Genomic DNA, 56,696 nt, shown 5'->3' on the forward strand with positions numbered 1-56,696 from the left:
GAGGCCTTCGACGGTCACCTCGTAGCGCACCTCGCCGGCCTCGGTGGTCGCCGCCTCGCCCGGCGTCACGGCGACCGCCTCGGGCCACGCCACGCCGCCGTCGGGCAGAGGTGCGAGCGCGTCGAGCAGTTCGTCGCGTGCCGGCGCAGCTTCCGCGGGGGGCTGAGCGACAGGCGGCGCAGGCTGGGCATGCGCGACGGCCGCGCAGCCAGTCGCCAGCACCCACGCAAAAGACGGTTTCACCATTACCCGCCGCTCTAGCCGACCCCCGGCGGGGCGACTAGGTGCGCGCATGTCGCTCGGCTCTGGCGACGGGCGGTTGACCCCGGGGCCCTGGTCCGTCGATAGCGTCGCCCATCCAAGTCTTGGGAGGACCTGCATGAAATCCGTCGTTTCGACACTGGCGCTGGCCGCCGCGCTGACCTTCGCCGCGCCGCTGATCGCGCAGCCCGCACCGACCCCCGCCGAGGCCGACGCCTTCGTCGCCGAAGCCGAGCGCGCGGCGCTGGCCTTCAGCGAGTACGGCTCGCGCATCGCCTGGGTCAACGCGACCTACATCACCGAAGACACCGACTGGCTGTCGGCCAAGGTCGGCGCCGAGGGCACGGTGATGGCGGTCAAGTTCGCCAAGGGTGCGGCGCGCTTCAATAACGTCAAGGGCCTGTCGCCCGATACGGTGCGCAAGCTCGGCATCTTGAAGCAGGGCATCACGCTGCCCGCGCCCAGTACCCCGGGTGCGGCCGAGGAGCTGGCGACGATCACGACGCGGCTGCAGTCGGCCTATGGCAAGGGCAAGGGTACGGTCGGGGGCAAGGTCACCAACGGCAACGACCTCGAGGCGCTGATGGGCACGACGCGCGACCCCGCGCTGCTCAGCGAGATGTGGACGTCGTGGCACAAGGTCGGCCAGCCGATGCGCGCCGACTATGTCCGCCTGGTCGAGATCGCGAACGCCGGCGCCAAGGAGCTCGGCTTCGCCGACACCGGCGCGATGTGGCGTGCCGGCTACGACATGCCGCCGGAGGCCTTCGCGCCGCTGATGGACAAGCTCGCGGCACAGGTGAAGCCGCTCTACGACGACCTGCACTGCTACACGCGCACCAAGCTCAACGCGAAGTACGGCGACGCGGTGCAGCCCAAGACCGGGCCGATCCGCGCCGACCTGCTGGGCAACATGTGGGCGCAGGACTGGGCCAGTATCTACGATATCGTCGCGCCGGCAGGGGCGGGGGACGTCGGCTATGACATCGGCGAGCTCCTCGTCGCCAAGGGCTATGATCCGCTGAAGATGGTCAAGACGGGGGAGGGTTTCTACTCGTCGCTCGGCCTCGCGCCGCTGCCGGCGTCGTTCTACGAGCGCTCGCAGATCACCAAGCCCGCCGACCGCGAAGTCGTCTGCCACGCCTCCGCCTGGGACATCGACAACAAGGACGACCTGCGCATCAAGATGTGCACCAAGGTCAACGCCAGCGACTTCGTGACCATCCACCACGAGCTCGGCCACAACTACTACCAGCGCGCCTACAACAAGCAGCCGTACCTGTACCTGAACGGCGCCAACGACGGCTTCCACGAGGCGATCGGCGATTTCGTCGCGCTGTCGATCACGCCCGATTACTTGGTCAAGATCGGGCTACTGGATGCCGCCAAGGTTCCCGACGCGTCGAAGGACATCGGCCTGCTGCTGCGCCAGGCGCTGGAAAAGGTGCCCGGCGTGCCGTGGACCCTGCTCGTCGACAAATGGCGCTGGGGCGTCTTCGACGGCTCGACGCCGCCGTCGGCGTACAACAAGTCGTGGACCGACCTGCGCCTTCAGTATCAGGGCATCATCCCGCCGGTGCCGCGCAGCGAGGCCGACTTCGACCCCGGTGCCAAGTACCACATCCCCGGCAACACGCCCTACGCGCGCTATTTCCTCGCGCGCATCCTGCAGTTCCAGTTCTATCAGGCGGCGTGCAAGCAGGCCGGCTGGAAGGGCCCGCTGCACCGCTGTTCCTTCTATGGCAACAAGGAGGTCGGCGCACGGCTGAATGCGATGCTCGAAGCGGGCGCGTCGAAGCCCTGGCCCGAGACGCTGGAGAAGTTCACCGGCACGCGCGACATGGATGGCCGCGCCATGCTGGCGTATTTCGCGCCGCTTCAGACGTGGCTGAAGGCGCAGAACAAGGGCCAGCAGTGCGGCTGGTCGGGCCCGAAGATCGCGGGGCTGTAGGGGCAGCAGCGGCGGGTCGCAGCGCAGCGATCCGCCGCTCGCCGAAGATCAGCTGAGCTGTTGCATCAGATACTCGGCCGACGACACCTTGAACGCACCCGGGTCCTCGACATTCAGCTCGGCGACCTTGCCGTCGCGGACCAGCATGGAGAAGCGCTGGCCGCGCTTGCCCATGCCGAAGCGGCTGCCGTCCATCGCCAGGCCGAGCGCCTCGACGAAATCGCCGTTGCCGTCCGCCAGCAGCGTGACCTTTTCGCCGACATTCGCCGCGGCGCCCCAGGCGCCCATCACGAACGCGTCGTTGACTGAGATGCAGACGATCTCGTCGACGCCCTTGGCGGCGAGCGCGTCGGCATTATCGACATAGCCGGGCAGATGCTTGGCCGAGCAGGTCGGCGTAAAGGCGCCGGGCACCGAGAACAGGGCGACGGTGCGCCCGGCGAACAGCGCGTCGGTCTGCACGGGGGCAGGGCCGGCATCGGTCATCTTCATCAGCGTGGCGCTCGGAACCGTATCACCGACCTTGATCGTCATCGCTGCTCTCCCTGTTTGCTCCAGGCGCGCATAGCGGGGCGTTCCGACGCGGTAAAGCGGACTGGCGTTTGGCGGCCGCTGCCGGGTATAACCCGCTGCAATGGACCAGCCCCGCTACCTTGTCGGACAATTGCTGCTGTCGATGCCGGGCATCGGTGACCCGCGCTTCGCGCGCGCCGTGATCGCCATCTGCGTCCACGACGACGACGGCGCGCTGGGCCTGATAGTGAATCACCCGCTGCCGATGCTGAAGGTCGGCGAGCTGATGCAGCAGCTCGACGTCGAGCCCGGGGTCACCCCCGATGTCGCGGTGCGTGCCGGCGGTCCGGTCGAGCCCGGGCGCGGCTTCGTGCTGCACTCGACCGACTGGGCCGGACAGAGCACGATCGACGTGACGGGGAAGTACGCGATGACCTCGACCCTCGACGTGCTCAAGGCAATTGCCGCCGGTACCGGCCCGACGCGCTGGCTGTCGGCGCTGGGTTATACCGGCTGGGCGGCGGGGCAGCTCGACGAGGAGATGACGCGCCACGGCTGGCACTCGATCCCGCACGACGACGCGCTGGTGTTCGACACGCCATTTGAACAGCAATGGCCGCGGGCGTTCGCGAGTGCGGGGATCGATGTCGGGCACCTGAGCGCGCAGGCGGGACGGGCGTAACTTCGGCGCGTAGTGTGATGGCACGCGCGCTCGCCAGTCTTGCCGTCATCGCCGCACTCGTCCTGACTGCTGTGGCGGCAACCCTGACCGGCGTGGCGGCGGCTATCTTGTGGGAAGCGCGCGGAGCGTACGGCGTTGCGACACCGATCATCGCCAGCGCGCTGCTCGCCGGTCTGTGCCTGCTGTCGCTCTTCGCGCTACGCCGAGCGTGGGGACATCTCGACCGGGTTCGCGGCGTCGTCGACCCGGCGCTGCTTGACCGGCGCAAGTCGCGGCGGCGGGGGAGGGCTTGGCGGTGGGGGCTCGGTGCGGTTCTGGCCGCGCTTCTGCCGTTCTACTCCGAGACGGCGACGCACGCCGCGTATTCGATCCCGGTGCTTTCCGAGGCGCAGACGATAACAGGGCAGCTGGTGGCGCCGCGAACAGGGCGCAGGGCGAGCAGGCAGGCGATCGTCGTTACCACCGCCGACGGCACGCGGCTGAGCTTCGGATGCGACCCGAACAGCAAGTGGGTCCTCGGCGAAGATTGTCTAAGCTATGCCGAACTGGAGAGGCTGGCCGGGACGCCAATCCGGATCGACTATTTCGTTCACGCCAACGCGAAGATTCTCCGCAACGTGATCCTGCGCATGCAATCGACCTCCGAAAACACGGTGCTGATCGACTATGAGGAGCAGCGCGCCCGGCTGATCGCAAACCGCGCCTGGAACCAGGCGGACACCTGGCAATCGCACGTCCCTGTCGGCCTGCTGATCGTCGTCGTCGTCTTCGGGCTATGGGAGCTTATCGCCCTGTCGCGGAGCAGCATCACTCGTCCCACGCCGACAACGTCCGCCTGACCTTGTCGAGTGCCGCCTTCTTGATCTGGCAGACGCGCGCCGCCCCGACGTTCAGCGTCTGGCCGATCTCCTCCAGGTTCAGTTCCTCGACGAAGTAGAGTTGCAGGACCAGCGCTTCACGTTCGGGCAGCTGGCCGATGGCGACAGTGACGGCGCGGCGCAGGTCGCCGCTCGCGAGGTTCTCGAAGGCGTCGGGGGCGTCGTCGGCGAACCATTCGCTGTGGTCGGAATAGACTTCGTCGAGGCTGTCGTAACGCAGCGCGTGGGTTGTCGCGTGCGCGGCGCGATAGGCGTCGACGGTCATTTCCAGCTCGGTCGCCATTTCCTCGTCGGTCGGCGGTCGGCCCAGCGCACCCGCGAGGCGAGCCGCGACGATACCGAACTCGCGCCGCCGCCGGATCGCGCTGCGCACCAGCGTCGCCGACTTGCGCAGATTGTCGATCATCGCGCCGCGCACGCGCACGCTGGCATAGGTGGCGAAGGCTGCGTGGCCGCGGTCCTCGAAGGCGTGCGCACTCTCGATCAGCGCGACCATTCCGATCTGCACGAGGTCCTCGATCGGGATCGCGGTCGAGACGCGGGCATGGACGTGCCAGGCGATGCGCCGCACCAAGCCCAGGTGCGAGCCGATCAGCCGTTCGGGATCGGTCACCGCCAGCGCGCGCGGCGCGTAGGCGGTCAGGTTGTGGCCAAGTCGGGCGTCCATCGGGTCAGGCTCCTTGCAATAGCGGTTGCGCCGCGCCGACCGTCGCGATGACGTCGATGGCGCGGTCGTCGGGGACTTCGAAGACGCCGAGGACATGGACGCCGGGCAGGCGGTGGCGCAGCAGCTCGAACAGCGCGCGGCGTACCTGCGGCGTGGTGACGACGACGACGGGCGCACCTGCCTCGCGCAGCGGCGCTGCCGCATCGGCGAGCGCGGCGGTGACCCGCCCGCCGAGCGCCGCGTCGAAGGGATAGGCGCTGCCCGGTGCGGCGCGGACCGATGCGGCGAGCAGGTCCTCCAACTCGGGCGCGAGCGTGACCGCGGTCAGCGGCGCTCTCAGCTCGGCTAGGTCCTGAACGATCGCGCTGCCGAGTGCGGGGCGGACGAGTTCGGTCAGCTCGGCAGGGTCGGCACTGCGTGTCGCGACCGACGCCAGTGCGCCGATGGTGCGACGCAGGTCGGCAATCGGCACACCTTCTTCCAGCAGTCGCGCCAAGACTGCGGTGACGGTTGCGAGCGGCAGCAGCTTAGGGACCAGACCGACGACCAGTTGCGGCGCGGTCCGCGCCAGCGTGTCGAGCAGTGCCTGCACCTCGTCCTGCCCCAGCAGCTGGTGCGCGTGGGCGCGCAGCAGCGTGTCGAGGTGCGTGCCGATCACCGTCGCGGCATCGACGACGGTATATCCCGCCGCAGTCGCCAGCCCCTCTTCGGCAGGGTCGATCCAGCGCGCATCAAGGCCGAAGCTGGGGTCCTTCGCCGAGCGGCCGGGCACCGGCGTATCGATCGGCCCGGCCTCCAGCGCCAGTCGATCGTCGGGCCACGCGGCATCCTCGCCGACGATCACCCCGCCGATGCGGATGCGGTAGGTCTGCGGCGGCAGCGCGATGTCGTCGCGCACCCGAACCTGCGGCACGACGAAGCCCAGCCGCTTCGACAGCGCCCGCCGGATCGCGGTGATCCGCGCCATCAGCGGCGCGCCGCTGGCGGCATCGACGAGGCCGAGCAGCCCGAACCCCAGGTCGACGCCGATCGCCGCAGTGTCGGCGATATCGTCCCACTCGATGCTCGCGGTGTCGGGGGGTGCCGCGGCCTCAGGCGGCGGGGCAGGGCGCGGCCGCGACAGCGTCCAGGCCGCGAAGCCGCAACCGCCGGCCGCGCCCAGCAGCACCAGATGCGGCATCCCCGGCAGCACGCCCAGCAGCGCGAGGATCCCCGCCACCGGCAGCCACGCCGCAGGTCCCGAGAACTGCCGCCCGATCTGCCCCGCGAGATCATGTTCGGACGCGACGCGCGTGACGATCATCGCCGCCGCGATCGACAGCAGGAGTGCGGGCACCTGCGCCACCAGCCCGTCGCCGATGGCGAGCAGGATATAGGTCTCGGCGGCTTCGGACAGGCTCAGCCCATGCTGGACGGTGCCCAGGATCAGCCCGCCGATGACGTTGATGAACAGGATCAGCACGCCCGCGACGGCGTCGCCCTTCACGAACTTCGAGGCGCCGTCCATGCTCCCGTGAAAGTCGGCCTCGGTCGATACCTGGGCGCGGCGGGCGCGCGCCTCGTCGGCGGTGAGCAGCCCGGCGTTGAGGTCGGCATCGATCGCCATCTGCTTGCCCGGCATAGCGTCGAGGGTGAAGCGCGCCGCGACCTCCGACACGCGCCCCGCTCCCTTGGTAATGACGACAAGGTTGATGATCATCAGGATCGCGAAGACGAAGATGCCGACGACATAGTCGCCGCCGATCAGGAAGGTGCCGAATGCCTCGATGACGTGCCCCGCCGCCGCGGTACCCTCATGCCCCGCGACCAGCACGACCCGCGTCGAGGCGACGTTGAGGCTGAGCCGCAGCAGCGTCGCGAACAGCAGCACGGTCGGGAACGCCGAGAAGTCGAGCGGCGCCCGCGTGTTGATCGCGACCATCAGGACGATCAGCGCGATGCCGATGTTGAGGACGAAGAAGATGTCGAGCAGCCACGGCGAGATCGGCACGACCATCAGCAGGACGAGCGTCAGGATCGCGAGCGGGAGCAGCATCGCGCGATAATCGATGCGGGCGAGCGCGGTCATGCGCCGAGATCAGCCAGCAGCAGATAGGCGGTGCGCGCGGCGGCGACCGGCAAGACGGTGCCGGTCCGGGGCAGGGAGGTGCCGCCCTGCTCGGTAGCGCGCTGCGGTGCCGAACCCAGCTTCGCCTCGAACCGCGCATAGACTTCGTCGAGCGTGCGCGCCCGACCTCCGGCGGCGGTAAACACGCCCGCATTGGCGCGCGCGGCGGCGGGCAGTACCGCACTCGCGGCGGCCGCATCGGGCGCGGCATCACGGGCCCGCAGAAAGCGCACCGCCCCCGCGGGCCCCAGGAAATGCGCGAGATACAGGTCGGTGGCGTTTGCCGTCCGGCCCAGCCGCCGCTCAAGCGTCGCGGCATTGTCCTGCGCGAACGCCGCCGCCATCGCCGAGGAGGCGCCTGCATCAAGGCGCAAGTCGAGGATCGCGACGCGCTCTTCCGGCGTCGCGCCGCGCTTCAGGATCGCCGCGGCGTCGCCCAGCCCATGCTCGGCGCCGTGCCGGCGGACCGTGTCGAGCCAAGTGCCTTGCGTGAACTGGAAAAGGCCGCGCGCGCTGCTGGTCGGCGCGGCGGCACGCGGGTCCAGCCCACTTTCGACGCGCGCCTGCGCCACCAGATAGTCGAAGTCGACGCCCGTGCGGGCCGAGGCGAGGCGGATCGCGCCAACCACCGCCGTCCCGTCGATCGCTGCCACGTCCATGCAGGTCCGCTCCCTCAGGAAGCGTTCTGCAAGTGCCGTGCCAGTCTGCTAGGGAACCCGGCGTAACGAACATCGGTTAACCCAACATGGCGAGCCCACCGACCACCCGCGCCGCACCGGCGCGCAATCCCCTCGACACAGGTATCAGCAGTCTCGTCGCGGTCCTCGCGACTCTGATCGGCCTGTTCATCCTGGCGTACGTAGTGCTGTACGTGACCAAGGGGCGCTTCCTGAAGTCGACGTTCGAAAGTTATGCCAGCGACTTCGCAGATCGCGGCGTTCGCGTCGGCGGCGACTTCCAGTTCTACCTCAACCCGCACATCAAGTTTCTCGCCGAGGACCTGCAAGTCGACAACCCGGCCTGGGCCAAGGACCGCCAGCTGTTCGTGGCGAAGCGCATCGATAGCGAGATCGGCGTCTGGGACCTGATCCGCGGCGAGCGGCGCGTGCGCTTCCTCGACCTCGACGGTGCGCGTGTCGGCGCCGAGATCGATGCAAAGGGACGCAACACCTGGACCTTCGCGGGCGAAGAGCCCTTCAAGATCCCCGCGATCGACCGCGCCAGCATCACCGGCTCGACATTGCACTACATCGACGCGCGCCAGCAGGTCGATGCCCGCGTCGCCTTCGGAAACATCGGCGCGGTCAACGCGCGCGACGAGGGGACGCCGACGGTCAACGACCCGATCACCTTCACCGGCGGCGGCACGGCGCGCGGCGAGGACTTCACCGTCCGCGGCGCGCTGACGACGCCGAACAGTGCGGCCGCCGGTGGCCGTGTCGGTTTTGCGCTTCACGCACGCGCTGCGGCGACGAAGATCGACGTGTCGGGGTCGCTGGCTGGCGTCTCCCGCCTCGACGGCGCCGATCTCGAGTTTTCCGCCGTCGGCCCGAATTTGCAGCTTCCGCTCGCTGTGTTCGGCAAGACCGGGCCGGCGACTGCCTTCGACATCTCGGGCACGATCAAGCCCGTCGACGCTGCGAACCCGCAAGGCCGCTCGCGTCTCAATTTGCGTGCCGAGGCCGTGCAGACGCGAGCGACGGTGTCGGGGATCATTCCGCGCAGCAACGATATCGAGGGGGCCGACCTGCGTGTCGGGATCGCCGGGCGCAATATCCAGAACGTCTTCAAACTGTTCAACGTGGTTGCCCCGGCGACGCGCGCCTATTCACTCAAGGCGAACTTTCGAAAGTCCGGACAAATCTATCGCTTCACGCGCGTCACCGGAAAGTTCGGCGATAGCGACATCGCCGGCGCATTCACTGCCGATGTTTCAGGCGCAAAGCCCCTGCTGACCGGTGACCTGCGCACCAAGGTTCTCGACATCATCGACATCGGCCCGTGGATCGGCTTCTCGCCCGACGCGCTCGATGCCAAGGGTGCGGCCGCTGTGGTGCGCACGGTGGCGGGCACGCCGCGCGTCATTCCCGACGCGACGCTGGCGATCGAGCAGCTGAAGTCGTTCGACGCCAACGTCAAATATGCCGCCGAGAAAATCCGCACCGGGAACGTGCCGTTGAGCGGGCTGATCGTCGATCTGTCTCTGAAAGACAGCCGGCTGATCCTGAAGCCGGTCGCGGTCAACATTATCGGCGGTCGCCTGACTGCGAACATCGACCTGAACGCCGGCGTCAGCCCGGTCGTCACTGCCTATGATATCCGGATGAGCCGGGTGCCGCTGGGCCAGCTGCTGACCTCTTTCGACGTGGAGAAGAGCGGCACTACCGCCAGCGTCTTCGGGCGTGTCGAGCTGAAGGGCTACGGCGACACGATGCGGGAGTCGCTGGCGTCGTCGTCGGGGCGCATCGCGCTGGTTTTCCCGGCGGGCACGCTGTGGGTGCGCAACATCCAGCTCGGCAAGCTCGACCTGCAGAATTACATCACCTCGGGCATCCTCGCGAAGCTGAAGAAGCCGCAGGAGATCCGCTGCGGTGTGATCGCCTTCACCGTCAAGGACGGTATCGCCCGCGCCGACCCGGTGCTGTTCGACACCAGACGCGCCAATTTCCGGGGCGAAGGTGCCTTCAGTTTCAAGGACGAGAGCATGGCGCTGTCGGTGCGCGGCGACTCGAAGGAGTTCAGCCTGTTCTCCGGCCAGTCGCCGATCGGCGTCGCGGGATACTTCGCGGCGCCTCGCATCCAGCCGATTTCACGCCAGTTGCTGACGCGCGCGGGAGTCGGAGTCGGGCTTGGTCTGGCGACCGGCGGCGTCGGCGCGCTGCTTGCCTTCGTGGACATCGGCGACGCCAAGAACGTTAACTGCGCCGCGGTTCAGGCCGCGAAAACTGCCGCTCAGGTCGACGCCGCGCCCGGCGACCGCAAGTCACGGAAGTAAAGACCATTACGGTTCTATCACCTGCATCTTTCGGGCAGGCCCGTCCGTATCTTTGGGCGGTCAGCATGGTGGTTTCTGTATGCGTATGAATGGACAATCGCAGGTGCGTCGCGCGGTTGCGGGCAGCGACGTGCCACTCTTGGCGGATGCCCTTGTCGGACTGCTGCGCCGCGCCGGGCTCACGATCGACAACGCCCATGTTCGCGCTGCCAAGGCGCGCGATGCGGTTCTCGACGACGTTCCCGACATCGCCGTTCTCGACTTCGCTGAGGGGCCGCCATCGGCGCTCGACATCCTGCGCGACGTGCGCGGCGCCTCCTCGCCGACGCGGGTCATCCTGTTCGTCGGGCTCGAAGGCCTCGAGCCGATCGACGCGGTCGAACTCGGTGTCGACGGACTGCTGCCGCGCGATGCGCCGGTGGCGGCAGTCTCCGAATGCATCGAGCGTGTCGCAAGCGGCGAGCAGTGGCTCGACCAGCGTGCGATGCGCGTCGCCCACGACCGGCTGACGCAGCGCCATTCGCCCGCCGCTGGCCTGCTGACGCCGCGTGAGCGCGATGTCGCGCGGCTCGTCGCGACGGGCCAGCGCAACCGCGGAATCGCCACGGCGCTCGGCATCTCCGAGGGCACGGTGAAGATGCACCTGCACAACGTCTACGCGAAGATGGGGCTCGAAAGCCGCACCCAGCTGGCGATGGACACGCGCCTCGCGTCTATGCGCTGAGCGGCGTCTCTATCCCTGCCAGCGCCGCAACGAACTGGTCGAGGCAGCGATCCCAGCTGAAGTGCGTCGCATAGGCCGCACATGCTCTGCGGTCGGCCTTCATTGCACGGGCGACGGCCTGGCCCAGGTCGGCATCGATTGCGCCGATCGGCACGGTGCCGCCAGCCACCCCCAGCCCGTCCTCGCCGACGATGTCGAGCGGCCCCGCGACAGGGAAGCCGGCCACCGGCGTACCGCAGGCCAGTGCCTCGATCATCACCAGCCCGAAGGTGTCGGTCAGGCTGGGGAAGACGAACACGTCGGCGGCGCGGTACGCCCCCGCCAGTGCCGCGCCGTGCAGCGGCCCCAGGAACACGACATCGGGATAGCGCGCCCGTAGGCTGCTCAGCGCCGGACCTTCGCCCACTACGACCTTGGTGCCTTCTCCCCTGAGATCGAGAAAGGCGCTCAGGTTTTTCTCGACCGCGACGCGCCCGACACTCAGCTGGATTGGTCGCGCCAGCCCCGCCATTGCCGGATGCGGCGCCACGTCGGTCGAGAAGGCCGCCAGATCGACCCCGCGCGACCAGAGCTGAGTTTGCGTCAGGTCGTGCGTCGCAAGCTCGGCCGCCAGCCGCGGCGTCGCCACCAGGATATGCCGCGCGGGCGCGTGGAAGCGCGTCACCTGCTTCCACAGCCAGTCGGTGCTCAACGGCGTCCGCGCCGCGACATAGTCGGGAAAGCGCGTGTGGAACGACGTGGTGAACGGAATGCCGCGCGCCGCGCACCAGCCCCGCGCCAGCCAGCCGAGCGGGCCTTCGGTCGCGATGTGGATCGCCTCGGGCCGGAACTCGTCGATCAGGCGTGACACCGCACGCCGCGTCGTCAGCGCCAGGCGGATCTCGGCATAGGTCGGGCAGGGCACCGAGACGAACAGGTCGGGGGTGATCGTCTGCACGACGTGCCCGCGCGCCCGCAGCATGTCGACCGTGGTGGTCAGGGTGCGGACGACGCCGTTGACCTGCGGCGCCCAGGCATCGCTGACGAGGGTGATGCGCAATGTCAGGCGGCGACCGGGACCAGCGCCGCGACGGGCTCACGCCCCTGCCGGCGCGCGGCGGTGCGCGCCGCCCAGTCGATGATCTCCATGCGCCCGTCGCGATGCTCGATCAGCGCGGTGCAGCTCTCGACCCAGTCGCCGTCATTGTAATAGGTGATGCCGTCGAAGTCGCGGATCTCGGCGGTGTGGATATGGCCGCAGACGACGCCGTCGACGCCGCGGTCGCGTGCGGCATGCGCCACCGCCTCCTCGAACCGCGAGATGAACGACACGGCGTTCTTGACCTTCTTCTTGATGTGCGCCGACAGCGACCAATAGGGCAGGCCGAAGCGGCGGCGCACCGCGTTGAAGCCGATGTTGCACTTCAGCAGCAGGGCGTAGGCATAGTCGCCCAGGAACGCCAGCCAGCGCGCATAGAGCACGACACCGTCGAATTCGTCGCCGTGGAGAACGAGCAGGCGGCGGCCGTCGGCGGTGGCGTGGATCGCCTCGTGCACCACCTCGACCCCGCCGAAGTTGAGGCCCGTGAAGTCGCGCAGCATCTCGTCGTGATTGCCGGGGATATAGACGACGCGCGTGCCCTTGTTGGCGAGTTTCAGCACGCGGCGGACGATGTCGTTGTGCGCGGCGGGCCAGTACCAGCCCTTCTTGAGCCGCCAGCCGTCGATGATGTCGCCGACGAGATACAGCGTCTCGGGCTGCACGCTCTTCAGGAAATCGAGGAGGAGGACGGCGTTGCAGCCCGACGTGCCGAGGTGGGTGTCGGAGATCCAGATCGTGCGTGGCCGCAGCTTGCCCTTGGGGTCGACATCGTCGTCGGCATTCACCCAAGCCGGCATGCCGGGCAGGTCGGGGGCGAGCACGTCGCGGAGCGATGAGCCGAACGCCACTAGGGGTTGCGATGCCATCGGCCACTCACCATCCGTAACGGTTACGTGTCCACTACATCTTGTGTGCGACAATGTCGTGACAGGCAAGTCCCGGCGGCGGCGTGGTGGAGCAGAGGGGGATCGAACCCCTGACCTCAGCAGTGCGATTGCTGCGCTCTCCCATCTGAGCTACTGCCCCACGCCGGAAGGCGGTCCGTATAGGGGCGTGTTCGCGGCTATGCAACGTCCGTTTCGCGTGTCCTCGCATAGGCCTGCGATCCGCGGGTGATCACCGTGTCGCCGGGCGCGATCTCGGCGATGTCGAGGTCAGGCAGCGTCGCCAGATCGGCGTAGAGCGGCGCGAAATCGGTATCGAGCGTCGTGCGCAGCAGCTGGTCGAAGCTGTCGACGACGAAATACCCCTGCTGGTAATCGTCGATGCGGTACGGCGTGCGCATCACCCGCGCGAGGTCGAAGCCGATGCGGTTGGGCGAGGGGTCGTCGAGGGCGAAGCGGCTCTCGCCGTGGCTCGACACGATGCCGGCGCCGTAGAGCTTCAGGCCGCCATCGGCGCGGATCAGCCCGAACTCGACCGTGTACCAGTAGAGCCGCGCCAGCCGCCCGATCGCGCCGTGCTCCATCGCGCGCAAGCCTCCCTGGCCATAGGCCTGCATGTAATCGGCGAACACCGGCTGGCTGAGCAGCGGCACGTGCCCGAAGACGTCGTGGAAGACATCGGGCGCCTCCAGATAGTCGAGCTCGTGCGCGCCGCGGATGAAGCTGCCGGCGACGAAGCGGCGGTTGGCGAGATGTTCATAGAACACCTCGTCGGGAACCAGCCCCGGCACCGCGACCACCGACCAGCCTGTGGCGGCGTGCAGCCGTTCGGACAGCTCGTCGAAGTCCGGGATGCCAGGCTTGGACAATGCGAGGATGTCGAGGCCGTCGAGGAATGCCGGGTGGGCGCGGTCCTTGAGCAGCGCGGTCTGGCGCGCGAACAGCGTATCCCACACCGCGTGTTCGGCGGGCGTATAGTCGGCCCAGTTCTGCGGCACCGTCCAGTCGGCGGCGGCGTGCGGCGGGGGCAGGTCGGTCATCGCCTGCGTCTAACGCGCAGGGAGCGAAACAGGAACCCGCTGCCACAGCGTCGCAACGGGGGTCGGGTTGCGGGCTACGGCCGCGAGCTTGCTGCCCGGCGTGAGCAGCGGTGCTGCAAGATGCACGATCACCGGCTTGCGGGGGCCCTCGGCGCGCGCCACGACCCGCCACGAATAGCCCTGCGGCGGCTTCTCGTCGCCGTGCGCGTTCTTGAGGCTGGCGATGGTTAGCCAAAACCCACCAGGCGGCGGAGCGCCGGTCACCAGCCGCGCCCGCGTCGCGGCGTCGGCGAGGGCCAGCGTGCTGAGCGTCCAGCGGTCGGCATGGACCGGCCCCGGCACGCGCGCCAGGACACGCTGCGTCAACTCCTCGTATTGCGTCTTGTAGACTGCGGTGATGTCGATCGTGACAAGGAGCACGACCAGCTTCGCGACGCCGAGCAGCGCCAGCACGATCCGTGTACGCCCCCGCCACGCCAGCGGCAGCGCGACGCCGGCGATCAGGCACCCGCACAGGATCGCGGGCATGAACATGCGCGGCTTGGGATCGGTCGCGATCACATAGATGACGAAGGCGATATGCGCGGCCGCCAGCCCGGCGAGGATGACGACCGTCCGCCCTTCGCGCCCGCGCAACCGCCGCCCGGCAAACAGCACGGCGATGCCGGCGATCAGGAAGACGAGGCCGTAGCGCCCGTTCAGGAACAGGTTGAGCCACGGATCGACGAGATAGTGGATGCGGAGCGGCCCGACGCCAATCCACCGCGCCATCATCTGCGGGTTCATCGCTGGCGTGCTGCCCCCGGCGACGAGCCCTTGCAGGTTGGTGCTCGGCACCTCGACGTGGCGCATGTCGACATGCAGGCGGTACAGCGGATCGCCGCTGGCGTGCCACAGGATCAGCTGCTCGGGCAGCCAGACGCACAGAAAGCCAAGCGCGATCCATAGATAGGCGCGGCGCGGCACGCCGACGCCCGTCAGCCAGAGAAGGCCGAGCACGACCATCAGCGATGCCGCCGTCTCGCGCACCGCGAAAGCGAGTCCCGCAGCAACTCCGCAGGCGATCAACCAGCGTGTTTGCGCGCCGCCGCCCGCGCGGGCGGCGAGGATGAACGACCAGGCGCCCACGCTCATGAACAGCAGTTCCGGCAGATCGGCGGTCAGTCGCGTCGCCGCGAACAGGATTTCGCTGGTGGTGACCAGCATCGCGCAGGCCAGCAGAGCGGCTGCGCCGCCGAGGACGCGCCGGGCCGCCCAATAACTGAAGATCAGCAGGGCCGCGAACGCCGCCAGTCCCGGCACCATCGCCGCGAACCGCGTACGGCCGAAGGCTTCCAGTGCCCCCCAGGCGGGCAACACGACCGGCCAGCGCAGTGACCAGTGGACGGTACCAAGGTTCGGCGCCTCGACCCATTGCAGCGCTGCCTCGAGGTAGCGTGCGTCGTCCCAGCGGCCGCCGAAATAGCCGGGCGGGTCGAGTGCCAGCAGCACCGCGGTGCCGATCAGCAGTGCCGCAAACCAGACGGCGTCGCGCCGCGCGGTCAATGAGTTCTCAGGAAAGTTGGATGCCCCGCGAGGATTCGAACCTCGATTAACGGAGTCAGAGTCCGTTGTCTTACCTTTAGACGACAGGGCATCAGGGCGCGGCGGTGACTAGCCGCAGCCCATATAAGTGTCAACGCGGCCGTGCCTATTTCTCGGTCTTGGCGGTGCCGGTGACTTCCGGCGCACCGGGGCCGCCGACATTGCCCTCGGGCTGCGCGGCAGCACTGGCGGCATCGGCGACCGGAACGTCGGGGGCCTTGCCGGCCGCCGGCGCAGGCTGCTCCGACGACGGCACGGCAGCGGTCTCAGCCGGCACCGGGGGCAGCGGCAGGGGGCTGTCGCTCTTCGAGTTCAGATAGGCGATGACCGCAGCGCGCTCGTCGGGCTTCGACAGGCCGGCGAATGCCATCTTGGTGCCGGGCAGATAGGTCTTGGGGCTCTTCAGCCACGCCGACATCTCATCCCAGTTCCACGGCTTGCCCTTCATGCCGGCCATCGGCTCCGAGTAACCGAAGCCTGCCTGATGAGCGTGCGAATTGCCGATGATGCCATACAGGTTGGGGCCGATGCCGGCGGCACCGCCCTTGTCGACATTGTGGCAGGCAGCACACTTCTTGAAGACCGCCTCGCCCTTCTCGACGGTCGCCGAGGCGAGATAGAAGGCGATCGGCTTCTCGGCTTCAGCGGGGGCCGCGCCGGCAACCGCCTCGACCTCGACGCCCTCGACGACATAGGAGGGCTTGGCGAGCCTGACCGGCGCGAACATCAGGCCGGTCACGATGACCAGCGCGAGGATCGTCGTCCCGGCGGCGAGCACCCAGCCCGCAATCTTGTTCCACTCGAAACTGTCCACAATGCCTCCGGCGTGCGCGCAGTCGCGGTGCGCTGCAGCAATAATGGGCGGACGCATAGCCAAGGGGGCACGCGGCGGCAAGGGGGCGCGCTGCGGCAAGCCGCAGCAAGGCCCCGCTTGTCACACGTGCGCTGCCTGCTAGGTCGGTCGCGATGGACAACTACCCCGAACCCGCCCGCCGCCTCGTCGCCGCGATGACCGACGCCGCCGACCGCGAACCACGGCGCACCGTGGCGTTCCAGGGCGCGCCCGGCGCCTATTCGCACCAGGCGGTGCGCGAGGCGTTTCCCGACGCGCTCCCGCTGCCATGCCTGTCGTTCGAGGATGCGATCGAGGCCGTCCAGTCGGGCGCGGCGGCGAAGGGTATGATCCCGATCGAGAACTCGCTGCACGGGCGGGTCGCCGACATCCATTTCCTGCTCCCCGAATCCGGGCTGCACATCATCGCCGAACATTTCGTGCGCGTCCGGCACTGCCTGTTGTCGGGCGGCGAGCGGGGGCAGGTGCGCGAGGCGCTGAGCCACCCCCAGGCGCTCGGCCAGTGCCGCGCCCGGCTGAAGGACTGGGGCATCAAGGCGGTCGGCGCGTTCGACACGGCTGGTGCCGCGGCGCTGGTTGCCGAGCGCGGCGACCCCGCGCTGGCGGCGGTCGCGTCGGCACTGGCAGGCGAACTTTACGGCCTGACGACGCATGCCGAGGGAATCGAGGATGCGCCGCACAACACCACGCGCTTCGTCGTGCTGGCGCGCGACGCGGTGCTGCCGCAGCCCGGCGAGCCGGTGATGACCTCGCTCAATTTCGAAGTGCGCCAGCGCCCTGCGGCACTGTTCAAGGCGCTCGGCGGTTTCGCGACCGAGGGGGTGAACATCACCAAGCTCGAAAGCTATCTGCGCGATGGCAGCTTCGCGGCGGCCGAATTCTATGCCGAGGTCGAGGGGGCCGAGAGCGATGCCGCGGTTGCGCGCGCGCTCGACGAGCTGCGCTACCACACCAACTGGCTGCGCCTGCTCGGAACCTATCCGCGGGCCCGCGAGCGCAGCTGACGCCAATCGGATTAAGCACTTGGGCCCCCGGCCGTAACTCCATGGACGCCGCAGCGGCTGCGGCGGGGGGAGGTCGGTACCATGACCGCGATGTTTCGTCCGCCGATCGCGAGGGCGATCGGCTGGCGACAGATGCTTGGCTTCGGCCAGGATACAGGCGCGGCGGCCGACCCGCGCTTCTGGGCGCGTGTGCGCGGGACCCAGCTGGCGATGCTTAACCGCTACGTGCCGTTCAACGTCGGGCTGATGGCGCTCAACCTCGGCGCGCTGGTGTGGATGCTGCGCGATGCTGGCGACGCCGGGTTTCTCGCTGCGTGGGCGGCCGTGATGGCGGGGCTCGCAGCCCTGTGGGTCGTCCGCTGGCGGCGCGCCCGCGGCGGCGAGCCCGAAACCGCGACGATCCGCGAGTTCTGGGCGATCAGTGCAGAGGTCGCGAGCTTCGGCCTCGTCTGGGGCGCACTGATGCTCCACATGCTGCCCCTCGTCGACCTGCCGACGCAGACCGTCATGGTGCTGCTGTCGGTGGTGGCGATGGGGGCGTGCAGCTTCGCCGCCGTCCTGCTGCCGGTGTGTGGGGCGGTGCTGGTGCTGAGCATCGCGGTCCTGACGCTGGCGGGCCTGCCGGCCGGCTCCCCGCTGGCGACGCCGCTCGTCGGGCTGGCGTTCGCCTCGTTCGCCATCCTCGCGCTGCGCGGCATCACCATCACCAGTTTCGCGATGATGGCGCGGATGCGGACGCAGATGGAGAACGCCGAAGCCAGCGCGGTGATCGGCCTGCTGCTCAACGAGTTCGAGGCGCACGGTTCGGACTGGCTCGTCGAGGTCGACGACCAGGCGCAGCTCACGCACGTGTCGCCGCGGCTGTGCGAGGTTTCGGGCCAGACGCGCGAAGCCTTGCTCGGCCTGCCGCTGGTGGACCTGCTCGGGCCCGACCGCCGCGACCCGGCGGTACGTGGCGCGCTGCGCACGCTCGGCCGTTACTTCGCCCGGCGCATCGCCTTTCGCGACATCGTCGTGCCCGTCGCGGTGCTCGGCGAGCTGCGCTGGTGGTCGCTGACCGGCACGCCCAAGTTCGCGCCGGACGGCAGTTTCGCGGGGTTTCGCGGCGTCGGATCCGATGTCACCGAGGCGCGGCGGGCGAGCGACCGCATCGCCGAATTGGCGCGCTACGACCCGCTGACAGGACTCGCCAATCGCGCACTGATGCGCAGCGCGTTGGCAGACGCGCTGGTGCGGGCCGAGCGGGGGCAGGGGGCGTGCGCGCTGTTCTTCATCGATCTCGACCGCTTCAAGCAGGTCAACGACGCGCTTGGCCACCACGCCGGCGACGTGCTGCTGCGCGAGGTCGCGGCGCGGCTGCGCACGATCACCGGGCCGACGCCGACCGTCGGACGGCTGGGCGGCGACGAATTCGCCGTCGTCATCGAGGATTGCTCGCCGCGCCGTGCCGAGCGGATCGCCAAGGCGATCGTCGATGCCTTGTCGCGGCCGTTCGATCTCGACGGGCAGGCCGTCACCGTCGGCGCCAGCGTCGGCCATGCGCAGGGCCCCGGCGACGGCGCGTGCGTCGACACATTGCTGCGCGCCGCCGATCTGGCGCTGTACGAGGTCAAGGGCAGCGGGCGGGGTGCCGCGTGCCGCTTCGTGCCGGGCATGCAGGCGCGTGCCGAGGAACGCCGCGGGCTGGAGCGCGACCTGGCGCAGGCGCTCGACCGGGGCGAGCTGAGCCTTGCCTTCCAGCCGATCGTCGAGGCGTCCGACGAGCGCATCGTCGGCTTCGAGGCGCTGCTGCGCTGGACGCATCCACGGCTCGGCAACGTGCCCCCCGCCAAGTTCGTGCCCGTGGCCGAGGATACCGGGCAGATCGGGCGCATCGGCGACTGGGTGCTGCGCGAGGCGTGCGCCTGGGCGGCGCGCTGGCCCGACGACATCATCGTCTCGGTCAACCTGTCGGCGCTGCAGTTCGACGATGCCAACCTGCCGCGCACGATCCGGCGCGCGCTCGCCGACAACCGGCTCGCGGCGAGCCGCCTCGAGCTGGAGATCACCGAGAGCGTCTTCCTGAAGGACCGCCCCGCGACGACGGCGGTGATCGCGCGGCTGAAGGCGCTAGGGGTGCGCTTCGCGCTCGACGATTTCGGCACCGGCTATTCGTCGCTCGGCTACCTCCGCAAGGCCGAATTCAGCCGCATCAAGATCGACCGCAGCTTCGTCCAGCGCGCCGCCACCGACGCGGGCGAGTCGACCGCGATCATCCAGGCGATCGTCAGCCTGGCGACCTCGCTCGGCATGGCGACGACCGCCGAAGGGACGGAGACGCGCGCCGAGTTCGAGGCGTGCCGCGCGCTCGGCTGCGGCCAGATCCAGGGCTATCTGTTCGGCCGCCCGATGCCGCCCGAAGACGCCACCGCACTCGTCGCGCTGAAGGTGGCGGCCTAGAAGTCGATCCCCGGTCCGGCCATCGCTTCGCGCTTCTTCAGCGCTGCCTGGAGCAGCGGGCCGATCTCGCGGCGGGTGTAGCGGCGGCCGGCGACGAGGCCGTCGGGGGCGGGTTCGATCGGCACGATCACGTCGTCGCCCGAATCCTGGGCCTGGAGCCAGACCGCGCGCAGGCCGACCTGATTGACCTGCATCGACGCCGCGACGAGTTTGCGGCTCGACAGGCCCGGATCGGCGCGCAACGTGGCCACCGTCTGCGACAGCGACCGCGGGAAGTCGCCGCCGCTTATCGCCGAGAAGCGGTGTTCGCCTTGCAATGTCACCGTCTCCGCGACGGTCGCATCGTCGGCGTCGACGTCACCATCGCCGTCATGGTCGAGCAGGTGCCGCCACGCCCCGACCGGCGCCGCGGCGCTGAGCTTGCCCGCCGCGATCTCGGCGATGTCGGGAAACTGCACCGGCAGCGACAGGGTCGCGGCGGGCTTGCCGGCCCCGACGCGGCCCTGCATCGCGACCGCGCCGCGCGAGATGTCGGGCTGCACCTTGGCGACTTCGTTCGAGGCGGCGACGCGCGCGACCCCGGTGGCGAGCGCCGCAACGGCGGCGGCGGGCGGTGCGCTGAATTCGATGGCCATGTCTCGCGCTCCTCAAGCCTTGGTGAAATAGGTGCGGTCCCACGACCCGTTGGTCTGGTACGCGGTGCTGAACACGTCATAGTCGAGAACCTGGTCGCCGAAGATCGAATCGCGCACGATCACCAGGTCGCCCTCGTCGATGCCGCAGATCACGTTGGCATGGCCGACGCTGCCACCCTGCCACTTGATCCGGATCCCGAGCGGTCTTCCCGCCGCGAGCTCCGACGCGACCTTGGCGCGGGTCGAGGAACTCGCCTGGTCGTTGGCGAGATGGCCCAGACCGGCAAGCGCTTCGGCGGTCTTGTCGGGCTTGTTGCACGCATCCGAATTGCCGCTGGTGCAACAGTTCGACAGCCCCCGCCGCGAATTGACGAGCTGGCACTGCGTCAGCGTCGAGCCCGGCTGGTAATAGCGCCGGATGCTGACCGAGGTCGCCGACCAGCACCAGTTCGACTGCTGCTGCATCTGGTGCGTGTAGCGCAGCATGACGTCGAGCGGCTGCGCGCCGGCGTAGCCATGCACGTGCTTGATCCGCCAGCCCTGCGCGACGAGCGCATCGACCCGCTGCTGATAGGTGTCCGACGTCAGCCCGACATGGACCTGCGTCGCGGGCCCGCCGTCCTTCTCCCAAATGCCGGCGAACACGTCGCCCGAGCCGGCATTGCATGCGCTGATCTGGCGTGCGCGGAAGCCCTTGGCCGCCATCTGCAGGTTGAAGGCGTGGAAGGCGTCGGCGTTCAGCCCGTGGCGCGCTTCCCACGACGAGCCGGCCGCCTTTTCCCACCACGTCGCATAGCGCACGGTGCCGCCGACGTTGTAGCAGCTCACCCAGCGCGGGCGGAATCCCTTGGCCACCCAGTCGTTCACTGCTGCCTGATAACCGTTCGAGTCGAGCCCGTGGCGCGCCGCCCAGGCGCCAACCGCCGACTTCTCCCACAGGCCGTTGTAGAAGTCCTTGTTGCCGACATTATAGCCGTTGATGAACACCGGGTGGTAACCCTTGGGTACCCACTCGTCGAACATCTTCTGGTATCCTGCGGCGTCGAGGCCGTGGCGCGCCTCCCACGTACCGCCGCCCTTGACGAAGACGCTGGCAAAGCGTGCGGCATTGCCCGTTGCCTGGCCGCTGACGGTCGCCGGGCGCAGGCCCGCCTTGACGAACTCGTTGAAGCTTTTCTGGTAGCCGGCGCCATCCTGGCCGTGCCGCGCGGCCCAGTTGCCGCCGGATTTCTCGAATATCGCCACGTATAGATCGGTCAGGGCCATCGGGACGCGCTCCTCGGCTGCTCGGTGCAGATGTTGAAGGGCGGCAGTCGCGTTCCCGGGGGACTTGCCTTTATGCGCGGCTCTTTAGCCGAAATTCGTTTCGGCTCGGTTAAGCGTCTACGCCTTGACAGTTGACGTTAACGTCAACTATCTCCCGCGGCGATGTCCGACCACGCACACGCCTTCGCTCATGCCCCGCTGCCGCCGCCGGCGAACGACGCTGCGAGCTTCACGATCACCGAGCTGGCGCAGGGCTTCAACGTCACCCCACGCGCCATTCGCTTCTACGAAGACAACGGCCTGATCGCTCCCGAGCGACAGGGCCAGAACCGCGTCTATTCGCGCCGGGACCGCGCCCGGCTGGCGTGGATCCTGCGCGCCAAGAACGTCGGGTTCAGCCTCGCGGAAATCCGCGAGATGATCGACCTGTACGACATTGGCGACGGGCGCGTGAAGCAGCGCCGCGTGACGCTCGAAAAATGCCGTAACCGCATCCTGGCGCTGACCGAACAGCGTACCGATATCGATGCGACGATCGCCGAGCTGCAATCATTCTGTGCGGTGGTCGAAACCCAGTTGCTCGAAGGCCCCCACTGATGCCCAGCTACCGCGCGCCGGTCAAAGACACGCAGTTCGTCCTGTCGGCAGTCGTCGGCCTGGAGAAATATTCGAACCTGCCGGGCTTCGCCGACGCGACGCCGGACATCGTCCAAGCGGTGCTCGAGGAAGGCGCGAAGTTCTGCGAGAACGTCCTCGCGCCGCTTAACCTGCCGGGTGACCAGGAAGGCTGCACGCGTCACGCCGACGGGTCGGTGACGACGCCGCAAGGCTTCAAGGCGGCGTACGATCAGTTCGTCGAGGGCGGCTGGGGCACGCTGATGGCGCCCGCCGATTTTGGCGGGCAGGGCCTGCCGCACGTCGTCGGCACGGCATTCGCCGAATATATGTCGAGCGCCAACATGGCCTTCTCGATGTACTCGGGCCTCAACGAGGGCGCGCAGGCGTCGATCATGGCGGTCGGCAGCGACGAGCAGAAGCGCAAGTATCTGCCGAAAATGGTCGAGGGCCGCTGGACCGGCACGATGAACCTGACCGAGCCGCAGTGCGGCACCGACCTCGGCCTCATCCGCACCCGCGCCGAGCCGCAGGACGACGGCACCCACAAAATCACCGGTACCAAGATCTTCATCTCGGCCGGCGAGCACGACCTGAGCGACAATATCATCCACCTCGTGCTGGCGAAGACCACCGGCTCGCCCGACGACGTCAAGGGCATCAGCCTGTTCATCGTACCCAAGTATCTGGTCAACGAAGACGGCTCGCTGGGCGCGCGCAACGGCGTGCAGTGCGGGTCGATCGAGCACAAGATGGGCATCCACGCCAACTCGACGTGCGTGATGAACTACGACGGTGCCACCGGCTACCTGATCGGCGAGGAGCGCAAGGGCCTGCGCGCGATGTTCATCATGATGAATGCCGCGCGTCTCGGCGTCGGCGTGCAGGGCCTCGCGCAGGGCGAGGTCGCGTACCAGAACGCCGTGATCTACGCGAAGGACCGCGTGCAGGGGAAGGCGATCGGCATCGTCGCCAACGCCGACGCGATCCCGCAGCCGACGAGCAAGGCCGACCCGATCATCGTCCATCCCGACGTGCGTCGCATGCTGATGGACGGTCGGGCCTTCAACGAGGGGGCGCGTGCGCTGATCCTGTGGGGGGCGCTGCAGGTCGATCTCGCGCACAAGGCGGCGACGCCCGAGGAGCGGCAGATGGCCGACGACCTGATCGGGCTGCTGACCCCGGTCATCAAGGGCTATTGCACCGACAAGGGCTATGAGATCGCCACCAAGTCGCAGCAGGTCTTCGGCGGCCACGGCTATATCGTCGAGTGGGGCATGGAGCAGTTCGTCCGCGACGCCCGCATCGCGCAGATCTACGAAGGCACCAACGGCATCCAGGCGATGGACCTCGTCGGCCGCAAGCTGGCGATGAACGGCGGCCGGGGCCTGCGCGCCTATCTGGCGCTGGCCGGCGAGACGGTGGCGGACGCGGGCGACGACCTCGCCTTCATCGCCAAGCCGCTGGAGAAGGCGCTGGGCGAACTGCAGGCAGCGACGATGTGGCTGATGCAGAACGGCCTGAGCAATCCGAACAACGCGGGGGCAGGGGCTGCGGCTTACTTGGATATTCTCGGCATCGTCAGCCTCGGTCACATGTGGCTGCTGATGGCGAAGGCCGCGCAGGAGCAGATCGCTGCCGGCAGCGGCGACCGCGACTTCCTCGAGGCGAAGCTGATCACCGCGCGCTATTACGCCGAGCGCTATTTCCCCGACGCGGGCGCACTGCGCCGCAAGCTCGAAGCGGGTAGCGACGCCATGATGGCGATGCCCGTCCACGCATTCTGATCCGGAGACCGACGATGGCCGATGCATTCATCTACGACGCCGTCCGCACGCCGCGCGGCAAGGGCAAGAAGGACGGCAAGCTCCACGAGATCACGCCGATCCAGCTCGGCACGCAGGTGCTCGAGGCGATCCGCGACCGCACCGGGATCGACACCGCCGACGTCGACGACGTCATCTTCGGCTGCGTCGCGCCGGTCGGCGAGCAGGGCAGCGACATCGCGCGCGTCGCGGTGCTGAACGCCGACTATGCCGAGACGACGGCAGGCGTGCAGATCAACCGCTTCTGCGCGAGCGGCCTCGAGGCCGTGAACATGGCCGCCGCCAAGGTGATGGTCGGCGAGGCGATCTTCGCCATCGGCGGCGGCGTCGAGAGCATGAGCCGCGTCCCGATGGGCGCCGACGGCGGTGCCTGGGCGATGGACCCGGCGGTTGCCTACAAGACCTATTTCGCGCCGCAGGGCATCGGCGCCGACCTGATTGCCACCAAGTACGGCTTCAGCCGCGCCGACGTCGATGCGTACGCGATGGAGAGCCAGAAGCGTGCCGCACGTGCCTGGAGCGAGGGCCGCTTCAAGGGTTCGGTGGTCGGCGTCCGCGACGTCATCGGTGAGATCGTCCTCGACCATGACGAGCATATGCGTCCGAACACCGACATGCAGTCGCTGGGCAGCCTCAACCCGGCGTTCACCGCGATCGGCGAGCAGATGCCCGGCTTCGACGCGATCGCACTGATGAAATACCCCGAGGTCGAGCGCATCGAGCACGTCCACACCGGCGGCAATTCGAGCGGCATCGTCGACGGCGCGTCGGCCGTGCTGATCGGCGGCCGCGAGATCGGCGAGAAGTACGGGCTCAAGCCCCGCGCCCGCATCCGCGCCATGGCGTCGATCGGCAGCGAGCCGATGATCATGCTGACCGGCCCCGAGTTCGTCGCGCAGAAGCTGCTGGCACGCGCCGGCATGACCACCGACGACATCGATCTGTTCGAGCTGAACGAGGCGTTTGCGAGCGTCGTGCTGCGCTACATGCAGGCGATGAAGCTCGACCACGACAAGGTCAACGTCAACGGCGGCGCGATCGCCATGGGCCACCCGCTGGGGGCCACCGGCGGCATGATCCTGGGCACGGTGCTCGACGAGCTCGAGCGGACGGGCAAGGGCACCGCGCTGATCAACCTGTGCGTCGGCGCGGGTATGGGCACGGGCACGATCATCGAGCGGGTGTAGCGTCTACGCGCCGTCATGCTGGCGAACGCCAGCACCCATGGCGGCGCGCACACGACGCTTCGAGCAGGAAACACCGTGGGTGCTGGCGTTCGCCAGCATGACGAAGGAACGAAGACATGACCGACACCGCGATCCGTACCGAACTCGATGCCGACGGCATCCTGCTGCTGACCATCGACGTGCCCGGCCAGTCGATGAACGTCATCACGCCGCAGGTCTCCGCCGACCTGACCGCCGCGATCGCGCGGATCAAGGCCGAGCCCGAGATCAAGGGCGCGGTGCTGACCAGCGGCAAGCCGTCGGGCTTCATGGCGGGCGCCGACCTGAAGGGCATGGGCGCGCTGATGGGCGGCGGCGCCAAGCTGCCTGAGGGCAAGTCGAAGATGGCGGCGCTGTTCGACGCGGTCTACGCGCTCAACAAGATGCTGCGCGACCTCGAGACGTGCGGCAAGCCGGTTGCAGCGGCGATCAACGGGCTGGCGCTTGGCGGCGGCCTCGAGTTCACGCTGGCGTGCCACTACCGCGTCTGCGTCGACAACCCGAAGGTGACGCTCGGCCTGCCCGAGGTCATGGTCGGCCTGTTCCCCGGTGCGGGCGGCACGCAGCGCCTGCCGCGCCTGATGGGCGTCCAGCCCGCGCTGATGTACCTGCTCCAGGGCAAGAACATGAGCCCGCAGGAGGCGCTCGGCTTCGGCGTCGTCCACGAACTCGCGGCCGCCGACCAGGTCGTCGAAAAGGCCAAGGCGTGGGTCAAGGCAAACCCGACCAAGGGCGTCCAGCCGTGGGACGAGAAGAGCTTCAAGTTCCCCGGCGGCGTCGGGATGTTCAACCCGGGCTTCGCGCAGACCTTCATGGCCGGCACCGCGATGACCGCCAAGCAGACCAATCACAACATGAACGCGCCCGTCGCGATCCTGTCGTCGGTTTACGAGGGCTCGCAGCTGCCGATGGACACGGCGCTGCGCGTCGAGAGCAAGTATATGGCGAAGCTCATCGCCGATCCGCAGGCGGGCAACATGATCCGTTCGCTATTCGTCTCGAAGCAGGCGGCCGAGAAGGGCGCGCGCCGGCCGCAGGGCGTTGCCCCGGCGCCGGCGCAGAAGATCGGCATGCTCGGCGCCGGCCTGATGGGTGCGGGCGTCGCGATGGTCTCGGCTCAGGCCGGCATGACCGTCGTGCTGCTCGACCGCGACCTCGCGGCGGCCGAGAAGGGCAAGCAGTACACCGCCGACCGGCTGGCGAAGAAGCGCACCGACCCCGCCAAGGCGCAGGCGATCCTCGACCGTATCCATCCGACCGCCGACTATGCCGATCTCGCGGGCTGCGACCTGATCATCGAGGCGGTGTTCGAGACGCGCGACATCAAGGCGGGCGTCACCAAGGCAACCGAAGCCGTCGTCGGCGCGGACACGATCTTCGGCTCGAACACCTCGACCCTGCCGATCACCGGCCTCGCCGAGGCCTGGTCAAAGCCCGAGAACTTCATCGGCATCCACTTCTTCTCGCCGGTCGAGAAGATGCCGCTGGTCGAGATCATCGTCGGCAAGCAGACCGGCCCCACGGCGATCGCCAAGGCGCTCGATTATGTCGCGGCGATCCGCAAGACGCCGATCGTCGTCAACGACAGCCGCGGTTTCTACACGTCGCGCTGCTTCGGCACGTACGTGCAGGAGGGTCTGGCGCTGCTCAGCGAGGGCACAAACCCCGCGCTGATCGAGAATGTCGGCCGCCACATGGGGATGCCGGTCGGTCCGCTCGCGGTGAACGACGAGGTCGGCCTCGACCTGTCGTACAAGGTCGGTCAGCAGACCAAGGCCGACCTCGGCGACAAGTATGTCGAGCAGCCGGGCGCCAAGGTGATCGAGACGATGCACGAGCTCGGCCGCCAGGGACGCAAGAATGCCAAGGGCTTCTACGTCTATCCTGACGCGCCGGCTAAGAAGTATCTGTGGCCGGAACTCGTCGGCACGGTCAGCGACGGCCTCGCCGAGACGCAGCCGACCCCCGAGGCGGTGCGCGAGCGGCTGCTCTACCGCCAGATGGTCGAATGCGCGCGCTGCTTCGAGGAAGGCGTCCTCGAGACACCGCAGGACGGCGACTTGGGTGCCATCTTCGGCTGGGGCTTCGCACCCTTCACCGGCGGGCCGTTCAGCCACATGGACACGATCGGCCTCGCCAATGTCGTCGCGATCCTCGACGGGCTCGCACAGCGCCACGGCGACCGCTTCGCGCCGCCGCAGCTGCTCCGGGACATGGCGGCGAAGGGCGAGACCTTCTACGGTCGGGCGGCACTCAAGCAGGCGGCCTAGCACGTTGACGGTCCGATTCCTCCGGGCGATACTTGTCGCGTAGCTGGGGGGTAGGCGATGGGTAAGCTGATCTGGTTGGCGGTCGCGGTCATGGCGACGATCGCGTCGCCCGCAGCAGCCGGGCTGACCGCCGTCTCGATCGAAAGCCGTTTCGCCTTCAACGATGGTTTCGGCGGGCTGGTCGCGCTTGGGCAAAGTGCGACAGCGCGCGCGACGCTCGACGATCAGGCTAATTTCGACTCGGGCCTGTTGTCGATGCCCAACGGTGGGCGCTTCCTGACGCCCGAAACCGACTTTCGTAACCCACCCGGGCTGATCGCCACTTGCGGACCATGCACCTTCGTGACGGGCGAATACGAGTTCTTCGTGCTCAACGGCTTTCTGGGCACCTCGGCGCGCGAGACGATGAGCTACGCGCCGGTCGCCTACGCTGCCGCTCCGCCGCGCGTTATCGGTCTCGACGGCTACAACGCCTTCGACCCGCGCAACGCCATCACCTTCAGCCTAGCCTATGGCTTCACGCCGTCGCCGGGTGCAACGCGCGGCGTCACGCGGCTTCACATTTACAGCTACGACCGGTCGCAGATTATCTACGACTCGGGCTTCGTCGCGCCCGACACGCTCGACTTCACGGTGCCGGCGCTGACCGCCCGCTTCGGCGAGAATCTCGGCGTGCTGGTATCGTTCGATAATCTGGTCGAGGGGACCGGCGGGCTGCTCGGCCTGCCGACCACGGCGCGCTTCTCGATGCTGACCGGAGGCATCATCTTTGCCGGCGTACCCGAGCCCATGACCTGGGCGATGCTGGTGGTCGGCTTTGGCGCTGTCGGGGTAGCGGTACGCCGGCGATACGTCCCAACCTGAGCAACGCCAGTGTTTAGATTCTCGCCGACGGCATGAGGGGCCGCCTCGGCATTCTCGCGCTGTTGCTCGCCGGTCTCGCCTTGGCCGTGGTCGTCATCGGCTATGCGCAGGCTGTCAGCGAGCCCAGGGTCGTGCGCTACCGCGTCGCGCTCGCCGACTGGCCCGCGGACGCGCCGCCGCTGCGGATCGTGCAGATGAGCGACATCCACGTCGCCTGGCCCGACATGCCGGCCACCCGGCTTGAACGCATCGTCGCGCAGGTCAACGCGCTGCGCCCCGACATCGTCGTGCTGACGGGCGACTATCAAGGCGGCAAGATCTGGGATGTGCACGCCGACCGCTACGATGCCGCGGTGGCGCCGCTCGCGCGGCTCCGCGCGCGCTACGGCGTGTACGCGGTGCGCGGCAATCACGACGGACCGCGCTGGACACCATTCGTCTTCGCGCGGACGCCGATCACGCTGCTGCAGAACCGCTGGGTCGCGGTGGGGCCGATCACGCTGGCCGGGATGGACGATGTCACCGGCCCGGGCGAGCCATATCGACGGACGCGCGCGACCGTCGCGGACGCGCCTGCCGGGCGCCCGATCGTGTTGCTCGCGCACGAACCCGACTTCTTCAAGTGGGTGCCGCCAAGCGTCGACCTCGTCATCGCGGGTCACACGCACGGCGGCCAGATCGAGGTGCCGCTGCTGCGCACCCACCCCTATCTCGATCCCTATCTGGAAACGCATCGCCGCGGCCTGTTCGTCGAGCGCGGCCAGCAGCTGATCGTGTCCTCGGGCATCGGCACGTCGGTCCTGCCGCTGCGCATCGGTGTGCCGCCCGAAATCGTCGAGATCACGCTGGGTCCTGCCTAGCTTTTTACGCGAAACTTACGTCGCAGCCCCCGGATCGATGTGGTTCGGCGTGGTCGCCTGCGTCTACCCCTTCGCCTGTCGATCGGCGGAGGATGCCCTGTGGAAGACCTGTTGTGGCTCGGTATCGTTGCCGGGCTGGCGCTGCTCAGCTTCGCCTATTTGGCGCTGTGCGGGCGCGCCTGATGACCATCGATCTCTGGCTCGGCGGCGTCACCGCGCTCGCTCTCCTCGTCTATCTCGTGGCGGTCCTCGTCCGCCCCGAACGTTTCTGATCGGGTTCGTGCAATGACGGTTCAGGGCTGGCTGCTCATCCTGGGGTTCGTCGCGCTGGTGGTGCTCGTCGCCAAGCCGATGGGCGTGTGGCTGTTCGCGATCCTCGAGGGGCGGCGGACGCCGCTGCATGCCGTACTCGGCCCGGTCGAGCGCGGCTTCTACGCCGCTGCAGGCGTCGACCCGGCACAGGACCGCGGCTGGCGGCGCTACGGCGTCGACATGCTGGTGTTCAACCTCATCGGCCTGCTGCTGACCTACACCATCCTGCGCCTGCAGGGCGTGCTGCCGTGGAATAGCCAGGGCCTGCCCGGGTTGTCCGGACATTTGGCGTTCAACACCGCGGTCAGCTTCACGACCAATACGAACTGGCAGTCGTACGGCGGCGAGGCGGTGATGAGCCAGTTCAGCCAGATGGTCGGGCTGACCATCCACAATTTCTTCTCAGCCGCGACGGGTATCGCGCTGGCCTTCGCCTTCATCCGCGGCTTTGCGCGCAGGGAGGCGAGCGGCGTCGGCAATTTCTGGGCCGACATGACGCGGGTGACGCTCTACCTGCTGCTGCCGGCGTGCCTCGTCTATGCTGTCGTGCTGCTCGCAGGCGGGGTGCCGCAGACGCTGAGCGGCGCGGTCGACGCGACGACGCTGGAGGGGGCCAGGCAGACCATCGGGCTCGGCCCGGTCGCTTCGCAGGAAGCGATCAAGATGCTCGGCACCAATGGCGGCGGCTATTTCAACGCCAACTCGGCGCACCCGTTCGAGAACCCGGGCGCGCTGACCAACCTGCTCCAGATGCTGTCGATCTTCGCGATCGGCGCGGGGCTGACGTGGACCTTCGGCAAGGCGGTGGGCAACACGAAGCAGGGCTGGGCGATCCTCGCAGCAATGCTCCTGCTGTTCACCATCGGCGCGGGCGTCACCTATTCAGCCGAGGCCGCGGGCAACCCGATCCATCACGCGCTGGGCATCGCCGGGGGCAACATGGAGGGGAAGGAGGTGCGCTTCGGCGTCGCCGCCAGCGCCCTGTTCGCCACCATCACCACTGCGGCGTCGTGCGGCGCGGTCAATGCAATGCACGACAGCTTCACCCCCATCGGCGGCATGGTGCCGCTGTTCAACATGCAGCTGGGCGAGGTCATCGTCGGCGGCGTGGGCGCCGGGCTGTACGGCATCCTGCTGTACTGCATCCTCGGCGTCTTCGTCGCCGGGCTGATGGTCGGGCGGACGCCCGAATATGTCGGCAAGAAGATCGAGGGGCGCGAGGTCAAGCTCGCGGTGCTGGCGATCGCCGTGCTGCCGCTGATCATCCTCGGCATGACGGGGCTCGCGGCGGTCAGCGAGGCGGGGCTGGCGGGCCGCGCCAATATGGGTCCGCACGGTTTCTCCGAGATCCTCTACGCCTTCACGAGCGCCGTCGCGAACAACGGCTCGGCCTTCGCCGGGCTGACCGCGAATACCGCGTTCTACAACGGGCTGCTGGGGGTCGCGATGTGGCTGGGGCGCTTCTTCGTCATCATCCCGATGCTGGCGATCGCCGGCAGCCTGGCGGCGAAGCGCGTCGTGCCGGCGTCGACGGGGTCGTTCCCGACCACCGGGCCCCTGTGGGTCGGGCTGCTGTGCGCGGTGATCCTGATCCTCGGCGGCCTCACCTTCCTCCCCGCGCTCGCGCTCGGACCCATCGCCGACCAGGTCGCGATGCTCCGCGGCGATCTGTTCTAGGAGCGACACGCATGTCCCGCACTGCCTCGCCGTCGATGTTCTCGGGCACCCTGATCGGCCCCGCCATCGCCGGTGCCTTCGCCAAGCTCGACCCACGCCAGCTGATCCGCAACCCGGTGATGTTCGTGACCGCGGTCGTCGCGCTGCTGCTTACCGTGCTGCTGATCGTCGGTTCGCCCGGCGGCGGCATCGCCTTCAAGGCGCAGCTGGTGTTCTGGCTGTGGCTGACCGTGCTGTTCGGCAACTTCGCCGAGGCGCTGGCGGAAGGGCGCGGCAAGGCGCAGGCCGCCAGCTTGCGCGCCACCAAGGGCGAGCTGACCGGCAACCGCATCGTCGGCAGCGGCACCGAAAGCGTCCCCGCCTCGGCGCTGAAGGTCGGTGACATCGTGCTCGTCTCGGTCGGCGAACTGATCCCCGCCGACGGCGAGGTCGTCGAGGGCGTCGCCAGCGTCAACGAGGCCGCGATCACCGGCGAGAGCGCCCCCGTCATCCGCGAGGGCGGCGGCGACCGCTCGGCGGTGACCGCGGGCACGCGCGTCGTGTCGGACTATCTCAAGGTCCGCGTCACGGCAGGGCCGGGGCAGGGCTTTCTCGACCGCATGATCGCGCTGGTCGAAGGCGCCGAGCGGCAGAAAACGCCCAACGAGATCGCGCTGACCATCCTGCTCGTCGGGCTGACGATCGTCTTCCTGATCGCGGTCGGCACCATCCCGATGTTTGCGAACTATGCGGCCGGCGCGGTGCCCGTCGTGATCCTTGCGGCGTTGCTGATCACGCTGATCCCGACCACCATCGCGGCGCTGCTGTCGGCGATCGGCATCGCAGGAATGGACCGGCTGGTGCGCTTCAACGTGCTCGCGAAGTCGGGCCGCGCGGTCGAGGCGGCGGGCGACATCGACGTGCTGCTGCTCGACAAGACCGGCACGATCACGCTCGGCGACCGCCAGGCCAGCGAGTTCCGCGCCGTCGGCCGCGCGTCGGAGCGCGAGCTTGCCGAAGCCGTGATGCTCGCCAGCCTGGCGGACGAGACCCCCGAAGGCCGATCGAGCGTCGTGCTGGCGCGCGAGAAATACGGCGTCGACGTCGCCCTCCCGGCCGGGGCCGAGATCATCGCGTTCAGCGCCCAGACGCGCCTGTCGGGCGTCCGCACCGACGACACCTTCGTGCAGAAGGGCGCGGTGGACTCGATCCTCAAGATCGTCCCCGACAGCCCCGCGGCCGCCGAGCTGAGGCGCGTCACCGACGAGATCGCACGCGCTGGCGGCACGCCGCTCGCCGTGGTCCGCGACGGCCGGATCCTGGGTGCGATCTACCTCAAGGACATCATCAAGGGCGGCATCAGGGAGCGCTTCGTCGAGCTGCGCCGCATGGGCATCCGCACCGTGATGATCACCGGCGACAACCCCCTGACGGCGGCGTCGATTGCCGCCGAGGCCGGGGTGGACGACTTCCTCGCGCAGGCGACGCCCGAGGACAAGCTGGCCTTCATCCGCAAGGAACAGGTCGGCGGGCGGCTGGTCGCGATGTGCGGCGACGGCACCAACGACGCGCCGGCACTCGCGCAGGCCGATGTCGGCGTCGCGATGAACACCGGCACGCAGGCGGCGCGCGAGGCCGGCAACATGGTCGACCTCGACAGCGACCCCACCAAGCTCATCGAGATCGTCGGCCTGGGCAAGCAGCTGCTGATGACGCGCGGGGCGCTGACCACCTTCTCGATCTCGAACGATGTCGCCAAGTATTTCGCCATCCTGCCGGCGATGTTCGTGGTGCTCTACCCAGGGCTGGCCGTGCTCAACGTCATGGGGCTCGCAACGCCCGAGAGCGCGATCCTGTCGGCGATCATCTTCAACGCGCTGATCATCCCGCTGCTCGTGCCGCTTGCGCTCAAGGGCGTGAAGTATCGCCCGGTCGGCGCGGGTGCCCTGCTGGCGCGCAACCTCGCGATCTACGGCGTCGGCGGGCTGATCTCGCCCTTCATCGGGATCAAGCTGATCGACCTCGCCGTGTCCGGCCTCGGCCTGGCCTAGGAGCTGCCAATGTTCGATTTTCTCTCCGCACTTCGCCCGGCGATCGTCCTGACGGCGCTGTTCACCCTGCTGCTCGGCGTTGGATACCCGCTCGCCATCCTTGGCATTGGCCAGGCGGCGTTCCCGCACCAGGCGAATGGCAGCCTGATCGTCGACGACGGCAAGGTGGTGGGCTCCGAACTCGTCGGCCAGGCCTTCACGAGCCCGCGCTATTTCAACACCCGCCCCTCGGCGGCGGGCAAGGGCTATGACGCCAATTCGTCGTCGGGCTCGAACCTCGGCCCGACCTCGAAGGCGCTCGCCGAGCGGATCGGCACCGACATCGCCGCACAGCGCAAGGCGGGCGTAACCGGCGCCATCCCCGCCGACCTCGTCACCGCCAGCGCCTCGGGCCTCGACCCCGACCTGTCGCGCGCCGCAGCGCTGGTGCAGGTGCCCCGCATCGCCCGCGAGCGGGGGCTGAGCGAGGCGAGCGTCCGCACGCTGGTCGAGAAGCAGATCGAGCAGCCCGCACTGGGGATGCTGGGCGACCCGCACGTCAACGTGCTGGCGCTCAATCGACAACTCGACCGGATGACGCCACTCTCGCGCCCGTGATCGCCGACCGTCCCGCCCCCGAAGCGTTCCTGGCCGCCGCGCGGGCCGAGGGGCGGGGGCAGTTGAAGGTGTTCCTCGGCGCGGCGCCCGGGGTCGGCAAGACCTATGAGATGCTCGAGGACGGCGCGGCGCGGCTGAAAGCGGGCGAGGACGTGGTGATCGGCGTCGTCGAGACGCACGGGCGGGCCGAGACCGAGGCGCTGGTGCGGCCGTTCGAGATCGTGCCGCGTGCCGAGGTGGCGTACCAAGGCCGCACGCTGACCGAGATGGACCTCGACGCGGTGCTGGCGCGCGCGCCCAGCCTCGTCCTCGTCGACGAGCTCGCGCACAGCAACGCGCCGGGCAGCCGGCATCCGAAGCGCTACCAGGACGTCGAAGAGCTGATCGCGGCGGGCATCGACGTCTTCTCGACGATCAACATCCAGCACATCGAGAGCCTGAACGACGTCGTCGCCAGCTTCACCCATGTCCGCGTCCGCGAGACGGTGCCCGACAGCGTTCTCGAGACCGCCGAGATCGAGGTCGTCGACCTGCCGCCCGACGAGCTGATCGAGCGGCTGAAGGCGGGCAAGGTCTATGTCCCCGACGAGGCAAGCCGGGCACTCGGGCACTTCTTTTCCAAGTCCAACCTCCAGGCGCTGCGCGAGCTCGCCCTGCGCCGCGCCGCGCATGTCGTCGACGCACAGATGCTCGACCATGTCCGCGCCCACGCGCTGGCGGGCAATTTCGCCGCCGGCGAGCGCATCCTGGTCGCGGTCAGCGAGGCGCCGGGGGCGGCCGAGCTGGTACGCGCCGGCAAGCGGCTGGCGGACGCGCTGCATGGCACCTGGACCGCGCTGCACATCGAGACGCCGCGCAGCCGCGCGCTGGGCGAGGCCGAGCGCCAGCGCCTGTCGGAGACGCTCGCGCTCGCGGCGCAGCTCGGCGGCGTCACCGCCAGCATCCCGGCGGCGAACGTCGTCGACGGCCTCGTCGCCTATGCGACCGAGGCGCGGATCACGCAGCTGGTCGTCGCCAAGTCGACGCGGTCGCGGTGGTTCAAGCTGCGCCACGGCTCGGTCGTCGACCGGCTGGTGCGCGAGACGCCGGGCATGGCGGTGCATGTTTTGCCCGACGCCGGCGGCGCGGCGACGCCGGGAGCGAGCGCCCCGATGCCCGGCCCGCCGCCGCTCGCCTATGCCAAGGCGCTGGGCCTCGTCGCGGCGACGGTCCTGCTGTCGGCGCTGCTCGTGCCGCTGATCGGGCTGGGGGCGATCGACCTGATCTTCCTGCTGCCGGTCATGGCGGCGGCGACGCTGTACGGCCTGCGCCCGGGGCTGGCGGCGGGGGTCGCGGCGAGCCTCGCGTTCAACTTCTTCTTCCTGCCGCCGCTCTATACCTTCACGGTTTCCGATCCGTCGAACCTGCTGACCGCGGTCGTCCTGCTCGGCGTCGCGGTGGCGGCCAGCCAGCTCGCGGGGCGGGTGCGGGCGCAGGCCGATCTTGCGGCATCGAGCGCGCGGCAGAACGCGGCGCTGGCGGGCTTCTCGCGGGCGCTGACCGGTGGCACCGACCTCGCCGAGCTGGCGCAGGCGATCGCTGCCGAGATGGCGCGGCTGTTCGACGCGAAGGTCACGCTGTGGACGGGGGAGGGCGGCCTGACCCTGATCGCCGCCAACCCGCCGGAGGACCGGCTGGGCGCGGTCGAGCGTGCGGCGGCGCAATGGGTGCTCGACCGCGGGCTGCCGGCGGGGCGCGGCTCGGCGACGCTGCCCGCCGCCGACTGGCTGTTCCATCCGCTCAAGACGTCGAGCGGCGTCGTGGCGGTGCTGGGACTGGCGCGCGACGACGGGCGCGATCCCGTCCGCGCCGACCAGCTGCCGCTGCTGCTCGGCCTGCTGGACCAGTCGGCTCTCGCGGTCGAGCGGCTGCGCCTGACCGACGAGATGGCCGAGGTGTCGCGTCTGAAGGACCGCGACCGGCTGCGCGCCGCGCTGCTGTCGTCGGTCAGCCACGACCTGCGCACCCCGCTGACCGCCGTCATCGCCGCGACCGCCGAACTGCGCCGCCAGCTGGCGGGGCAGGCGGATACCACCGCGATCGACACGCTCGATACCGAGACGCAGCGGCTGGCGCGCTTCGTCGCCAATCTGCTCGACATGGCGCGGGTCGAGGCGGGGGCGCTCCGCCTGTCGGTCGAGCCGGTCGACCTGACCGACGCGGTGGCCGGCGCGGTGCACGACCTGCGGCGCTCGCTGGAGGGACATGCCATCGACCTCGACGTGCCGCCCGACCTGCCGCTGGTGCGCGTCGACCCGCAGCTGTTCCACCATATCCTGATCAACCTGCTCGACAATGCCGGCAAGTATTCGGACCCCGGCGCGACGATCGCCATCCGCGGGCGGCGGACGCCCGACGCGCTGACGCTGGAGATCATCGACGCCGGGCCGGGCCTGCCGCCGGGGCGCGAGGCGCAGGTCTTCGAGACGTTCACCCGGCTGGAGGGGTCGGACCGTTCGGCGGGCGGCACGGGGCTGGGGCTCGCGATCGTCAAGGGCTTCGCCGAGGCGATGGGCATCGCGGTGGGGGCCGCCAACCGCGGCGAGCCGCGCGGCGCGGTGTTCAGCTTGCGCTTTCCGGCCGCCCTGCTGATGCGCGCGACCGAGGAGGGTGCATGAAGCCGCGGACGATCCTGGTCGTCGACGACGAGACGCAGATCCGCGTGCTGCTGCGCGCGACGCTGGTGCGGGCCGGCTACGGCGTCGTCGAGGCGGCGACGGCGCGCGCGGCGCTGGCGTCGCTCGACATCGACAAGCCCGAGGCGGTGCTGCTCGATCTCGGCCTGCCCGACCGCGACGGGCTGGAGCTGCTGCCGCTGATCCGCGCGAAGACGCAGGCCCCGGTGCTCGTCATCTCGGCGCGCGGCGAGACCGAGCAGAAGGTCGCGGCGCTCGACCTGGGAGCGAACGACTATGTGACCAAGCCGTTCGACACCGAGGAGCTGCTCGCCCGCGTTCGCAGTGCCCTGCGCCAGGGTGAGGCGCGCGAGGGCATCGCCCTGCCGATCGTCGCGGGCGACGTCAGCATCGACCTCCATGCCCGAGAGATCCGGCGGGGCGGGGCGGAGGTGCACCTGACCCCGCGCGAGTATGGCGTGGTCGCCGAACTCGCCAAGCACCCAGGGCGGATCGTCACCCATGCGGCGTTGCTGACCAACGTCTGGGGGCCGGGCTACCGCGACAATATCGAGTATCTGCGGGTCGTGATGCGCAACCTGCGGCTGAAGCTGGAGGCCGATGCCAGCCGCCCGGTGCTGCTCGTCAACGAGCTGGGGGTCGGCTACCGGCTGCGCGTGCCCGAAATGGCCAGTCGATGACGCTCCCTGCAAACAGCGCCCACCAGACGATGACCGGCTGAAACGCCAGCCGGGGGCCGTGGTAGCCCCAACCGAGCGCACTGCCGCCGACCGCGATGCTGTTCAGCGCGTGATTGACGTTCGCCGGGTAGACGCACACCGCATAGAGCGCGAGGCCAATGCCCGCCGCCTTGCGCAGGCGCGGCACGAAGAGGCCGATGGCGCCCGCGATCTCGGCGATGCCGGTCAGCAGGATGACAATGCCCGGCATCGGCACCCAGGCGGGGGTGATGGCGAGGAAGGGGGCGGGCGACCGCACGTGCAGCACGCCGGCGACGAGAAACGCCGCCGCGAGCACCCAGCGCAGCACGGTGCGGGCGGTCTCGACGCTTGAGCGTGTCGTCATCCGCTTGGTGACCCCTACGAGAATCGAACTCGTGCTTCAGCCGTGAGAGGGCCGCGTCCTAACCGCTAGACGAAGGGGCCGTGAGCGGAGGCGCGTGGATAGGGGCAGCCGCCCCGCCCGTCAAGCCGCCGCAGCAGTATCCAGCACACGCGCGTCCTTCAACGCCTCCGCGAGCAGGAATGCCAGCTCGAGCGACTGCGACGCGTTGAGGCGCGGGTCGCAGTGCGTGTGATAGCGGTCGCCCAGCGTCTCGTCGGTCACCGCGATCGCGCCGCCGGTGCATTCGGTGACGTTCTGCCCGGTCATCTCGGCATGGATGCCGCCCGCGAAGCTGCCCTCCGCACGGTGCACGGCGAAGACCTGGCGGACCTCGGCGAGGATGCGGTCGAAGGGCCGCGTCTTGTAGCCGTTGGCGGCCTTGACGGTGTTGCCGTGCATCGGGTCGCACGACCAGATCACGTTGCGGCCCTCGCGCCGGACAGCGCGGATCAGGCGGGGCAAATGAGCCTCGACCTTGTCAGCGCCGAAGCGCGTGATCAGCGTCAGGCGGCCCGGCACGTTGCCCGGGTTGAGCGTGTCGATCAGGCGGAGCAGGTCGTCGCTTTCGATCGACGGGCCGCACTTCAGGCCCAGCGGATTGCCGACGCCGCGCAGGAACTCGACGTGAGCCGAACCTGCAAAGCGCGTCCGGTCGCCGATCCACAGCATGTGCGCGCTGGTGTCGAACCAGTCGCCGGTCAGGCTGTCCTGCCGCGTCATCGCCTGTTCGTAGCCGAGCAGCAGCGCCTCGTGGCTGGTGTAGAAGCTCGTACCCTTCAGCTGGGGCACCGTCTCGGGCGAGATGCCGCACGCCGCCATGAAGTCGAGCGCCTCGCCGATCCGGTCGGCGACTTCCTGATACTGCGCCGACCACAGCGAGCGGCCGGTGAAGTCGAGGTTCCACTTATGGACCTGGTGCAGATTGGCATAACCGCCGCTGGCGAAGGCGCGCAGCAGGTTGAGCGTCGCCGCCGACTGCATATACCCGCGCAGCATCTTCGACGGATCGGGTTCGCGCGCCGCGGCGGTGAAGGCGATGTCGTTGACGTTGTCGCCGCGGTAGCTGGGCAGCGTCACGTCGCCGATCGTCTCGGTATCGCCCGACCGCGGCTTGGCGAACTGCCCCGCCATGCGGCCGACCTTCACCACCGGCAGCTTCGACGCATAGGTCAGCACGACCGCCATCTGCAGCAGAACGCGGAAGGTATCGCGGATGTTGTTGGGGTGGAACTCGGCGAAGCTCTCGGCACAGTCGCCGCCCTGGAGCAGGAAAGCCTTGCCCGCCGACACGTCCGCAAGAGCAGCGGTGAGGTCGCGCGCCTCGCCCGCGAAGACGAGGGGAGGGTAGGACTTGAGCTCGCTCTCGACCGCCGCCAGCGCCGCCTGATCGGCATAGGCGGGCAGCTGCTGCGCGGTGTGGCCGCGCCACGTCTCGGGGGTCCAGTTGCGGGCGTTGGTCATAACGCCCAGCGATGTGCGTCCGAACGCGCCGCGATGCAAGCATGGCGGCCTAAGTTCACACTGAAGCGAAGCCCATGCATGGTGTTTGCACGCTCGCGGCTGGACGCGAAGATGAACAAGTAAGCGAATTTGATGGCCACGCGCTGCTTTCTCCACGCCGCGCCGAGTTTGACGAGCCATCCGGCAGCAACGAGTTCGCCGACCAAGCTGTATAACCGATATGGTTATATTTGTCAAGCTCGGCAGAACGCGGGTATCGCTTCACCTACGCTCACGAGCATTGTGGTACCGAATGCGGCAAGACCTAGCCGATCACTTGCTCGCCCCGCCGTCCTTGAACTCGACCCTCAGCGCCAGGAATGGCCCCCTCCCTCTGTTCTGCACTGCGTGCAATTCTTCGGGCTCCGCCGATTCCGCGACGGATGTGGGGATTGCCGGGACATCGACCCGCGAGGTCTCGACCGGCTTCCCGTCGACGAGCTTGTAGGAAATATAGGTGATCGGCTGCGGCTGCTCGAAATACATTACACTCGGCCACCGATGGTCGTGGATCGGCTCAGTCGAGCCAGGCGAGATGCTGACCCGCAGGACGCGGACCCGATCGTTTTCCAACAGTATCTTATGGCTCTGAGGTGCGGCGGTAACAGCTTCGAAGCGGTCAGGCCCTGCCGCCAACGCGCCCGAAGCGCCCCCGAGGAAGAACAGTCCACACGATACAAGACTTCGCAGCATCGACAGATCTCTCAGACAATCAAACAGATCGAAGATGTATCGCGTGGATGGATCGCAATGCCAATCGGTAGCCGGATCGCGCCGCGCCGCGCAGCTACCTCATGAGGACCAATTCCTCGCTCATCGTCGGATGCAGCGCCACGGTGTCGTCGAACTGCGCCTTGGTCAGCTTCGCCTTGATCGCGATCGCCACGGCCTGGAGAACCTCCGGCGCGTCGGGGCCGATCATGTGGGCGCCGACGACGCGGTCGGACGCGCTGTCGACGACCAGCTTGTACAGCGCGCGCTCGTTGCGGTTCGCGAGCACGTTGCGCATCGGGCGGAAGTCGGATGTGTAGACCTTGACCGTGCCGAGCGTGTTGCGCGCATGTGCCTCGGTCATGCCGACGCTGCCGAGCGGCGGGTTGGCGAAGACGGCGCTCGGCACGCAGTCGTAGTCGACGGTCCACGGCTTGTTGCCGAACTGCGAGTCGGCGAAGGCATGGCCCTCGCGGATGGCGATCGGGGTCAGCTGGATGCGGTCGGTCACGTCGCCGACGGCGAAGATGTTCTCGACGTTGGTGCGGCTGTTGGCGTCGACCGCAATCGCACCGCGGTCGTCGAGCGCGACGCCCGCGGTCTCGAGGCCCAGCCCCTCGATGTTCGGACGGCGGCCGACGGCGAACAGCAGCAGGTCGGTCTCGATCGGCTCCTCGTCGCAATCGGTATGGATCAGCAGACCGTCGGCCGTCTTTTCAATGCGCTGGAAGTTGCAGTTGAAGCGGAAGTTGATGCCCTTGGTCATGCTGATCGTCAGCAGGCGGTCGCGCAGCGCAGGCTCCCAGCCGCGCAGGATGGTGTCGCCGCGGTTGACCAGGGTGACGTGGACGCCGAGCTCGTGGAAAATGCCCGCGAACTCGTTGGCGATATAGCCACCGCCGGCGATCACGACCTTCTTCGGCAGCTTGTCGAGGTGGAAGACCTCGTTCGAGGTGATGCCGTGCTCGACCCCTTCGATCGTCGGCAGCGCCGGGCGCGCGCCGGTGGCGATCAGCAGCTTGTCGAAGGTGATTTCCTTGCCGTCGACCTCGACCGAGTGCGCGCCGGTGATCACCGCGCGGCCGTGATAGGTCGTGACCTTCTGCGCGTCGAGGTTGGTCTGGTAGATGGCGTTGAGCCGGTCGACCTCGGCCAGCACGTTGTCGCGCAGCGTCGGCCAGTCGAAGCCCTTCGAGCCCAGCGTCCAGCCGAAACGGCGGGCGTCGACCAGGTCCTCGGCGAAGTGCGCGCCATAGACGAGCAGCTTTTTGGGCACGCAGCCGCGGATCACGCAGGTGCCGCCGACGCGGTGCTCCTCGGCGACGGCGACGCGGGCACCGTGGCCGGCGGCGATGCGTGAGGCGCGGACACCGCCCGAACCGGCACCGATGACGAAAAGATCATAGTCGTAGGTCGACATGCACGCTCCTTGGCTCGCGTGCTCAAGTAGGTGGCCGCACCCTTCCACGCAAACGCAGAGTGGCGGTCAGACCAATCGACGCAGTCGATCAGTCGAGGCGGCTGCGTGCGGCTTCCCAGTCACGGCCGTCGAAGGCGCGCACCGTAGCGGTGACCCCGTCGGTCGCATCGAGCGCGCGCCAGTTGACGCTATAGCCGTCGGGGTGCGAGCGCGGGACGTAGAAGCTCTTGATCCCGCACGTCGCGCAGAACAGATGCCGCGCCGCGCCGGTGCCGAAGCGATAGTCGGTCAGCGCGGCTGTGCCCGACTTCAGCTCAAAATCGGCGCTGCCGACGATCAGGTGCAGGAACCCCGTCTTGGCGCAGATCGAGCAATTGCAGTCGAGCAGCTCGACGTCGCGCGGCACCGCGACCGAAAAGCGCACCGCACCGCAGTGGCAGCCGCCCGTCAGCTTCAGCGTTTCGCCCACGCCGCCCCCTGGCTGCGGACGAGGTCGACGAGATCGCCGGTCGCGGCGTTGACGTCGATCAGGTGGAGCCCCCACGCCGCCTGGACCTGGCCCGCCACGACGACATCGCCGGCGATCGTGTCGACGCGCGGGTCGGCGGGGTCGCCGTCGGTGCGGATCGCGAGGTAGGACGCGCCGCCGGTGCTGCGGCACTCGGCGGACAACAGGCCGGGCAGGGCGACGAAGTCCGAGGTGATCGTCGTGCCCTTCGCCCAGACGGGCTGGGCCGCGGCGTCGGCGACGATCGTCGAGCGTGCCGGCAGCAAGGGCTTGAGCGTCGCGCGTCCGCCGCCGAGTGCCGCAGGGTTGGTGCAGGCGACCGCGCTCGCGGCATCGGCGCTGCGTCCGAAGCGCGTGTCGGCGGGCGGCACGGTCTCGTCGCGGAACGAGACATAGGTGACGACGCACCCGGTCTGGGTCTTGCTGCGGCACAGCGGCGTCGACTTCAGGTCGCCGCCGATATCCTTGCCCGCGGGCACGAGGACGTTCGTGCCGATCAGGTAGGTCGCGATCACGCGGGCGGCGACGGGCTTGCCCTCGATCTCCTGCGCCAGCAGCGCCCTGAGGACGCCCGAGCCCTGGCTGTGGCCGATCAGCACGACGCCGCGCCCGCCGTTGTCGCGCTTCAGGTAATCGGCCCAGGCGGCCGACACGTCCTTGTAGGCGAGCACGCGGTCGGCGGTCATCGCCTGGCCCAGCAGCACCGCGCGCAACGCCGCGAGCGTCACCTGGCGGTACAGCGGCGCGTAGGTGCGGCAGACCTCGCGGAACGGCGCGAACTGGATCTTGGCGACCGACAGCTCGGCCGGATCGGCGGTCATGTCGCTGTTGCCGCCGGGATCGGTCGAGACGGTCGGGTAGACGTAGAAACAGTCGATCTTGGCGTTGGCCGGGGTCGAGGGCAGGGCGGCCTCGGTCAGCTTGCCGTTCGCCGCGACGCTGGTGACGCGGTACGGCGCACCGCACGCATCGGCGCGGCCCGGGCGGCACAGCCAGCTCGCGTCGGCGGTATAATCGACCGGAGCGGCGGGTGCGGGCTGGGCCAGCGCGGGCGTGGCAGCGAGCGCAAGCGCGGCTGCAGCGAAGAACTTCATCGGCATCATCCCCTTGATTGTTTGCCGGCACCCTAGCGATGCGTGCGGCCATTTGCCTAGCCGTTACGGGGCTTGCACCGCGTCATGTAACAACGTATCACGCCGGCCATGTCCGAACGCACGAACAGCTGGCTCGACCGCTCGGCGATGGGCTTGTCGGGGCTGTGCCTGGTGCACTGCCTCGGCGGCAGCCTGCTGCTGACCGGCCTGACGGCCGCGGGCGGTTTCTGGAGCCACCAGGTTCATGCCATCGGGCTGATGATTGCGCTGCCGCTCGCCGCGGTCGCGCTGCTCAAGGGCATGCGCGCGCATCGCCGCGGCTGGCCGATGCTTATGGGCGGCGTGGGCCTCGCGATGATGGCCGGGTCGCTGCTGCTGCCCCACGGTCCCGGCGAGATTGCGATGTCGATGGCGGGTGCGGCGCTGCTCGGCGTCGCGCATCTGCTCAACCTGCGCTGGTTGCGCGCCTAGCGCCGGTCGAGCAGGCGCGTCACGCTGCCATGGCGCGTGCGGCTGTGGCGGACGCCCGCCGCCTTGCTCTCGGCCTCGAGCGCGTCCCGGATGGCGCGCAGCTCATGCTCGGTCAGATGCTCGATGCCGATGAATTCGTCGCGCGCCAGCGCGGTGGCGCGGATGAGCTCGTCGAGCTTGGCGTGGAGCGCGGCAGCATCGCGGTTCTGCGAATTCTGGATCAGGAAGACGATCAGGAAGGTGACGATCGTCGTCGAGGTGTTCACGACGAGCTGCCACGTGTCCGAATAGCCGAACAGCGGCCCCGTGCCGGCCCAGACGATGATCGCGCCCAGCGCCAGCACGAAGGCCAGCGGCTGCCCGACGAACGCCGCGACGCGGTTGGCGACGCCCGTGAAGATCCTGTCCATGCTGCCCCTCGCTTGCCGCGCACGGCGCGCGCGCCCATATTCCCTAGCATGGCTGCACATGCACACCACGACGCCCCCGGCCCCGCACTCACGCTCGCGGCGCGCGGCGCGGTCGAGCGCGGCGGCGAGCAATGGACCGACCTGCGTGCCACGGTGTTCGAGGCGCTCGCCGATTTCGAGAAGCCCGCGAGTGCGTACGACGTGACCGAGGCCGTGTCGAAGCGCCTCGACCGGCGCGTCGCGGCGAACAGCGTGTATCGCATCCTCGACCTTTTCGTCGGCACCAACGTCGCGATGCGCGTCGAAAGCCGCAACGCCTATCTGGCGAACGCCCACCCCGATTGCCGCCACGACTGCATCTTCCTCGTCTGCGACGGCTGCGGATCGACGACGCACATCGACGACGACCGGATCGCCGACCAGGTGCGGGGTGCCGCAAGCGCCACGGGCTTCACGCCGGTGCGCCCGGTGCTCGAAGTTCGCGGGCGCTGTGTGGCCTGCGCGACACCGGCGGCAATCGACAAGAGTGGCTTAGACCGCTAATCCTGCGCGCTATACCCGCGATCATGGGCGAGCCATCAGTGACCGAACGACTTAGCACGCCGCTTCTCGACACGGTGACCTATCCCACCGACCTCCGCGGCTTCGACATTCCGCAGCTCAAGCAGGTTGCCGACGAACTCCGCTCCGAGCTGATCGACGCGGTCAGCGTGACCGGCGGACATCTGGGCGCCGGCCTCGGCGTCGTCGAGCTGACGGTTGCCATCCACCATGTCTTTGACACGCCGTCGGACCGGCTGATCTGGGACGTTGGCCACCAGGCCTATCCACACAAGATCCTGACCGGGCGGCGCGACCGAATCCGCACCTTGCGCCAGGGCGGCGGCCTGTCGGGCTTCACCCGGCGCAGCGAGAGCGAGTACGACCCGTTCGGCACCGCGCACAGCTCGACGTCGATCTCGGCGGCGCTCGGCTTTGCGGTCGCCAACAAGCTGAAAGGCCAGCCCGGCAAGGCGATCGCGGTGATCGGCGACGGCGCGATGTCGGCGGGCATGGCGTACGAGGCGATGAACAATGCCGGCGCCGCGGGCAACCGGCTCGTCGTCATCCTCAACGACAACGACATGTCGATCGCGCCGCCGGTCGGCGCGCTGTCGGCCTATCTGGCGCGCATGTATTCGTCGCGGCCGTTCCTCGAGCTGCGCGATGCCGTCAAGCAGATGGCGCGCCGCACGCTCGGCCCGAACCTGAAGCGCACCGCCAAGCGCGCCGAGGAATATGTCCGCACGCTCGCCACCGGCGGGACGTTGTTCGAGGAGCTCGGCTTCTACTACGTCGGCCCGATCGACGGACATAATCTCGAGCATCTGATCCCGGTTCTGGAGAATGTCCGCGACGCCGCGGAAGGCCCGATCCTCGTCCATGTCGTGACGCAGAAGGGCAAGGGCTACGAACACGCCGAGGCCGCGCCCGACAAGTATCACGCGGTGCAGAAGTTCGACGTCGTCACCGGCGGACAGGTCAAGGGCAAGGCCGGGCCGCCGAGCTATACCAACGTCTTCGCGAAAGCCCTGATCGACGAGGCGCGGCGCGACGAGACGATCGTCGCGATCACCGCGGCGATGCCGTCGGGCACCGGCCTCGACAAGTTCGAGGCAGAATTCCCCGACCGGCTGTTCGACGTCGGCATCGCCGAGCAGCATGCAGTGACCTTCGCGGCTGGTCTCGCGGCACAGGGCATGCGGCCGTTCGCGGCGATCTACTCGACCTTCCTGCAGCGCGCGTACGACCAGGTCGTCCACGATGTGGCGATCCAGAACCTGCCCGTGCGCTTCGCCATCGACCGCGCCGGCCTCGTCGGTGCCGACGGCGCGACACACGCCGGGTCGTTCGACGTCGCCTATCTCGCGACCTTGCCCAACATGGTCGTGATGGCCGCGGCCGACGAGGCCGAGCTGGTCCACATGGTCCACACCTGCGCGATGCACGACAGCGGGCCGTCTGCGGTGCGCTATCCGCGCGGCGAGGGCACCGGCGTGCCGCTACCCGCGGTGCCGATCCGCCTCGAAATCGGCAAGGGGCGGGTGGTCCGCGAGGGCAAGACCGTCGCCATCCTGTCGCTCGGCACGCGCCTGACCGAATCGCTGGCGGCCGCCGACGATCTCGAGGCACGCGGGCTTTCCACGACGGTGGCCGACCTGCGCTTCGCCAAGCCGCTCGACCATGACCTGATCCGCAAGCTCGCGATCAGCCACGACGTGCTGGTGACGATCGAGGAGGGCGCCGTCGGCGGCTTCGGCGCGCACGTCCTGACCTGGCTCAGCGACGAGGGTCTGACCGACAACGGCCCCAAGGTCCGCACCATGCGCCTGCCCGACATCTTCCAGGAGCATGACGGTCCCGCGGCGCAGTACGTCACTGCCGGCCTCGACGCCCCGGCGATCGTCGCGACGGTGCTGGAGGCGCTGCGGCACAATAGCGTAGGTGTGATCGAGGGCGCGCGGGCGTGACGATCCGGCCGGGCAAACTCAGTACCGGCGACGTCAAGATTACCCGCGTGCTCGACGACACGACGCTGCTGACGGCGCGGGTCAACGATCTCACCCGCACCGTCGACCAGCTGAAACAGCAGGTCGAGGCGCTCAGCGCAGCGCGGCGCGATGACCAGGCAGCGCTCGCCGCGCTCCAGGCGCGCTATTCCCAGCACGTCCACCGCGTGCGCGGGATGGTCGGCACGGGGTTCATGACCGGACGCATCGACGGCCAGTTGCGCAAGTATATCTTCCCCGCCGAGACCGACGAAGCCCGGCGCATGCAGGCGTCGACCTTCCCGCCGGAGGGCTGAGCCGGGTGCTCTTCGTTCACCGGCCGACCATTCGCACCCTGTTCGCATGACCAAGCCCCGCGCCGACCAGCGCCTCGTCGATCTCGGCCTCGCCGAAAGCAAGACACGTGCGCAGGCGCTGATCCTCGGTGGACATGTCTTCCTCGGCGACCGCAAGGTCGACAAGGCGGGGCAGGCAGTGGCGGCGGACGCGGTGCTGACGGTGAAGGGGCGCGATCATCCCTGGGTGTCGCGCGGCGGGGTGAAGTTGGCGCACGGGCTCGACCATTTCGCCTGGGATGTGGCGGGCGTCACGGCGATCGATGTCGGATCGTCGACGGGGGGCTTCACCGACGTACTGCTGACGCGCGGCGCCGCCCATGTCTTCGCGGTCGACAGCGGCACCAACCAGCTCGCGTGGAAATTGCGCGAGGATGCGCGCGTCACCGTCCTCGAACAGACCAATGCGCGCGCGCTGACGGCGCATGAAATCCCGGTGCCGGTCGACCTGATCGTCTGCGACGCGAGCTTCATCGGGCTGGCAAAGGTGCTCGCGACCCCGCTGACCTTCGCGAAGCCCGGTGCGTGGCTGCTCGCGCTGATCAAGCCGCAGTTCGAGGCGGGGCGGGGCGAGGTCGGCAAGGGCGGGGTGGTGCGCGACCCCGAGATTCACGCGCGCGTTTGTGCCGAGGTCGCGGCGTGGCTGACGGGGCAGGGGTGGACCGTCCACGGAACCACGACGAGCCCGATCACCGGCCCCGAGGGCAATGTCGAGTTTCTGATCGCCGCGTCACTTGAGCGTCTCGCCGACCAGGCTGACGGTCAGCGCGATGACGGCGAGGTTGAACCAGAAGGCGATCAGGCTGTGGATCAGCGCGACGCGCCTTAGCCCGCGTGCGGTGATCGACACGTCGGACACCTGGAAAGTCATGCCCAGCACGAAGGCGAAATAGGCGAAATCCCAATAGGTCGGGTCGGCGTCGCCCGGAAAGTCGAGCCCGCCGCGATCGCGCTTGCCGTCGCTGAGGTAATAGGCGTGCGCATAATGGAACGCGAACAGCAGGTTGCCGAACAGCCACGCGGCGAACAACGTCCCGCCCGACAGTGCGAGATTGCCGCCGCCCGGCGTGGTCAGCTCGAACCCCACCGCGACGACGACAACCGCGACGACGACGGCCGCGATCAGCAGCAGGACGAGATGATCGGGCTCGTTCTCGGCGGCGCGGCGGCGCATGCCCTCAGCCGCTTCGCCGCCCAGCGACCAGGCGAAGGCGATCAGGAACGCCGCGACCGCGATGTCGAACCCGCCAAGGATCGCAGGCACGAGGTCGACGCGCAGCGCCAGCGCGGCGGTCGCGGCGGCGAACACCGCGAAGAACAGCACGAAGCGCGCATAGCGCCTCGCGAGGTTCACCGGCGGCGGCCGGTCAGTAGCACCGCGGTGCCCGCCAGCGCCGCGATCAGCGACCCCGCGACGATGCCGAGCTTCGCCGCGTCGATCTGGGCCGCGTCCGAAAACGCGAGGTTGGCGATGAACAGGCTCATCGTGAAGCCGATGCCGCAGAGCAAAGCCGCGCCCCAGACCTGCCGCCACGTCGCGTCCGCGGGACAATCGGCGAGATCGAGACGGACCATCGCCCAGACCGCGCCGAACACGCCGACCTGCTTGCCGACGACGAGCGCGACCGCGATGCCGAGCGGCAGCGGCGCGATCAGCGCGGCGGGCGCGATGCCGCGCAAGTCGAGCCCCGCGTTGGCAAAGGCGAACAGTGGCACGACGATGAACGCAACGATCGGCGACAGCGCATGCTCGAGGCGCAGTAGCGGCGAGGTCGCATCCTCCGGCCGGCCGCGCGTGACGCGCAGGGGGATCGTCGCGGCCACCGCGACCCCGGCGAGCGTCGCATGGACGCCCGACTGCAGCACCGCGAACCACACGCCTGCGCCGATCAGCAGATAGGGCCAGACCGCGTCGATCTTCGCGCGATTGAGCCCGCCGAGTAGCGCGAGCATCGCCGCGGCGGCGCCGAGCGCGAGGAAGTTGATCTGCTCGGTATAGGCGACCGCGATGATGACGATCGCGCCGAGGTCGTCGATGATCGCGACAGCGGTGACGAACAGCTTGATCGACGCCGGCACGCGGCTGCCGAGCAGCGCGAGGATGCCGAGCGCAAAGGCGATGTCGGTGGCGGCAGGGATCGCCCAGCCATGCAGCGCGTCCGGGTCACCGCGGTTGATCGCGATAAAGATCAGCGCCGGGACCGCCATGCCCGCCAGCGCCGCGACGACGGGCAGGCGGCGGCGTGCGGGCGACGACAGCTCGCCGTCGAGCAGCTCGCGCTTGATCTCCAGCCCGACGAGCAGGAAAAACAGCGTCATCGGCGCGTCGTTGATCCACGTGCGCAGGTCGTGCCCGGCGAAATAGGTGCCGAGCGTATCGAAATACACGTCGGACACGGGGCTGTTCGCGACGACCATCGCCAGCGCCGCCGTGGCGATCAGCAACAGGCCACCAGACGAGCCGTTCTGCAGGAAGCGGCGGATAGCGGTGATCGGTGTGCGGCGCTTCATCGTCCCTGTGTAGCGCGTGACCGCGCCCCGGGCATTAATTTCCGGTCGTCAGGCGCGTGCCGCGTAGTTGGTCGCGACCCAGTCGCGGTAGCTGCCGTCGAGAACGCGCCGCCACCACGGCTCGTTGTCGAGATACCACTTCAGGGTCGCTGCAAAACCCGCTGTAAAGTCACGCGCCGGCATGTAGCCGAGCTCGTCGCGTGCGCGGCGTTCGTCGATCGCATAGCGACGGTCGTGACCGGGGCGGTCGGCGACGGTGGTCTTCAGGCTGGCGGTCGCCCGGCCCTGCGCGGCGGGCGCATCGGGGAAGCGGGTGGCGAGGCTGGGGTCGCTGGCGAACGCCGCATCGACCGCCGCGCACAGCGTGTCGATGACGGTGATGTTCGGCAGTTCCGCGCCGCCGCCGATGCAATAGGTCTCGCCGATCTGGCCGCGCGCCAGCACCGCCTCGATCCCGCGGCAATGATCCTCGACATGGAGCCAGTCGCGGATCTGCATGCCGTCGCCATAGATCGGCAGGTTGCGGCCGTGCAGCGCGTTGATCAGGAACAGCGGGATCAGCTTTTCCGGGAATTGATACGGCCCGTAGTTGTTCGAGCAGTTCGAGGTCGTGACCTGCAGGCTATAGGTGTGGTGATACGCCCGCACGAGATGGTCCGACGCCGCTTTCGACGCCGAGTAGGGCGAATTGGGTGCATAGGCAGTCGTCTCGCTGAACGCCGGGTCGTTCGCCCCGAGCGAGCCATAGACCTCGTCGGTCGAGACATGGTGGAAGCGGTGCGGCTTTGCAGCCTCGCCGAGCCAGACGGTGCGCGCGGCTTTCAACAGGCTGTGCGTGCCCAGGATATTGGTGTCGATGAACGCGTCGGGGCCGTGGATCGAGCGGTCGACATGGCTCTCGGCGGCGAAATGCACGAGCGTATCGATGGCGCGGTCGCGGAGCAGGGCCTCGACGAGCGCAGTGTCGCGGATATCGCCCTCGACCAGGTCGGCGGTCGCGCCGGTCAGGTTGTCGCGGTTCCCGGCATAGGTCAGCGCGTCGAGGACGACGACGGTATCTCCGGCATGGTGCGTGTTCCAATAATGCACGAAGTTCGCGCCGATGAAGCCCGCGCCGCCGGTAACGAGGAGGTTAGCCACGCGCGATCTCCTTGATGCAATCCCGCAGCTCATCGCGCCAATGTCTTGCAGGGCCGATGCTATTCCACGTCGCGGTCTTGTCGAGCACGCCGTAGGACGGACGCCTGGCCGGCGTCGGGTAGTCGGCGGTGCGGATCGGCAGGACGCGGCAGGGGCGGACAAGGACGCCTGCCGCGAGCGCCTCGTCGTGGATCGCCACGGCGAAATCATACCAGCTCGCAACCCCGGCGTCGGTGGCGTGCCACAGGCCGGTGGAGCCTTTCGCGGTCAGTGCCCAGATCGTGCGCGCCAGCGTCGGCACGTGCGTCGGCGTGCCGATCTGGTCGGCGACGACGCGGACCTCCGCGCGCTCGGCCATCAGGCGCAGCATCGTCCGGACAAAGTTCGCACCGTTCGCCGCATAGACCCAGGCTGTCCGGACAATCAGCGGGTGGCCATGAAATTCGACCGCCGCCGCCTCGCCGTCGGCCTTGGTGCGGCCATAGGCGGAGACCGGGTTGGGTGCTGCGTCGGGCAGGTAGGGCGTGTGCGCGGTGCCGTCGAAAACGAAATCGGTCGAGACGTGCGCGAAGGCGGCGTGCGCGGTGCGTGCGGCGGCCGCCAGCAGCCCGACGGCGTTGACGTTGACGCGGCGTGCAGCGGCCTCGTCGGCCTCGGCCTTGTCGACGGCGGTGTAGGCGGCCGCGTTGATGATGAGCGTCGGGCGGGCGTCGGCGACGACGCTCGCGACGGCATCGGCGTCGGTGATATCGAACTCGGCCTCCGCCGGCGCGATGACGGTGACGCCTGCGGGGGCAGTCGCCTGCAGCGCCCGGCCAAGCTGCCCGCCGCTGCCGGCGATCAGCGCAATCATGCGAACACCTCGGCGTCGGCGAGCAGCAGCGCGGCGGCGTCCTTCGCCGACAGCAGCGGTGGTGCGTCGAGCGGCCAGTCGATGGCGATCAGCGGGTCGTTCCACGCGATGCCGCGGTCGTGCGCGGGGGCGTAGAGCGTCGTGCATTTGTACAGGAAATCAGCGGTTTCGCTCAAAGTCACGAAGCCGTGCGCGAAGCCGGGAGGGACCCACAGCAGGTGCTTGTTGACGGCACTCAGCTCGTGCCCCGTCCATTTTCCGAAGTTCGGGCTCGAGCGGCGGATGTCGACCGCGACGTCGAACACCGCGCCCGCAACGACGCGCACCAGCTTCCCCTGCGGCTCGACGATCTGATAGTGCAGCCCGCGCAGCACGCCCTTCGCCGAACGGCTGTGATTGTCCTGGACGAACGCCGCGTCGATGCCAATGTCGGCAAAAGTCGTAGCGTTCCAGCTTTCGAGGAAGAAACCACGGTCGTCGCCGAAGACGCGGGGTTCGAGCAACTTGACCTCGGGCAGAGCGGTGTCGTGGACGATCACCCCGCCATCCTCAGCTGATCGAGCAGATATTCGCCGTAACCGCTTTTGCGCAAAGGCGCGGCGATGCGCTCGAGCTGCGCGGCGTCGATGAACCCCTGCCGCCAGGCGATCTCCTCGGGGCAGCAGATCTTCAGGCCCTGCCGCTCCTCGACGATGCGGACATAAAGCCCGGCGTCGAGCAGCGAGGCGTGGGTGCCCGTGTCGAGCCACGCGAAGCCACGGCCCATCAGCTCGACTTCGAGGCGGCCCGCTTCGAGATAGGCGCGGTTGAGATCGGTGATCTCCAGCTCGCCGCGCGCCGACGGCTTGATGTCTCGCGCCTGCCGCACCGCGTCGCCGTCGTAGAAATACAGGCCGGTGACGGCATAGTTCGACTTCGGCTCGGCGGGCTTTTCCTCGATCGTCGCGGCGCGGCCCGAGGCGTCGAACGACACGACGCCGTATGCCTGCGGGTCCTTGACGTAATAGCCGAACACCGTCGCGCCGTCGGTGCGGGCATCGGCCTTGGCCAGCAGTTCGGGCAGGCCGTGGCCGTAGAAGATGTTGTCGCCCAGGATGAGCGTCGAGGGCTGGTCGCCAACGAAGTCAGCGCCGATGTGATAGGCCTGCGCCAGCCCCTTGGGCTCGGGCTGCACGGCATAGTCGATGCGCATGCCCCAGTCGCTGCCGTCGCCGAGCAGGCCGCGAAACGCCGCGCTGTCGGCGGGCGTGGTGATGATCAGCACCTCGCGGATGCCCGCCAGCATCAGTACCGACAGCGGATAATAGATCATCGGCTTGTCGTAGACGGGCATCAGCTGCTTCGAGACCGGCTTGGTCAACGGATACAGGCGTGTGCCGCTGCCGCCCGCCAGGATGATACCGCGCCGTGCCACACATGCCCCCTTCAAGACGCAGGCGCAAGTTAACCGCCCGCAGCAATCTTGCAGCCCCTCAGACGCCGTACGACCCGGGGCGCTGGAGGCCCCGGGAGTCTACGATCAGGCGGCCGGCGCCGGCGCTGCGGCCGGAGCCCCCGCCGCGGGCGTGGCGGCCGGCTTCTCGGGCGGCGGCGCGTAGTTCGTCGCGTACTTGATGTTGGGCTTGGCCGCCGTCTTGAACTTGGCGAGCTCGGTGGTCAGCGCCTTCTGGATTTCCTGGCGCTGGATCAGCTGCTGCGCGAACTTGATCGCGTCCTCGCCGATAAACGGCTCGACCTTCGTGCCGGTGACGTGGTTGACGAACATGATCGGCGCGGGTGCACCCTGCGGCTGGTCGGCGAACATGAAGACCTCGTCGCTGTTCTTGCTCGTGATCCGCACGATTTCCTTGGTCAGCGCCGGATTGACGGTCAGCGCGTCGAGCTGGACGGGCGCGCGCTCGAAGCGGATGTTGGCGTTGCTCAGTACGCGGGCCACATCGGCCATCGTCTTGGCGGGCTCGAGGCCGATCTGCGCGATGTTGGCGGGACGCAGGAAGCGGATCTGGTCGATCGTGAAGATCTTGCGCTCGGCGAACAGCGACGGATTGGCGGCGATGTACTTCTGCGCCGATTCGCGCGTCGTCTGGGGCACCTTCTGCGCGATGTCGGTCTGCAGCGCCTGGACGAGGAGGCCGTCGTCGAGACGGCGGCGCGCCAGCAGGAACTGCGGGTTCTTGTCGAGGCCACGCTCGCGCGCGACATCGGCAAGCATCTTGCGCTCGACGACGCGCTGCAGGGCGACCTGCTCGACCTGCTTGCGCGGGGCCGTGGGCGGCGCGCGGAGCAGCTGCAGCTCGGAGTTCAGCTCGTGGACCGTCACGTCGTCGCCGTTGACGGTAACCACGACCTGGCCCTTCGGTGCCTCGTCCTTCTTGTCGCCGCACGCCGCGGTGAGCGCAGCCAGCGAGATTGCCGCCACGAGTGCCGCCCGGTTACCGATACGCATCGTATTTCCTCCACACCCCGAAATCATGACCTGCCTAAACCCGTTGCGCGGGCTCGCGTCAATACGGTCGCCCGGTCAGGGCGCGGAGCATCGCCGCCGCCTGGACGCGATTGCCGCGCAGCAGCCGGCGCGCGATCAGCGCCAGCGACAGCGCGCCGTGCACCGGCAGCAGCCACGGCCGATGCCGTTTGATGAAGCCGTGGCGCGCGCGCAGCATGTAATATTCCGACATCGCGCTGCGGCCCCCCGCCGTGCCGCTCGACCCGATCGAGCCGCCCTCCTTGTGATAAACGACCGCGGCATGCGCGAATGCAGTGACGAACCGGCCGCGGCCGCGCACCGCCCAGTCGATCTCCTCGAAATAGAGGAAATAGCTTTCCTCCATCAGGCCGACGGTCTCGAGAAAGCCGCGCGACACCGCGAGCGACGCGCCGAGGACGAAGTCGGTCTGGCGGGCGATCAGCGCGGGGTCGAAGGGCATGCTCGCCGGCTGGTTGAAGCCGAGGCCGCGCGACTGGCCAGTCCACATGCTGAACACGCTGCCGCCAAGCGCCTGGATGTGGGTGGGGCGGTGATAATAGCGCACCATCGTACCGCACATGCCGACGCGGTGCGTCGCGTCGAGGCGCTGGATCAGTGCGGCAGGCGCCCGCGGGTCGATGACCGTATCGTTGTTGAGCAGCCAGAAATAGTCGACGCGCGGGTCGAGCAGCAGGTGGCGCAGGCCGACGTTGTTGCCGCCCGCGAAGCCCAGGTTGCCGCCTGAATCGATCAGCGTGACGTCGACATCAGCCGGCGGCGTCGCCGCGGCGGTCGCGGCGTCGAGGCGGATCACTTTGATTGGCTTCGCCACCGGGGGCTGCGAGAAGCGCGCCATGTCCGGGTCGGCTGGCTGCGCGGGCAGCCCGCCCGCGGCCCATTCGGCGATGCGGTCGAGCGAGCCGTCGGCGGACGCGTTATCGACGACGACGATGTGCACTTTGGTGCCCGCACGAAGCACCGATTCCAGGCATTCGATCGTGTCCGCCCAGCGGTTCCAGTTGACGAGGACGATGCCGAGGCGCCGGGTCACCGGTTCCACCCTTCGGCCTGCGAGGCGCCGCCGACGGCGCGCACCATCTCGGCGGCGCGGAACAGCCGGGTGCGGGCGAGCATGGTCAGGCCCCGCCAGCGGTTGCCGAGGCCGCTGAGCCGCTCGGAGACGAGCAGCTGCGCGCCGCTGACCGGCACCGACAGCGCGACCGCCGCCGCCCGGCCGTACCATTTCCACATCGCGCGACGATGGGCGCGGTGGTCGGCGAGGTCGTGCGCCACCTGCCGCCGCCACTTGGTCGCCAGCGCGTCGAAGTCGGGGCGCGCCGGGTGATAGATGCGCATCGCAGGCACGTAGCGCGCCGGCAGCCCCAGCGCACAGGCGCGCCGCCCCCAGTCGCGGTCCTCGGCCACCCCGATCCCCGCGAACGGCCCGACGCGGGCGTGGACGTTGCGCCCCATCGCGAGGTTGCCGGTGCCCGAGAAGCGCAGCTTGCGGATGTACATCGCCTGGCGATAGGCGAAGACAGCCTCATAGGCCTCGGCAGCCGTCATGCGATCGGGATCGGCGAAATCGATGCGCACGTCGCCGCCGACGACGCTGTGGTCGGGGTCGGGCTCGACGGCGTCGACTGCGGCCTGCAGCCACCCGGCCTCGGCCCGGCAGTCGGCGTCGATGAACGCAAGGACGGGTCCGCGGGACGCCGCGACCCCGGTGTTCCGCGCCGGACCCGGACCGGGCGTCGGCTCGACGACGAACTTCACCTGCGGGTAGGCGGTGCGCACCGCGTCGAGCGGCACCGTAGAGCCGTTGTCGGCGACGATGATCTCGAACGTCCCGTGGTCGAGGTGCTGGCCAGTGACCGACGCGAGGCAACGCGCCAGTGCATCGGGCGTGTTGAGATGGGGGATGATCACGGTTGCCCGCGGTTGGCCGTCACCGATCGCCACAGCCAACCCCCCGCCTCAAGCCGATGCTGCAGTGCAATAAGGAGAGGTGCCTCAGGCCGCAAGCTTCGCCATCGCCGCCGACATCAGCAGCAGCGACGACACGCCCGGGTAGCGGTAGCGGAAGCGCGTCTCGGCCCCGTCCTGCACCTCGAGCAGCTCGTGCGCATGCGCGAAGTGGCGCAGGTCGCGCTCGATCGTGACGGGCGGAATGTTAGCCCCGACCTCGGTATAGACGTCGTCGACGGTGAACCAGCCGTCGGCGCTGCTGCCGGCGCGCGCCGCGGCGACGAGCAGCGGCCACTGCGCCCGGGCATCGTCGCGCGCCAAGATCGCCTGGATGCGGCGGGGCAGCGAGGCGTTCCAGTCGGTCAGCACCTTCTCGACCGCGACGCGGCCATGGCTCTCGTCGACGCTGACCCGGTGCTCGTCGAGCGCCGCGGTGCCGGCGCGGTGGCCGAGCAGGCGAACGAGATAGGGCGATCCGCCCGCCATCGTCGCGATCATCTCGACCGCCTCGCCGGAGTAGGAAATGCCCGCCGCACCCTCGCCGAGCGCGAGGATCGACTTGACCTCGCCGGCGGTCAGCGGCCGCATCGGCAGGCCGACGATGTTACGCCGGATCGACGGCGCGTAGCCGACGAGCTCGTCGAGGTTCTGCGCGACGCCGGTCAGCACGAGCTGGACGCGCGCCGCCCGGTCGGACAGGTTCTTGATCAGCTCGGCGACGTCGCGGCGGAACGCCGGATCGAGGACGCGGTCGTACTCGTCGAGGATCAGCACGACGCGCGTGCCGACGACATCGGCGAACAGGTCGCTGACCTCGCGCGGGCCGAACTCGCTCTCGGGCAGCAGGCTGTCGAAGGTCGCGTGCGCGTCGTTGTCGATCGCCGTCGGCAGCACGTCGCGGTGGTAGAGCATCGGGATCTTCGACGCGAAGGCGCGGAACATCGTGTCGAAGCGCGCCTCCGTCCCGCAGCTGCCGTAGACGACGAGGTAGCGCGCCTCGCGGGCCGTGTCGGCGAAGACGTGGACCAGGCTGGTCTTGCCGATACCGCGCTCGCCGTAGACGACGACATGGACGCGCTGCTGCTCGATCGCGGCGATCAGCTGCGCCAGTGCATCGTGGCGACCGGCGAAACGCTCAC

The 56,696-nt window shown here is 68.8% G+C and carries 53 protein-coding genes and 3 tRNA genes (2 of these 56 cut by a window edge); 24 read left to right on the plus strand and 32 right to left on the minus strand.

Annotation, left to right across the window (positions count from 1 at the left end; all coding sequences use genetic code 11):
• A protein-coding gene (locus FMM06_RS07235; RefSeq protein WP_144236607.1) for an autotransporter assembly complex protein TamA crosses the window boundary here: on the minus strand, positions 1-246 show its 5' portion. The gene continues 1,698 nt to the left of window position 1, outside the view; only the first 246 of its 1,944 coding nucleotides appear in the window; its start codon is at positions 244-246; its stop codon lies off the left edge, out of view.
• A gap of 133 nt (positions 247-379) precedes the next feature.
• Here FMM06_RS07235 and FMM06_RS07240 point away from each other — a divergent pair, with 133 nt between their 5' ends.
• On the plus strand, positions 380-2,212 hold the full coding sequence (locus FMM06_RS07240) for a M2 family metallopeptidase (protein ID WP_144236608.1): 1,833 nt from the start codon (positions 380-382) through the stop codon (positions 2,210-2,212).
• A gap of 48 nt (positions 2,213-2,260) precedes the next feature.
• On the opposite strand, the gene FMM06_RS07245 is transcribed toward FMM06_RS07240, so the two are convergent.
• Positions 2,261-2,746: a peroxiredoxin gene (locus FMM06_RS07245; RefSeq protein ID WP_144236609.1), complete on the minus strand. Its 486-nt coding sequence runs from the start codon at positions 2,744-2,746 to the stop codon at positions 2,261-2,263.
• Between the two features lie 100 nt (positions 2,747-2,846).
• On the opposite strand from FMM06_RS07245, the gene FMM06_RS07250 reads away from it, so the two are divergent.
• Positions 2,847-3,407 (plus strand): YqgE/AlgH family protein, encoded by a 561-nt coding sequence (locus tag FMM06_RS07250; RefSeq protein WP_144236610.1) that lies wholly within the window; start codon positions 2,847-2,849, stop codon positions 3,405-3,407.
• Positions 3,408-3,424: 17 nt separating this feature from the next.
• Positions 3,425-4,246: a hypothetical protein gene (locus FMM06_RS07255; protein ID WP_144236611.1), complete on the plus strand. Its 822-nt coding sequence runs from the start codon at positions 3,425-3,427 to the stop codon at positions 4,244-4,246.
• Here FMM06_RS07255 and fliA read toward each other — a convergent pair.
• Genes fliA through FMM06_RS07270 form a run of 3 tightly spaced genes read right to left on the minus strand, consistent with a single transcriptional unit; the run spans position 4,215 to position 7,718 of the window.
• Positions 4,215-4,952, minus strand: a complete 738-nt coding sequence (gene fliA / locus FMM06_RS07260) for an RNA polymerase sigma factor FliA (protein WP_144236612.1) — start codon at positions 4,950-4,952, stop codon at positions 4,215-4,217. The genes FMM06_RS07255 and fliA overlap by 32 nt on opposite strands.
• A 4-nt stretch (positions 4,953-4,956) precedes the next feature.
• Positions 4,957-7,020, minus strand: coding sequence for a flagellar biosynthesis protein FlhA (gene flhA, locus FMM06_RS07265; RefSeq protein ID WP_144236613.1), 2,064 nt, complete (start codon positions 7,018-7,020; stop codon positions 4,957-4,959).
• A complete protein-coding gene (locus FMM06_RS07270) occupies positions 7,017-7,718 on the minus strand; it encodes a transglycosylase SLT domain-containing protein (RefSeq protein WP_144236614.1) in 702 nt (233 codons plus the stop codon). Before FMM06_RS07270 ends, flhA begins: the two co-directional genes overlap by 4 nt.
• Before the next feature lie 86 nt (positions 7,719-7,804).
• On the opposite strand from FMM06_RS07270, the gene FMM06_RS07275 reads away from it, so the two are divergent.
• Together FMM06_RS07275 and FMM06_RS07280 are read left to right on the plus strand one after the other, a co-directional pair.
• Entirely contained in the window at positions 7,805-10,054 is a 2,250-nt protein-coding gene (locus FMM06_RS07275; RefSeq protein ID WP_144236615.1) for an AsmA family protein, read from the plus strand.
• Between the two features lie 139 nt (positions 10,055-10,193).
• A complete protein-coding gene (locus FMM06_RS07280; protein WP_144236616.1) occupies positions 10,194-10,778 on the plus strand; it encodes a response regulator transcription factor in 585 nt (194 codons plus the stop codon).
• Here the strand turns inward: FMM06_RS07280 and FMM06_RS07285 are convergent.
• From FMM06_RS07285 to FMM06_RS07315, 7 genes are all read right to left on the minus strand, one after another.
• Positions 10,768-11,817: a glycosyltransferase family 4 protein gene (locus tag FMM06_RS07285; protein WP_144236617.1), complete on the minus strand. Its 1,050-nt coding sequence runs from the start codon at positions 11,815-11,817 to the stop codon at positions 10,768-10,770. The two genes, FMM06_RS07280 and FMM06_RS07285, sit on opposite strands and share 11 nt — an antisense overlap.
• A 2-nt stretch (positions 11,818-11,819) precedes the next feature.
• Entirely contained in the window at positions 11,820-12,656 is an 837-nt protein-coding gene (locus tag FMM06_RS07290; RefSeq protein ID WP_144237129.1) for a UDP-2,3-diacylglucosamine diphosphatase, read from the minus strand.
• A gap of 153 nt (positions 12,657-12,809) precedes the next feature.
• Positions 12,810-12,885, minus strand: a tRNA-Ala gene (locus FMM06_RS07295).
• A gap of 37 nt (positions 12,886-12,922) precedes the next feature.
• Positions 12,923-13,783 carry a phenylalanine 4-monooxygenase gene (gene phhA, locus FMM06_RS07300; RefSeq protein ID WP_144236618.1) on the minus strand — a complete coding sequence of 287 codons (861 nt, stop codon included), beginning with the start codon at positions 13,781-13,783 and terminating at the stop codon, positions 12,923-12,925.
• A gap of 9 nt (positions 13,784-13,792) precedes the next feature.
• On the minus strand, positions 13,793-15,328 hold the full coding sequence (locus FMM06_RS07305; RefSeq protein ID WP_144236619.1) for an ArnT family glycosyltransferase: 1,536 nt from the start codon (positions 15,326-15,328) through the stop codon (positions 13,793-13,795).
• Positions 15,329-15,345: 17 nt separating this feature from the next.
• Positions 15,346-15,419: transfer RNA gene (locus FMM06_RS07310), tRNA-Gln, on the minus strand.
• Between the two features lie 54 nt (positions 15,420-15,473).
• Positions 15,474-16,181, minus strand: coding sequence for a c-type cytochrome (locus tag FMM06_RS07315; protein WP_144236620.1), 708 nt, complete (start codon positions 16,179-16,181; stop codon positions 15,474-15,476).
• A 152-nt stretch (positions 16,182-16,333) separates the two neighbouring features.
• Between FMM06_RS07315 and FMM06_RS07320 the strand changes: the two genes are divergently transcribed.
• Both FMM06_RS07320 and FMM06_RS07325 read left to right on the plus strand, forming a co-directional pair.
• Positions 16,334-17,224 carry a prephenate dehydratase gene (locus FMM06_RS07320; protein ID WP_144236621.1) on the plus strand — a complete coding sequence of 297 codons (891 nt, stop codon included), beginning with the start codon at positions 16,334-16,336 and terminating at the stop codon, positions 17,222-17,224.
• Between the two features lie 81 nt (positions 17,225-17,305).
• Positions 17,306-19,663, plus strand: a complete 2,358-nt coding sequence (locus tag FMM06_RS07325; RefSeq protein WP_144236622.1) for a putative bifunctional diguanylate cyclase/phosphodiesterase — start codon at positions 17,306-17,308, stop codon at positions 19,661-19,663.
• On the opposite strand, the gene FMM06_RS07330 is transcribed toward FMM06_RS07325, so the two are convergent.
• Both FMM06_RS07330 and FMM06_RS07335 read right to left on the minus strand, forming a co-directional pair.
• Entirely contained in the window at positions 19,660-20,298 is a 639-nt protein-coding gene (locus tag FMM06_RS07330) for a hypothetical protein (RefSeq protein ID WP_144236623.1), read from the minus strand. The two genes, FMM06_RS07325 and FMM06_RS07330, sit on opposite strands and share 4 nt — an antisense overlap.
• Before the next feature lie 12 nt (positions 20,299-20,310).
• Positions 20,311-21,564: a papain-like cysteine protease family protein gene (locus FMM06_RS07335; RefSeq protein WP_144236624.1), complete on the minus strand. Its 1,254-nt coding sequence runs from the start codon at positions 21,562-21,564 to the stop codon at positions 20,311-20,313.
• 162 nt (positions 21,565-21,726) lie between these two features.
• Between FMM06_RS07335 and FMM06_RS07340 the strand changes: the two genes are divergently transcribed.
• The 12 genes from FMM06_RS07340 to FMM06_RS07395 all read left to right on the plus strand — a co-directional run bounded on the left by FMM06_RS07340 (position 21,727) and on the right by FMM06_RS07395 (position 37,196).
• On the plus strand, positions 21,727-22,161 hold the full coding sequence (locus FMM06_RS07340; protein ID WP_144236625.1) for a MerR family transcriptional regulator: 435 nt from the start codon (positions 21,727-21,729) through the stop codon (positions 22,159-22,161).
• Positions 22,161-23,966, plus strand: a complete 1,806-nt coding sequence (locus FMM06_RS07345) for an acyl-CoA dehydrogenase C-terminal domain-containing protein (protein WP_144236626.1) — start codon at positions 22,161-22,163, stop codon at positions 23,964-23,966. Before FMM06_RS07340 ends, FMM06_RS07345 begins: the two co-directional genes overlap by 1 nt.
• A gap of 14 nt (positions 23,967-23,980) precedes the next feature.
• Complete coding sequence (locus FMM06_RS07350) at positions 23,981-25,192, plus strand: acetyl-CoA C-acetyltransferase (protein ID WP_144236627.1); 1,212 nt, start codon at positions 23,981-23,983, stop codon at positions 25,190-25,192.
• Positions 25,193-25,308: 116 nt separating this feature from the next.
• Positions 25,309-27,501, plus strand: a complete 2,193-nt coding sequence (locus FMM06_RS07355; protein WP_144236628.1) for a 3-hydroxyacyl-CoA dehydrogenase NAD-binding domain-containing protein — start codon at positions 25,309-25,311, stop codon at positions 27,499-27,501.
• Positions 27,502-27,558: 57 nt separating this feature from the next.
• Positions 27,559-28,365 (plus strand): PEPxxWA-CTERM sorting domain-containing protein, encoded by an 807-nt coding sequence (locus FMM06_RS17160; protein ID WP_235889133.1) that lies wholly within the window; start codon positions 27,559-27,561, stop codon positions 28,363-28,365.
• Positions 28,366-28,397: 32 nt separating this feature from the next.
• Positions 28,398-29,225: a metallophosphoesterase gene (locus tag FMM06_RS07365; RefSeq protein WP_144236629.1), complete on the plus strand. Its 828-nt coding sequence runs from the start codon at positions 28,398-28,400 to the stop codon at positions 29,223-29,225.
• 182 nt (positions 29,226-29,407) lie between these two features.
• Positions 29,408-29,497 carry a K(+)-transporting ATPase subunit F gene (kdpF, locus tag FMM06_RS07370; RefSeq protein WP_144236630.1) on the plus strand — a complete coding sequence of 30 codons (90 nt, stop codon included), beginning with the start codon at positions 29,408-29,410 and terminating at the stop codon, positions 29,495-29,497.
• A gap of 13 nt (positions 29,498-29,510) precedes the next feature.
• Complete coding sequence (kdpA, locus tag FMM06_RS07375; RefSeq protein ID WP_144236631.1) at positions 29,511-31,214, plus strand: potassium-transporting ATPase subunit KdpA; 1,704 nt, start codon at positions 29,511-29,513, stop codon at positions 31,212-31,214.
• An 11-nt stretch (positions 31,215-31,225) separates the two neighbouring features.
• A complete protein-coding gene (gene kdpB / locus FMM06_RS07380; RefSeq protein ID WP_144236632.1) occupies positions 31,226-33,244 on the plus strand; it encodes a potassium-transporting ATPase subunit KdpB in 2,019 nt (672 codons plus the stop codon).
• A 9-nt stretch (positions 33,245-33,253) separates the two neighbouring features.
• Positions 33,254-33,841 carry a potassium-transporting ATPase subunit KdpC gene (gene kdpC / locus FMM06_RS07385; protein ID WP_144236633.1) on the plus strand — a complete coding sequence of 196 codons (588 nt, stop codon included), beginning with the start codon at positions 33,254-33,256 and terminating at the stop codon, positions 33,839-33,841.
• Positions 33,838-36,498 carry a DUF4118 domain-containing protein gene (locus tag FMM06_RS07390; protein WP_407925188.1) on the plus strand — a complete coding sequence of 887 codons (2,661 nt, stop codon included), beginning with the start codon at positions 33,838-33,840 and terminating at the stop codon, positions 36,496-36,498. The genes kdpC and FMM06_RS07390 overlap by 4 nt, the downstream gene beginning before the upstream one ends.
• Positions 36,495-37,196, plus strand: coding sequence for a response regulator (locus FMM06_RS07395; protein ID WP_144236634.1), 702 nt, complete (start codon positions 36,495-36,497; stop codon positions 37,194-37,196). Before FMM06_RS07390 ends, FMM06_RS07395 begins: the two co-directional genes overlap by 4 nt.
• Here the strand turns inward: FMM06_RS07395 and FMM06_RS07400 are convergent.
• The 7 genes from FMM06_RS07400 to FMM06_RS07430 form a co-directional block, all read right to left on the minus strand.
• Positions 37,141-37,581, minus strand: coding sequence for a DoxX family protein (locus FMM06_RS07400; RefSeq protein ID WP_144236635.1), 441 nt, complete (start codon positions 37,579-37,581; stop codon positions 37,141-37,143). The two genes, FMM06_RS07395 and FMM06_RS07400, sit on opposite strands and share 56 nt — an antisense overlap.
• Positions 37,582-37,586: 5 nt before the next feature.
• Positions 37,587-37,661, minus strand: a tRNA-Glu gene (locus tag FMM06_RS07405).
• A 40-nt stretch (positions 37,662-37,701) separates the two neighbouring features.
• The gene (locus FMM06_RS07410) at positions 37,702-39,081 is read right to left on the minus strand and encodes a class II 3-deoxy-7-phosphoheptulonate synthase (RefSeq protein ID WP_144236636.1); all 1,380 of its coding nucleotides are present in this window, start codon (positions 39,079-39,081) and stop codon (positions 37,702-37,704) included.
• A 312-nt stretch (positions 39,082-39,393) separates the two neighbouring features.
• Complete coding sequence (locus FMM06_RS07415) at positions 39,394-39,693, minus strand: hypothetical protein (RefSeq protein ID WP_144236637.1); 300 nt, start codon at positions 39,691-39,693, stop codon at positions 39,394-39,396.
• Positions 39,694-39,907: 214 nt separating this feature from the next.
• Positions 39,908-41,251, minus strand: coding sequence for a glutathione-disulfide reductase (gene gorA / locus FMM06_RS07420; protein ID WP_144236638.1), 1,344 nt, complete (start codon positions 41,249-41,251; stop codon positions 39,908-39,910).
• An 88-nt stretch (positions 41,252-41,339) separates the two neighbouring features.
• The gene (locus tag FMM06_RS16960; RefSeq protein WP_235889135.1) at positions 41,340-41,720 is read right to left on the minus strand and encodes a GFA family protein; all 381 of its coding nucleotides are present in this window, start codon (positions 41,718-41,720) and stop codon (positions 41,340-41,342) included.
• Positions 41,705-42,862, minus strand: a complete 1,158-nt coding sequence (locus tag FMM06_RS07430) for a DUF3089 domain-containing protein (protein WP_235889137.1) — start codon at positions 42,860-42,862, stop codon at positions 41,705-41,707. The genes FMM06_RS16960 and FMM06_RS07430 overlap by 16 nt, the downstream gene beginning before the upstream one ends.
• Before the next feature lie 99 nt (positions 42,863-42,961).
• On the opposite strand from FMM06_RS07430, the gene FMM06_RS07435 reads away from it, so the two are divergent.
• Positions 42,962-43,324, plus strand: coding sequence for a MerC domain-containing protein (locus FMM06_RS07435; protein ID WP_144236639.1), 363 nt, complete (start codon positions 42,962-42,964; stop codon positions 43,322-43,324).
• On the opposite strand, the gene FMM06_RS07440 is transcribed toward FMM06_RS07435, so the two are convergent.
• Positions 43,321-43,734, minus strand: a complete 414-nt coding sequence (locus FMM06_RS07440; protein ID WP_144236640.1) for a low affinity iron permease family protein — start codon at positions 43,732-43,734, stop codon at positions 43,321-43,323. The two genes, FMM06_RS07435 and FMM06_RS07440, sit on opposite strands and share 4 nt — an antisense overlap.
• A gap of 48 nt (positions 43,735-43,782) precedes the next feature.
• Between FMM06_RS07440 and FMM06_RS07445 the strand changes: the two genes are divergently transcribed.
• The 4 genes from FMM06_RS07445 to FMM06_RS07460 are packed head-to-tail and all read left to right on the plus strand — an operon-like array spanning position 43,783 to position 47,447.
• Complete coding sequence (locus tag FMM06_RS07445) at positions 43,783-44,277, plus strand: Fur family transcriptional regulator (protein WP_144236641.1); 495 nt, start codon at positions 43,783-43,785, stop codon at positions 44,275-44,277.
• A gap of 23 nt (positions 44,278-44,300) precedes the next feature.
• Positions 44,301-46,244 (plus strand): 1-deoxy-D-xylulose-5-phosphate synthase, encoded by a 1,944-nt coding sequence (gene dxs / locus FMM06_RS07450; protein ID WP_144236642.1) that lies wholly within the window; start codon positions 44,301-44,303, stop codon positions 46,242-46,244.
• Positions 46,241-46,579, plus strand: a complete 339-nt coding sequence (locus FMM06_RS07455; protein ID WP_144236643.1) for a hypothetical protein — start codon at positions 46,241-46,243, stop codon at positions 46,577-46,579. Before dxs ends, FMM06_RS07455 begins: the two co-directional genes overlap by 4 nt.
• 46 nt (positions 46,580-46,625) lie before the next feature.
• Positions 46,626-47,447 carry a TlyA family RNA methyltransferase gene (locus FMM06_RS07460; protein ID WP_144236644.1) on the plus strand — a complete coding sequence of 274 codons (822 nt, stop codon included), beginning with the start codon at positions 46,626-46,628 and terminating at the stop codon, positions 47,445-47,447.
• Here the strand turns inward: FMM06_RS07460 and FMM06_RS07465 are convergent.
• The 10 genes from FMM06_RS07465 to FMM06_RS07510 all read right to left on the minus strand — a co-directional run.
• On the minus strand, positions 47,349-47,972 hold the full coding sequence (locus FMM06_RS07465) for a DUF1345 domain-containing protein (RefSeq protein WP_144236645.1): 624 nt from the start codon (positions 47,970-47,972) through the stop codon (positions 47,349-47,351). The genes FMM06_RS07460 and FMM06_RS07465 overlap by 99 nt on opposite strands.
• Positions 47,969-49,129, minus strand: a complete 1,161-nt coding sequence (gene nhaA / locus FMM06_RS07470) for a Na+/H+ antiporter NhaA (RefSeq protein WP_144236646.1) — start codon at positions 49,127-49,129, stop codon at positions 47,969-47,971. The genes FMM06_RS07465 and nhaA overlap by 4 nt, the downstream gene beginning before the upstream one ends.
• A gap of 48 nt (positions 49,130-49,177) precedes the next feature.
• A complete protein-coding gene (gene rfbB, locus FMM06_RS07475) occupies positions 49,178-50,269 on the minus strand; it encodes a dTDP-glucose 4,6-dehydratase (protein WP_144236647.1) in 1,092 nt (363 codons plus the stop codon).
• Complete coding sequence (gene rfbD / locus FMM06_RS07480; protein WP_144236648.1) at positions 50,262-51,122, minus strand: dTDP-4-dehydrorhamnose reductase; 861 nt, start codon at positions 51,120-51,122, stop codon at positions 50,262-50,264. Before rfbD ends, rfbB begins: the two co-directional genes overlap by 8 nt.
• A complete protein-coding gene (gene rfbC / locus FMM06_RS07485) occupies positions 51,119-51,661 on the minus strand; it encodes a dTDP-4-dehydrorhamnose 3,5-epimerase (RefSeq protein WP_144236649.1) in 543 nt (180 codons plus the stop codon). Before rfbC ends, rfbD begins: the two co-directional genes overlap by 4 nt.
• Positions 51,658-52,536, minus strand: a complete 879-nt coding sequence (gene rfbA / locus FMM06_RS07490) for a glucose-1-phosphate thymidylyltransferase RfbA (RefSeq protein ID WP_235889139.1) — start codon at positions 52,534-52,536, stop codon at positions 51,658-51,660. Before rfbA ends, rfbC begins: the two co-directional genes overlap by 4 nt.
• 105 nt (positions 52,537-52,641) lie before the next feature.
• Positions 52,642-53,568 carry a hypothetical protein gene (locus tag FMM06_RS07495; RefSeq protein ID WP_144236650.1) on the minus strand — a complete coding sequence of 309 codons (927 nt, stop codon included), beginning with the start codon at positions 53,566-53,568 and terminating at the stop codon, positions 52,642-52,644.
• Positions 53,569-53,626: 58 nt separating this feature from the next.
• Positions 53,627-54,640 carry a glycosyltransferase family 2 protein gene (locus tag FMM06_RS07500; RefSeq protein ID WP_185965082.1) on the minus strand — a complete coding sequence of 338 codons (1,014 nt, stop codon included), beginning with the start codon at positions 54,638-54,640 and terminating at the stop codon, positions 53,627-53,629.
• Positions 54,637-55,518, minus strand: a complete 882-nt coding sequence (locus tag FMM06_RS07505; protein WP_185965083.1) for a glycosyltransferase — start codon at positions 55,516-55,518, stop codon at positions 54,637-54,639. The genes FMM06_RS07500 and FMM06_RS07505 overlap by 4 nt, the downstream gene beginning before the upstream one ends.
• A gap of 84 nt (positions 55,519-55,602) precedes the next feature.
• On the minus strand, positions 55,603-56,696 hold the 3' portion of the coding sequence (locus tag FMM06_RS07510) for an AAA family ATPase (protein ID WP_144236653.1). Its footprint extends 301 nt past the window's final position; only the last 1,094 of its 1,395 coding nucleotides appear in the window; the start codon falls outside the window, past its right edge — the gene reads right to left on this strand; it ends in the stop codon at positions 55,603-55,605.

Source organism: Glacieibacterium frigidum, from assembly GCF_007097155.1.
Lineage (GTDB): Bacteria > Pseudomonadota > Alphaproteobacteria > Sphingomonadales > Sphingomonadaceae > Glacieibacterium > Glacieibacterium frigidum.

Coding starts and splice junctions, on each gene's coding strand:
- FMM06_RS07240 (WP_144236608.1), top strand. CDS start 380: ATGAAATCCGTCGTTTCGACACTGGCGCTGGCCGCCGCGCTGACCTTC.
- FMM06_RS07245 (WP_144236609.1), bottom strand. CDS start 2,746: ATGACGATCAAGGTCGGTGATACGGTTCCGAGCGCCACGCTGATGAAG.
- FMM06_RS07250 (WP_144236610.1), top strand. CDS start 2,847: ATGGACCAGCCCCGCTACCTTGTCGGACAATTGCTGCTGTCGATGCCG.
- FMM06_RS07255 (WP_144236611.1), top strand. CDS start 3,425: ATGGCACGCGCGCTCGCCAGTCTTGCCGTCATCGCCGCACTCGTCCTG.
- fliA (WP_144236612.1), bottom strand. CDS start 4,952: ATGGACGCCCGACTTGGCCACAACCTGACCGCCTACGCGCCGCGCGCG.
- flhA (WP_144236613.1), bottom strand. CDS start 7,020: ATGACCGCGCTCGCCCGCATCGATTATCGCGCGATGCTGCTCCCGCTC.
- FMM06_RS07270 (WP_144236614.1), bottom strand. CDS start 7,718: ATGGACGTGGCAGCGATCGACGGGACGGCGGTGGTTGGCGCGATCCGC.
- FMM06_RS07275 (WP_144236615.1), top strand. CDS start 7,805: ATGGCGAGCCCACCGACCACCCGCGCCGCACCGGCGCGCAATCCCCTC.
- FMM06_RS07290 (WP_144237129.1), bottom strand. CDS start 12,656: ATGCCGGCTTGGGTGAATGCCGACGACGATGTCGACCCCAAGGGCAAG.
- phhA (WP_144236618.1), bottom strand. CDS start 13,783: ATGACCGACCTGCCCCCGCCGCACGCCGCCGCCGACTGGACGGTGCCG.
- FMM06_RS07320 (WP_144236621.1), top strand. CDS start 16,334: ATGGACAACTACCCCGAACCCGCCCGCCGCCTCGTCGCCGCGATGACC.
- FMM06_RS07325 (WP_144236622.1), top strand. CDS start 17,306: ATGACCGCGATGTTTCGTCCGCCGATCGCGAGGGCGATCGGCTGGCGA.
- FMM06_RS07330 (WP_144236623.1), bottom strand. CDS start 20,298: ATGGCCATCGAATTCAGCGCACCGCCCGCCGCCGCCGTTGCGGCGCTC.
- FMM06_RS07335 (WP_144236624.1), bottom strand. CDS start 21,564: ATGGCCCTGACCGATCTATACGTGGCGATATTCGAGAAATCCGGCGGC.
- FMM06_RS07340 (WP_144236625.1), top strand. CDS start 21,727: ATGTCCGACCACGCACACGCCTTCGCTCATGCCCCGCTGCCGCCGCCG.
- FMM06_RS07345 (WP_144236626.1), top strand. CDS start 22,161: ATGCCCAGCTACCGCGCGCCGGTCAAAGACACGCAGTTCGTCCTGTCG.
- FMM06_RS07350 (WP_144236627.1), top strand. CDS start 23,981: ATGGCCGATGCATTCATCTACGACGCCGTCCGCACGCCGCGCGGCAAG.
- FMM06_RS07355 (WP_144236628.1), top strand. CDS start 25,309: ATGACCGACACCGCGATCCGTACCGAACTCGATGCCGACGGCATCCTG.
- FMM06_RS17160 (WP_235889133.1), top strand. CDS start 27,559: ATGGGTAAGCTGATCTGGTTGGCGGTCGCGGTCATGGCGACGATCGCG.
- FMM06_RS07365 (WP_144236629.1), top strand. CDS start 28,398: ATGAGGGGCCGCCTCGGCATTCTCGCGCTGTTGCTCGCCGGTCTCGCC.
- kdpF (WP_144236630.1), top strand. CDS start 29,408: ATGACCATCGATCTCTGGCTCGGCGGCGTCACCGCGCTCGCTCTCCTC.
- kdpA (WP_144236631.1), top strand. CDS start 29,511: ATGACGGTTCAGGGCTGGCTGCTCATCCTGGGGTTCGTCGCGCTGGTG.
- kdpB (WP_144236632.1), top strand. CDS start 31,226: ATGTCCCGCACTGCCTCGCCGTCGATGTTCTCGGGCACCCTGATCGGC.
- kdpC (WP_144236633.1), top strand. CDS start 33,254: ATGTTCGATTTTCTCTCCGCACTTCGCCCGGCGATCGTCCTGACGGCG.
- FMM06_RS07395 (WP_144236634.1), top strand. CDS start 36,495: ATGAAGCCGCGGACGATCCTGGTCGTCGACGACGAGACGCAGATCCGC.
- FMM06_RS07400 (WP_144236635.1), bottom strand. CDS start 37,581: ATGACGACACGCTCAAGCGTCGAGACCGCCCGCACCGTGCTGCGCTGG.
- FMM06_RS07410 (WP_144236636.1), bottom strand. CDS start 39,081: ATGACCAACGCCCGCAACTGGACCCCCGAGACGTGGCGCGGCCACACC.
- gorA (WP_144236638.1), bottom strand. CDS start 41,251: ATGTCGACCTACGACTATGATCTTTTCGTCATCGGTGCCGGTTCGGGC.
- FMM06_RS07430 (WP_235889137.1), bottom strand. CDS start 42,862: ATGATGCCGATGAAGTTCTTCGCTGCAGCCGCGCTTGCGCTCGCTGCC.
- FMM06_RS07435 (WP_144236639.1), top strand. CDS start 42,962: ATGTCCGAACGCACGAACAGCTGGCTCGACCGCTCGGCGATGGGCTTG.
- FMM06_RS07440 (WP_144236640.1), bottom strand. CDS start 43,734: ATGGACAGGATCTTCACGGGCGTCGCCAACCGCGTCGCGGCGTTCGTC.
- FMM06_RS07445 (WP_144236641.1), top strand. CDS start 43,783: ATGGCTGCACATGCACACCACGACGCCCCCGGCCCCGCACTCACGCTC.
- dxs (WP_144236642.1), top strand. CDS start 44,301: ATGGGCGAGCCATCAGTGACCGAACGACTTAGCACGCCGCTTCTCGAC.
- FMM06_RS07460 (WP_144236644.1), top strand. CDS start 46,626: ATGACCAAGCCCCGCGCCGACCAGCGCCTCGTCGATCTCGGCCTCGCC.
- nhaA (WP_144236646.1), bottom strand. CDS start 49,129: ATGAAGCGCCGCACACCGATCACCGCTATCCGCCGCTTCCTGCAGAAC.
- rfbD (WP_144236648.1), bottom strand. CDS start 51,122: ATGATTGCGCTGATCGCCGGCAGCGGCGGGCAGCTTGGCCGGGCGCTG.
- FMM06_RS07495 (WP_144236650.1), bottom strand. CDS start 53,568: ATGCGTATCGGTAACCGGGCGGCACTCGTGGCGGCAATCTCGCTGGCT.